Raw genomic sequence first — 57,671 nt, forward strand, 5'->3', positions numbered from 1 at the left:
TCACTCTGCGAAAGTTGAGTAATTAAATATTATTCTAAACAGTGCAACCACTTTTTTAAAAGGTGGTTTTTTCCATTTTTCGTGGCCGATCAAAATTTAGAGGTTATAAATCTCATTGTTATTTCTATTCCGATTCTTCTTTTAATACATCATTTACCTCCCACTATTTTTGACTTTCATTTATTTTACTTAATAAAGTGAAGATGATAAAAGTAAAAGTTCCCACCGGAAGGTATCGTTTGAATGAACCTTGTCTAGTTTGAATAATGAAAACCAAGATATTAATAGTACACCGTATAAGATCACTTTTCTTATCATTTTCGTTTCATCCTTTTAATCATTTTATGTACAGTACGGAATCAATTTCTATAGGGATAAAATTCCTTATATTACCTTTAAATATGCATCATATTTTAAAATAGAGTTGTCATTTACAAAAAAGTGGTGTTTAATAAAAGACATGGTAATTAAATTAAAAATTAAATAATGAATGCAATTTAAGTGCTCAAAGATTCTTTTGAGTTAAAAGGGAAATCGGTGGAAATCCGATGCAGCCCCCGCTACTGTAAGTATGGATGAAATTGTCATATACCACTGGAATAATCCGGGAAGGGACAAGAGTAAGGTGAAGTACAAGCCAGGAGACCTGCTTTAATTGTTGAATTCTAATTCTTCGGAGGGAAGGATGTGGTTTCTAGTGGTACGTCAGATTTTTTGATCGTCTGTTATATTAATTTTGGAACCTTATCTCTTTATCGGGATAAGGTTTTTTTGGTTTTAAAGACAAGGAGGAAATAATGAAAAAACTATTTTTTATTGGTCTATTTTTTGTTTACTTTGCCTTGAATTCACCAAGTGATGCTTCTGCGATGCATATTATGGAAGGTTTTTTGCCTTTAGGTTGGACATTATTTTGGTGGGGGTTGTTTATTCCATTTTTTGTATGGGGCCTTATTCAAATAAAAAGGGTTACGAATGAAAATCCACATTTAAAACTCATGCTTGGAATGGCCGGGGCGTTTGTATTTGTTCTTTCAGCTTTAAAAATACCGTCTGTAACGGGAAGTAGTTCTCATCCGACGGGAGTGGGTCTTGGCTCCGTTCTTTTTGGTCCCCAAGTAATGACAGTATTAGGAACGCTAGTTTTATTTTTTCAAGCTTTACTGCTTGCTCATGGCGGTCTTACGACATTGGGAGCTAATGCTTTTTCTATGGCTGTTGTTGGACCGTTTGTTGGGTATTATTCATACAAACTATTAATAAAACTTGGAAACAAACAATCTATTGCCATCTTTTCGGCTGCATTTCTATCCAATATTACGACCTATTTGTTTACATCCTTTCAATTAGCGTTGGCATTTCCAACTGGAGGGATAGCAGCCGCGTTTATTAAATTTATTTCAATTTTTGCCGTTACTCAACTGCCTCTAGCCATAGTTGAAGGCTTATTAACGGTATTAGTGTGGAATTGGCTCGTAGCCTATAATTCGAAAGATATTCTATTTTTACAGAATTTAAAGAGTGGGGTGGCTAGTAGTGAAAAATAAATGGTTAATCATTTTAGCGATCATAATCACGTTCAGCCCGTTGCTATTTTTAGGTAATGCTGAGTTTTTAGGGGCAGATAGCATTGCAGAAGAACAAATCCAAGTGCTGGCTCCTCATTATGTTCCGTGGTTTTCATCAATATTTGAACCGAAGAGTGGTGAGGTTGAAAGTCTATTATTTGCCTTACAGGCTGCACTTGGCGCCGGATTCATAGGTTATGTCATTGGACTCTTTAAAGGCAGGAAGGAAAGTAGTGCCAAGCAATGAATATCCAGATTGATACGCTCAGCTATAATAGTAGATTTCGAAAGGTGCCCCCCATTTATAAAATCATTTTTACAATATTACTTTGTGTGATGGTCTTTTTATCACATATTCCTGTTCAAATAACAATTTTTCTCGGGGTATTTGTTTTTCTATGTTGCTATGAAAAAATTCCTGTTGGCGTGCTATTGAAATGGATAGCAGTGCCAAGTTTATTTTTATTTGCAAGTATGCCTGCTATTATTCTTCAGGCATCAAATCTAAACGAGATGAACAGTGATATATGGTTATCAATCATTAAAATTGATAACTGGCAGATTTATATATCTGAAAGTGGATTGGGGCTTGCAAAGGCAATCATTTTTAGGTCACTTAGTCTATTGATTTGCGTATTTGCGCTTGTAATGACAACACCGTTTAACGAAATTTTGCATGCTTTACACAAAATGCGCACCCCACAAGTGTTGCTAGATATCCTTGTGGGCATGTACCGGTTTATCTTTATATTTTTACGTTATGCTGGGGAACTTTATATGGTGTTTCAATCACGCGGAGGAAACGTAACGTGGGAACGAACATTTCATAGTGTAGGACTGGTTATCGTCCAATTATTTGTTAAGACCTTTGAAAAGTATAAAAGAATGTTGCTTGTGATGGAATCTAGGGGATTTCATGATCAACTTTATTACGCTGATGAACAAAGGAAATCGGCTCCAAAGAAATTTACAGGAGGTGCCCTCTTTATCCTTTTTATTTTAATAGGATTAGAGTGGTGGTGTAGAGGCAGTTAAAATGACTAGTTTACTTGAATTAAAGAATATTACATTTGCCTATAGCGGCAATGGTCAACCAGCTTTACAAAATTTTTCTATAAAAATACCAAGAGGAAAAAGGTGTGCTCTATTAGGGCATAACGGTTCTGGAAAATCAACGGTTCTTCTATTAGTGAATGGGTTGTTGAAACCTAATGAAGGTAAGATGCTATGGAAGGGAGAGCCGATTGAATTTAAAAGGAAAAGTTTGAAAGATTTTCGCCAAAAAACAGGGCTCCTGTTTCAAAATGCGGATGAAATGTTAATTTCACCGACAGTTTTGGAGGATATATCCTATGGGCTGATTAGTGCGGGCTATAAGGGAGAAGCCCTTCAGAATAAGGTTGGAGAAATATTAAAACGTTATCAGCTTGATCATTTAAAGGATAGACCGATCCATCATTTGAGTTTGGGCGAAAAAAGAAGAGTCGCTTTAGCCGGTATCATGGGGTTGGAACCTGATTTATTGCTAATGGATGAACCGACTACTTACCTTGATCCATCTCAAACAGAGGTTTTTTTAAAAGAAATGAACCGTATTCATCATTCAGGGACAACTGTCGTGATGTCTACCCATGATCTTGACCTTGCCTATGAATGGGCTGATTGGATTTTTGTAATCGAAAAAGGACAACTCATCTTTGAAGGTACACCTGATGAATTGTTTGTGAATGAACGATTTGTTCTCGAAAAAGGTTTATCGATACCATTGTTTTTTCAATTAAAACAATTGTTTGGTACTAAAAATGCATCAAAAGAAGAGGTTTTACTTTTATTAAAAGGCTTGCTTGGAAAAAAGGGGGATTCATAGATGTCAGGTAAATTAATCATCATTGGTTTTGGACCAGGTAGTGTAAAGCATTTTACAGAAAGGGCAAAGGAAGGAATTGCAGAATCGGATTGTATTTTAGGTTATAAGACTTATGTTGACTTGATTGAGGATTTAATAACGGATCAGGAAATTATTAGTACTGGGATGTCTGAGGAGGTTGCGAGAGCCCAAGCTGCTGTCCGCCTTGCCGAAGAGGGTAGAAAGGTTGCGGTTATTTCCAGTGGAGATGCAGGGGTATACGGAATGGCCGGTCTTATTTATGAGGTATTAGCTGAAAAAGGGTGGAAGGCTGAAAATGGTGTGGAGGTAGAAGTGATTCCGGGAATATCCGCTATAAATTCCTGTGCCTCCTTATTAGGGGCTCCGGTCATGCATGATTCCTGCACAATCAGCCTAAGCGACCATTTGACCCCTTGGGAGATAATTGCAAAGCGTGTGGAGGCAGCAGCTTTCGCTGATTTTGTGATTGCTTTATATAATCCGAAAAGTGGTCGCCGAACAAGACAAATTGAAGAGGCTCAAAAAATTCTTTTGAAGTATAGAGAACCTAATACACCTGTAGGTTTAGTAAAAAGTGCTTACCGTGAGCGTGAAAGTGTCGTTGTTACAACGCTCGGAGAGATGCTTGAACACGAGATCGGGATGCTATCAACTGTCATCATTGGAAATTCAAGTACATTTATATATGAAGGAAAAATAATTACACCAAGAGGATATCAACGAAAATACTCATTGGATACTGAAGAACAGCGTTTAAAACTACACGAGAGATTGCAAAAAGAAAATGAACCGTGGGCATTGCATGGCGGCAAGAATAATGAGACTACTTTGTCTATAGCGGAGGAAGCGTTAAATAAACTGAACAAGCAAGTTGCCACCAATTTTGAGAATATTTTCGAAGTTGCTGTAAGTCCTGGAGTAGCAAACAAAAATTTCACCCCACAGCAAATGATGACATTGGCTGAAGTGGTTGGTGACAATGGGACGATTCAATATTCAACGGACCATCAGATTCATTTAACGATACCAACATCAGATCCTGACGAAATCATCGAGAAATTAAGGAATAGTGGTTTATCTCTTTCTCCCGTTGGTGATGTTTTAACCGTCAAGGCTTGTGATTTTTGTGATGGAGAAAAGAAGGATGCCATCCCTATTGCTGAAGAGCTGCATAAAAAGCTAGGAGGTATTGATCTGCCAAAAGAATTAAAGCTTGGTATTAATGGTTGTGGAATGGCATGCTATGGGGCTGTTAAAGAAGACATCGGGCTCGTCCACCGCCAAGGGAAATTTGATTTATTTATTGGTGCTAAACCGGTTGGCCGAACGGCCCATGCCGGACAAATCGTCGAGGAGGGAATTGAACCTTCAAAAGTGGTAAAAATCATCGAAGAAATTATCAATGAATATAAAGAAAAAGGACATCCGGGTGAAAGGTTTTTCAAGTTTTTCAAACGAGTAAAGGCTGTTAGAGGTTATGGATATAAAGACTTTACCCCAAAGATGGAAATAGCAGCAGCACCGTGTGGGGATTAAAGGAGAAAAAAGATGAAAGCTATTTTATTTGTTGGACATGGAAGTAAGGATAAAGAAGGAAATGAGCAAGTTCGAGAGTTTATTAATGAAATGAAGCCGGCCATTGACCCAAGTTTTCTTGTTGAAACATGCTTCTTGGAATTTGAAACTCCGACGGTTGATCAAGGGATCGATACATGTGTGATGAAGGGGGCAAGTCACGTTTATGTCATTCCGATGATGTTATTGCAGGCTGGTCATTCGAAAATTCATATTCCGCATTGTATCGATGAAGCAAAAAAGAAGTATCCACATGTAGAGTTTACATATGGGCGGCCGATTGGTATTCATGATTCAGCCTTAGAAATATGTATAAGTCGACTAGCTGAAATAGGTCTTGATATCGAATCAGGAGATCCGGATACCGCGATCATTTTACTTGGACGTGGCGGCAGTGACCCAGATGCCAATAGTGACCTTTATAAGATTACTAGATTGCTATGGGAGAAATTAAATTCCCCCATTGTTGAACCTGCATTCATGGGGGTAACAACTCCCTTAATAGATGAAGTCATTCATCGTTGTTTATTGCTGGGAGCGAAGAAGATTGTTATTTTACCATATTTCTTATTTACAGGGGTTTTGATTAAAAGATTAGAGAAGATCGTTCAAGGTTACAAAGAGAGGTATAAAGATCACCAATTTGCCTTGGCAGAATATTTTGGTTTTCACGAAAAGCTTCAGGATATTTTAATGGATCGTGTTCAAGAGGCGTTAGACGGTGATGTGAAAATGAATTGTGATACATGTCAGTATCGAATTGGGGTTGCGGAGAACGTTGGTCATCATCACCATCACCATCATGACCATCACGACCATGATAATCATCACCATCATAATCATGGGGATCAAATAAGAAAATAGAGGAATTAGGCTGTGAAAATTTTACAATTAGCAGGAACAAGCGATGCAAGACAGCTTGCCATCGGACTAAAGAGACAGGGGTTTGATGTTCTTACGACGGTGGTAACTTCAAATGCTGCAATCGAGCTTGAAGCATCAGGACTTCAAGTATTAGTTGGAAGATTAACAGACTCGGACCTGTTTCAGTTAATCAAGGAAAGAAAGATCAATATCGTAGTAGATGCTAGTCATCCCTATGCGGAGGAGGCATCCAAGAACGCCATCAAGGCAGCGGAAATGGCTGAAATTCCTTATATCCGCTTTGAAAGACCATCACTACAATTCGAAAATGAACTGATTATCAAGGTAGATTCCTACGTGGAAGCGGCTGAGCTGGCTGCTAAAAAGCAAGGAAATATCATGTTAACAACAGGAAGTAAAACACTACAGACATTTACTGATAAATTACTTTCACTACCAAATATAAGAGTCATAGCGAGAATGCTGCCTAGAAAAGATAATATGGAAAAATGTGAAGGGCTCGGATTGCCACAAAAAAATATTATAGCGATCCAAGGGCCGTTTACAAAGGACTTTAATAAAGCACTTTTTAAACAATTTGATGTGACTTTGATGATAACAAAGGAAAGTGGAAAAGAAGGGGCCGTTGATGAAAAAGTGGAAGCGGCCTCGGAGCTAGGAATTGAAACGATTTTGATAAAAAGACCAAGGATTCAATATGGAATAACCTATTCAACTGTAGAGGACGTAATAAACCATATAAAAGGAGTCGAGAACAATGGAATTTAATACAGAATTTAAGCCACTCACAGTGCAGCCGCAGGAAATTGAGGGAAAAAGCATGGAAATGATTGATGAAGAAATCGGTGAGCATTCGTTTATAGAGGAGCAATGGCCTGTTGTTCAACGCGTGATCCATTCTTCCGCCGATTTTGAACTTGGCAAAAGCATGGTGTTTCATCCGGATGCGGTGCAGGCTGGAATAAAAGCGATCTTAAATGGGGAGCAAATTGTCGCAGATGTACAAATGGTGCAAGCGGGAATCAGTAAGCCTAGATTAAAGAAATTCGGAAGTGATGTTCACGTATTTATTTCCGACCCGGATGTAGTTGACGAAGCAAAGAGCCTGAATACAACTAGAGCCATTATCTCGATGAGAAAAGGGGCTAGAGAAGTAAATGGTGGAATCTATTGTATAGGAAACGCACCAACAGCTCTATTAGAATTAATTCGTTTAGTGAAAGCGGGCGAGGCTAAGCCAAGCCTTATTATTGGGATGCCGGTTGGGTTTGTATCTGCTACAGAATCGAAGGAAGAGCTAGCTAAGCTTGATCTTCCGTTTATTACCAATATAGGCAGAAAAGGCGGTAGCACAGCTGTCGTGGCAGCTTTAAATGCAATTTCAATCATAGCTGATCGGGTATCAAAAGGGTAGATTTCAATGGCATCTACAGATCAACAAGAAAAGAAACCGTTACGACATGGCTATACAACTGGTGCCTGTGCAACAGCAGCTACAAAGGCAGCGTTATTAGCTTTAATAATGGGCAAACCGGTTGAAAAGGTAAAAATATTAATTCCTGCAGGAGAAATCGTCACATTTAACATTGTTCAGTGTAATCTTTCCGAAGATAAGGTCACGGCTGGGGTGATCAAGGATGGCGGCGATGATCCTGATGCAACCCATGGAGCTCTCATCTTATCTACAGTTCAATGGAATGACGAAACGGATTATCAACTGGACGGTGGTATTGGAGTGGGCAGAATCACAAAGCCGGGGCTGCAAATTCCGATTGGTGAAGCTGCCATTAATCCTATTCCGAGAAAGATGATAAAGGAAACGGCAAGGGAAATCATTGAAGAATTTGAAATAAACCGCGGGATTTCAGTCACAATTTCTGTTCCGGATGGCGAAGAAATAGCGAAGAAAACATTAAACGGCCGTCTCGGAGTTATAGGTGGCATTTCTATATTAGGTACGAGAGGGATCGTTGTTCCATTTTCGTCCTCGGCTTATATGGCAAGTATTGTTCAATATATTAAAGTAGCCCGCGCCAATCAATTGGATCATGTTGTCATTACCACTGGCGGGCGCAGTGAAAAATATGCGATGAAATTGTTTCCCTATTTGCCGGAAGAGGCTTTTATCGAAATGGGTGATTTTGTCGGGTTTACGCTTAAGCAATGTAAGAAGCAAGGGGTTAAAAAAGTATCAATGGTAGGGATGATGGGCAAATATTCGAAAATTGCCAATGGCAATATGATGGTCCATGCTAAGGGCTCGAAGGTGGACTTTGAATTTTTAGCTGGAGTTGCTAAGACTTCAGGTGCACCGGAATCTGTTATCAAGGAAATAAGAGAGGCGAATACGGCATCACAGGTTGGAGACCTCATGGTATCCCTTGGGATTACGAGCTTTTTTGAAACACTTTGTCGTTTATGTAATGAATCTGCTCATAAGGAAGTTAAAGGCGGAATGGATATAGAAACAGCACTCTTCACATTAAACGGGGAGTTTTTAGGAAGGGCGATTTTACATGAGTAGTACAATTAAAATGATTGGGATTGGAGATAACGGCAAGGACAGTCTTCTTCCCCTATATGAAGAAATGATCTACGATAGTGAGCTTTTAATAGGAGGCGAAAGGCAGTTAGCTTTTTTTCCGGATTATCAAGGTGAAAAATCAATCATAAAAAGTGGATTAACGAAGCTAGTAAACGAGTTGAAAGAAGAAACGAGAAGAACTGTTATTTTAGCTTCGGGGGATCCGTTATTTTATGGGATTGGCAGCTATTTAGCGAGCAAAATTAATGTGGAAATATACCCATATTTAAGTTCGATCCAATTAGCATTTGCCAAAATGGGCGAACGCTGGCAGGACGCAAAGTTCATTAGTGTTCATGGCAGACCAATGAAAGGATTGGCCCAAAAAATAGATGGGGAAGAAAAGGTAGCCCTACTTACGGATGAAGAAAATAGTCCCGCTAAGATTGCCAAATATCTTTTAAATTATGGGATGACTGAATATTCCGCTTTCGTTACTGAGCATCTTAGTGGAGAAAAAGAACGGTGCCGATATTTTACATTAGAAGAAATGGCAAACGAACAGTTTCTACCTTTAAATGTCGTTATTTTAAAAAGAGTATCAGAAGGACCAACATGGTCTTTCGGAATTGATGATCAAGAGTTTTTCCAACGAAAACCCGACAAGGGACTTATCACCAAAAAGGAAATACGGACACTTTCATTAAGTGCCTTAAAGCTCAAGAAAACCTCCATTGTGTGGGATATCGGGACATGTACGGGATCAGTTGCAATCGAAGCGGCCCGGATTGCCAAGGAGGGAGAAGTCTACGCGATTGAGAAAAATGAACATGATCTAGTTAACTGCTATGAAAATTTGAAAAAATTCCGTACAGATTTAACCGTTGTCCATAAAAAGGCACCAGAAGGTTTAGAGGAATTTCCAAATCCGGATGCTATTTTTATAGGTGGTACGGCTGGGAATATCGATGAGATTTTGGATATTTGCTGCAGCCGATTAAAACCAAATGGCCGGATTGTCTTAAATGTGGTCACGATAGAAAATTTAATGCAGACCGTTCATGCTTTTAAGAAAAATCAATTTCAAGTAGATATTACACTAGCTCAGGTTTCAAAAAGCAAGCCGATATTGGATTTAACACGCTTTGAGGCATTAAATCCGATTTATATCATTACAGCTTCGAAAGATTGAGAGGAGAAAAGGAATGATCGGAACATTATATGGTGTAGGGGTAGGTCCCGGGGATCCGGAGCTTATTACGGTAAAAGCTTTTAGAATATTAAAGGAATCCCCGGTGGTTGCTTATCCAAAGAGCAGAATGGGGAGCAAAAGCTATGCCCACAAGATTATTGATGTGTATATTAATCCAAATGAAAAAGAAATGCTTGGGCTTGTTTTTCCAATGACAAAGGATCAAGCGATACTAGATAAAGAATGGTCGAACACCGCCCAGTTAGTATGGGAGAAGCTCTCAGTAGGAAAAGACGTCGCTTTTGTAACAGAGGGAGATCCGTTGTTGTACAGTACGTTTATCCATATGATGAAGCTTATGAAAAAACGTTATCCTGAAGCAGGAATTAAAATCGTTCCTGGAATATCGTCAGTCAATGGCGCAGCCTCAAGACTTGGATTGCCACTGGCTGATGGAGATGATAAATTCGCGATTGTTCCTGCAACAGACCAATATGAGGAAATGAAAAAAGCCGTACTTGAGCATGACTGTGTCGTTTTTATTAAGGTGGCTAAAGTAATAAAGCCAATGCTAAAACTATTAAAAGAACTAGATTTGTATAATAATGCAGCAGTTGTTACGAAGGTAACGTCTGAAGAGGAAATTATTTGGGATCTGAATGAGTTAGATAACGTTGATTTAGAATACTTATCGTTAATGGTGGTGAGAAAGTGAAGATCTATATTATTGGGGCAGGACCTGGAGATCCTGATTTAATAACGGTAAAAGGACTTAAACTATTGGAAGAGGCGGATGTTGTCATGTATGCCGATTCCTTAGTAAATGAGGAATTAATTCAAAGGTCAAAGTCTGGAGCTGAAATCGTCAAAACGGCCGGCATGCATTTGGAGGAAATGGTTGACTATATGGTTTTACGCGCACAAGAAGGGAAGAAGGTCGTTCGTGTCCATACGGGAGATCCTGCCGTTTACGGTGCGATTATGGAGCAAATCGCCTTATTGAAAAAACAGAATATAGAAGTAGAAATTATTCCTGGCGTCAGCTCTGTATTTGCTTCAGCTGCCAGAGTGGGTGCTGAATTAACCATCCCTGATTTAACGCAGACCGTTATTCTGACAAGAGCGGAAGGAAGAACGCCAGTCCCAAAGTATGAGAAACTAAGAGATCTCGCTAGCCACCAATGTACAATCGCGTTATTTTTAAGTGCCACACTAACGAAGAAAATCGTTCGTGAATTTATAGAAGCGGGTTGGAGTGAAAAGACCCCTGTTGCTGTGGTATATAAAGCAACTTGGCCAGATGAGAAAATTGTTCGAACTACGCTCGAGAATCTTGATGAGGACATGCAAAAAAATGGGATTAGAAAGCAAGCGATGATTTTAGCAGGGTGGGCTCTTGGCGAAGATATTCATGATAAGGATTACCGCTCTAAACTATATGATAAAGCATTTACACATGGATTTAGAAAAGGTGTACTGGAAACATGATTAATGAGAAAAAGGACTATTGCATTATTGCCATTACAAAGCATGGGGTACAACTTGCCCGCGATTTACATGAAAAGTGGCCAGAGGCTAATTTATTTTACATGAGTAAGTTTGAACAAGGGGATGAAAAAGAACGTTCGATCGGAATGTTCTCAGGCAGTGTTCGTTTACAGTTACCTACCTTGTTCGAAAGCTATAAAGGTCTCGTTTTAATAGTTTCATTGGGAGCGGTAGTAAGAATGATAGCCCCACTTTTGAAGGATAAAAAAACGGATCCTGCCATTGTCGTTATCGATGATAAAGGGGAAAATGTAATTAGTGTTCTTTCCGGTCATTTAGGTGGTGCCAATCAATTAACGGAGAAAATAGCCAAAATGATTCATGCAAGGCCTATTATCACAACGGCATCGGATGTGGGCCAAACCATCGCTGTCGATATTTTTGGACGCGAGTTTGGATGGCAATATGAGTCTGATGAGAAGTTAACACCTGTAAGTGCGGCGGTTGTTAATGAAGAAAAGGTTGCCGTCGTCCAGGAATCAGGGGAATTAAATTGGTGGAAATACTCGAAACCACTCCCTTCTAATATTAAAGTTTACGACTCTATTAAACTTGCGAAAAGAGACAACCCGAATGCAGCGTTAGTTATAACACACCGTTTATTAACGGATGAGGAAAAAGACATCCTTGATAACGGTATTCTGTACAGGCCAAAGGTGATTGTACTTGGAATGGGCTGTAATAGAGGGACAAGTGCAGACGAAATTGACGGAGTCATTCATGAAACATTGGCGGAGCTTCAATTTTCTTTAAAAAGTGTTAAAGCCATTTGTACGATTGATTTAAAAAAGGATGAGCAGGGTTTTCTGGATATTATCAATAAATATGGATGGGATTTTATTACATATACTCCGGAAGAGCTAAATCAAGTTGCAATTAGTGATCCATCCGATACGGTCTATAAATACACTGGAGCCTATGGTGTAAGTGAACCTGCGGCACTACTTTATAGTAAAACGAAAAAATTAGAATTAGTGAAGAAAAAATCGGGAAATGTTACGATTTCAGTGGGTATACTGGCAAATGAAAAAGGGAGAGGTTAAGATGTCAGATCGTAGACTCGTAATCGGCGGTACAGGCAGTGGTGTCGGAAAAACAACCTTAACAATTGGACTGATGGCAGCTTTCCAAAAGCGAGGTCTAACTGTACAGGGCTTCAAATGTGGGCCTGACTATATCGATCCTTCCTATCATAGTGCTGTTACTGGTAGAGTTTCCCGTAACATTGATAGCTGGATGATTTCGCATGATTTACTTAAAGATATATTTGCCCGAGGATCTGAGGGTGCAGATATTTCAATTATTGAAGGCGTAATGGGTTTTTATGATGGCAAGGACCCAATAAACAACAGTGGCAGTACAGCTGAGATTAGCATCATTACCGAGTCACCGGTAGTTTTGATTGTAAACTGTGCCAGTATGGCTCGAAGTGCCGCCGCGATTGTAAAAGGGTTTCAACTATTAGAACCGAACGTCAATATTGTAGCCGTTATTGCCAATCGGGTTGGTAGTGAAGGTCACTATAAACTTGTGAAAACAGCGATTGAACAAGAATGTAAAGTGCCGGTAGTCGGCTATTTATTAAAGAACGAAATGATTGAAATACCTGAACGTCATTTGGGGTTAATACCCTCCATTGAAAGAGGAGAACTAGACTCTTTTTTTGATAAACTTGGTGAATTAATTGAAGCAACAGTAGACCTAGATCTTTTATACCAATTGGCAAAAACAAACGAGCTCAAGGAATACTCTACGAATCTTTTTGATAATAAAGCTGAAAAAGGGATTCGGATCGCCATTGCTAAAGATGCCGCCTTTAATTTTTATTATCAAGAAAATCTTGAACTTCTTGAAGCCGAAGGAGCTGAGCTTGTTTACTTTTCCCCATTAAACGGGGAAGGATTGCCTGAGAATATTCACGGTTTATATTTGGGAGGCGGCTTTCCAGAAGAGTTTGCTGAACAGCTTAGTAGTTTAGAAGAAGTTAGAAAATCTATTAAGGATGGAATTGAAAAAGGGCTCCCAACACTGGCTGAGTGCGGCGGGTTTATGTTTTTAACAGAGTCGATTGAAACGAATTCAGGAGATGTTTTTCCAATGGTCGGTCTTATTCCGGGAAAAGTTAAAATGCAAAAAAGGCTGGCTGCTTTAGGTTACCGACAAATAAAAGGGGCAGATAATAATTTTTTGCTGAGTCCCAATTTGGAAGCAAAAGGGCATGAATTTCATTATTCCACCTTCGAGCCAAGTGAACCAATCGGTTATGCCTACGAAACAAAAGGGATGAGAGGGTTAAAAGAGGAAGGCTATATGAACTATAATCTCATCTCAGGGTATACTCATTTTCATTTTGCATCCTGTCCGGAGATGGTCGGAAATTGGATTCGAAAATGTGAGGAGTGGAAGGGAAAATGAAAAAAGCACTTCCAATCATGATTCAAGGTACTCATTCTGATGCTGGAAAAAGCATAATAACGACGGGCCTTTGTAGAATTTTCTATCAAGATGGTTATAAAACAGCCCCATTTAAATCACAAAATATGGCACTTAACTCTTACATAACGTTGGATGGAAAAGAAATCGGCAGAGCCCAAGGTGTTCAGGCAGAGGCAGCTAAGACAATCGCCACAACAGATATGAATCCGATTCTAATTAAACCGACTCGTGACCAGGAGTCACAAATTGTTGTTCATGGGAAACCATATAGAAATATGGAAGCAGGAAGTTATCGGAAAGATTTTTTTGAAACAGGACTGCAATTGATTAAAGATTCCTACGCAAAGCTTTCAGAAAACTATGATCGAATTGTCATTGAGGGGGCAGGGAGCCCTGCGGAAATCAATTTAAATGATCGAGAGCTTGTTAATATGCGTGTTGCGAACTTGACCAATGCTCCGGTTATTTTAGTTGGAGATATTGAAAAGGGTGGTGTTTTTGCCAGTTTAGTAGGTACCTTGCAGCTTCTTTCCGAGGAAGACCGTAAACGGGTAATCGGAGTCATCATCAATAAATTCCGTGGTGACTTATCGCTATTAACTCCAGGTCTTGATTGGTTTGAAGCATATACGGGGGTTCCTATTTTAGGGGTGATTCCTTATATTCATAATCTTACTATAGATGCCGAGGATTCGGTTGCTTTAAATCGATACTCCCATGAAGAGGATCCTACAAAGGAAATCGATATTGCGGTCGTTCGTTATCCGATGATTTCAAACTTTACAGATATTGATCCGTTCATTCGTGAGCCAGACTGTCATGTTCGCTTTATAACGAAGCCTGAACAATTAAAGCAACCAGATATTATTATTCTTCCTGGAAGTAAGAATACGATTGAAGATTTGAGATTTTTAAAAGAAACAGGGTTAATGGGCAAAATTATTTCCGTTTATAAGAGCGGAAGAACAAAAGTAGTTGGCATTTGCGGTGGATATCAAATGTTGGGAGAATCCATCACGGATCCGAATCATATCGAATCAAGTATTTCTTTTGAAACAGGTTTGCAGTTATTACCGATACAAACAACGATTACAAAAGAGAAAACGACCACTTTATCGGAGGGTCTTATAAGTTTTGGTGGCTTTGATATTCTAGTAGAAGGCTATGAAATACATATGGGACAGTCTACATATGGGGATTCCTATACTCCGTTGATTGTAATCAAGGATCGATCTGATGGTTGTGTTAGTAACAACGGAAGCGTTATGGGAACGTATTTCCATGGTATTTTCCATAATGATTTATTTAGAGAGAAATTTATTAATGAAGTGCGAAAAATGAAAGGACTTGAAGCTGTACATGGGCGTATCTCTTTTAATCAACTTAGAGAAGATGCCTTCGACCATCTTGCAAGTCATATTAGAGAGCATGTGAAGTTAGATTATATTTATAAAAAAATGGAAGAATTTCAAACAAGAGGTGTATCGAAATGACAATCGAAACCAAGTATTCAAATATTCCAAGCATAGATGCCGAGATGGGGAAGAAAGTATTTAATTATATTCAAACTTTAACAAAGCCGGTTGGAAGCCTCGGTAGATTAGAGGAACTGGCAGTTCAGTTGGGAGAAATAACTAGCAATCCTTTTCCGACAGTTACTCCTCCGGGAATATTAGTGTTTGCTGCTGACCACGGTGTCGCGGTTGAGGGAGTATCCGCTTATCCAAAGGAAGTAACAGCTCAAATGGTCCTCAATTTCCTTGGTGGTGGTGCAGGTATCAATGTGTTTGGGAGACAAATAGGTGCAATCCAAAGAGTAATCGATATTGGTGTTGCAAGTGATATAGAAGAACCAGGAGTCATTCAAAAAAAGGTCCGGTACGGAACAGGGAACTTTTTGGTTGAAGAGGCGATGACAAGAAACGAGGTTGAACAAGCACTCGAAATCGGTTTTAGTCAATGTGAAGAGGTTATCCAAGAAGGTGCCAAATGTATCATCTTAGGTGAACTTGGAATTGGTAATACAACAACAAGCAGTGCGATGTTAGCAGCACTTAACGGAGTAGATTCTGTAGGTGATTTGATTGGAAGAGGAACAGGTATATCGGATGAAAAGTTACTCCTGAAGCAACAGGTAATTGAAAAAGCTTTAGCTGAAAGAAAGCCAAATCCATCGGATCCAATTGATGTTCTTTCAAAGGTGGGTGGACTTGAAATTGCTGGAATGGCAGGGGCGATGCTGGCAGCAGCCCAAAATAGAGTGCCAATTCTTGTTGATGGGTTTATTTCAACGATTTCAGCATTGGTCGCAAAAGCAATAAATCCTGCCGCTGGAGACTATATGATTGTAGGTCATCGCTCTGCAGAACCTGGCCACTTGCTGGCACTACAACTATTAGAAAAACAACCATTAATAGATTTAGGGATGCGATTGGGAGAAGGAACTGGTGCAGCCGTTGCCTTTCCAATTCTTCAATCTGCAACATTAATGATAAAAGAAATGGCTACTTTCGAGTCAGCTGGAGTTTCGAGCAAAGAGTAAGAGTATGGGAGAGAGTCGCCTGAAAAATTATCCGATTACTTTAAAGCTTGCAGGTAAGCAAGTTGTCGTGATAGGTGGGGGAACGGTAGCCGAAAGAAAGATTCATAATTTACTTGATACGGGAGCCGTTATAAACGTTATAAGTCCAGTTGCTACCGCCACCATCCAATCATGGCTGGCAACCACGAAAATAAACTGGAAAAAGAAATACTTCGAAGATGATGATATTAAGGATGCGCTTCTCATAGTTGCTGCAACAAATGAAAGAACTGTTAATCAGCGGGTTTTAAAGGCTAGTAGGCCGCATCAGTTAATTAACGTTGTTGATGATCCAGAGGGAAGTAATTTTTTTGTTCCCTCTACATTGCATCGAGGGAAACTATCGATATCAGTTTCAACCTCAGGAGCAAGTCCAGGTCTTGCAAAAAAAATCGTGAAAGAATTGGCCAGTAAATATGATGAGGATTATGAGGAATATCTTGATTTTCTCTTTGAAACTCGTAGATTCATTCAAAAAAACATCTCGAACCTAAAAGAAAGAACGGAATTGCTCACACAGCTCCTTGATGAGCGATTTCTATCTTTAACAATAGAGCAGCAATACGAGAAAAGGGATCAACTAATAAATAAGTTAATGTTGAAAAGGAGGGATTCAGAATGAAAAAAGGAAAAGTTTTTCTTGTTGGTGCAGGTCCGGGGGATATTAAACTAATGACCTTATATGGTATGGAATGTATCAAAAAGGCTGATGTAATTGCTTATGATCGTTTAATAAACAAAGAGCTGTTATCCTACGCAAAAGAGGGGGCAGAGCTGATATACGTTGGCAAGTTACCCGGTAAACATGCATTAATACAAGAAGAGATTCATGATTTATTAATTGAAAAAGCCAAAAGTGGGAAAAGTGTTACGAGGTTAAAAGGTGGAGATCCTTGTGTTTTTGGGAGAGTTGGGGAAGAAGCTGAGGTGTTGGCCGAGCACGGAATCCCGTTTGAAATCGTTCCTGGAGTGACCTCTGGAATAGCTGCTCCTGCCTATGCGGGAATACCAGTCACTCACCGTGACTACGCTACTTCCTTTACGATTGTTACGGGACACGCTAAAGAAGATAATGGAGTGGCTGGAATTAATTGGTCAGCCTTGGCCGGGGGTAGTGACACGATTGCTTTTTATATGGGAGTTGCCAACTTATCCCAAATTTGTGCTAAACTTATACAGCATGGTAAAAGTCCGACCACACCGGTTGCGGTTATCCAGTGGGGGACAACAGAATTACAGCATACCGTGACAGGTGACTTATCAACAATAGAGGAAATTGTAGATAAAGCCGGTATTAGCCATCCTGCGATCATTGTCGTTGGTGAGGTTGTTAGGTTAAGAGAAAAAATTAAGTGGTTTCAGGAACAAGGGGAAGGAGAGGTTGTAAAATGAGTAAATCTAATGGATTAGTTCTAGTATATACAGGAGATGGCAAAGGGAAAACGACTGCGGCCCTCGGCTTGGCAGTTCGTGCAACAGGAAGAGGAAAAAAAGTTTTGATGGTCCAATTCATTAAATCACCGGAGCGAACATATGGAGAACAGCTTGCATTAGAGAAAATTGGTATTGAGATTTATCAAAAAGGTTCTGGTTTTACATGGACAAAGACTCCAGAGGAACATCGTGAAGCGCTAAAAAATGCATGGGCATTTGTAAAGGAAAAAGTCTCAAGTGGGTCCTATGATGTGTTAATATTAGATGAGATTAATAATGCTCTAGCGATCGATACATTCCCTATTGACGATGTTCTTCCATTAAAGGAAGTCCTTGATTTTATTGAGAAGTATCGTGGAACGATGCATATTGTTTTAACAGGAAGAGCTGCAAAGAATGAAATTATTGAAGCGGCAGATTTAGTCACGGAAATGAAACCAATTAAGCATTATTATGATGAAGGAATTCCGGCAGTGAAGGGAATTGAATTTTAATGGCAATCATTGAAAAGCATGGCCATGGCGGAGATCTATTAACGGCACAAAACCTTTTTGGTATACCTCAAGACCAGATTCTTGATTTTAGTGCCAATATTAATCCCTTTGGCCCACCGGAAAGTGCGATGAAGGCCATCATAGATAACATACATACTATTGTTCATTATCCGGATCCGGTTCATCGCTGCTTAAGTACTAGGCTTGCCGAAAAGCTAAGTATTTCAGAAGAACAGCTAGTGATCGGGAATGGGGCTGCTGAATGTATGGCACTCGTTCTACTTGCCCTTCAGCCCAAATTAGTTGGTATTGTCTACCCATCTTTTTCAGAATATACAACCTTATCTAGTACATTGGGTGCAACGATTGAGCCGTGTTTTGGTTGTATAGAAAATAATTTTAAACCAGAAATGTCTGATTTATATCAGTTACTAGATAAAGTAGATTTAGTTTTTATCGGTCAACCGAATAATCCGACCGGTATTCTATATACGAAGGAAGAGCTAAGAAGCCTAGCAATGCAAGCCAGGAATACGAATACATATCTTGTTATCGATGAAGCGTTTATCGACTTTGTTCCTGTTCAGGAGAATTATACGATTTTAGATGAATTGAATCATTTTCCAAATATTATTATCATAAGATCGATGACTAAATTTTATGCGATTCCGGGTCTGCGCTTGGGCTATTCGATTTGTTCGGAGGAAGTGGCACTCCTGCTTAAGAGGAAGCAAGTAACTTGGAGTGTAAATAGTCTTGCATTGATCGCGGGTGAAGCATGCCTTCAGGAAAGTGGATATGCAGAAAAAACAATCGCGTTTATTGAAAGTGAAAGAGCTTATTTAATAGAAAGACTTGAAAAAGAGTTTAATTTTACGGTATTACCTAGTACGGCTAATTTTCTATTAGTAAGACTTCCGGCTTCAATGACGGCAAATGAGTTGCAATCAAAAATGGGGCAGCATGGAATTATGATTCGTTCCTGCTCGATGTACCCGGGACTATCAGAGCGGGATTTCCGTATTGCTGTTCGTACAAGGAAAGAAAATAATCAATTTCTTGAGGTACTAGAGAAAGTTGTTAAGAATTGGGGCGAAATAAAATGACAATAACTCTTGTAACCGGAGGAGTTCGCTCAGGGAAAAGTAGATTTGCTGAAACGCAGGCCAAAGAGGTAAGCCCCTCTGTTTTATATGTTGCCTTTGGAGTAAGTATTGACCATGAAATGGAACAAAGAATTAATAAACATCAGATTAGGCGTCCAAAGGAATGGGGATTACTAGAGGAACCATATAATCTGCTTAACGGAATTCACAGCTATCAATCTTATGATTGTATTCTGGTAGATAGTATAGAAACATGGGTATCTAATCAATGTATTCGAATTCCCGAGGATCAGCTAAAAAACCCCGAATATTTGGCTGCGATTTTGCAAGAAACAAAAGAATGGTTAGTCCATATATCTGAGATTAATTGTTCCATTATTATCGTGACGAGCGAAACAGGCTTAGGAGGCGTGGCCATGTCCCCGCTTGGACGCTTTTTTCAAGATGTATTGGGAGAAATCAACCAACTTATTGCCGAACAAGCGGACGAGGTGTATGCGGTTATGTCTGGGATACCTTTGAGGATCAAGCCATGTTGAAGCCTTTGTTCAGTGCCATAGCTTTTTTATCTAGAATTCCGATTCCAAATATTTCTTTTACAAAAGAAAATTGGGAAAAAAGCCCCGCTTACTATCCGATTGTTGGTGTCATTATTGGTGTTTTCCTATTATTAGTAGCCAAAGGGCTTCACTTTTTCTTACCGGAAACGATCACAGCCTTTTGTATCGTGTTGTTTTGGATTTTTCTTACCGGTGGACTACATCTAGATGGCTGGATGGATTTAGCGGATGGGCTAGGAAGCAGTCGAACGCGCGAGCAAATGCTTGAAATAATGAAGGATAGCCGAGTTGGCGCTATGGGTGTCATTGCTGCGATTTTATTGATTGGTGGTAAAATGATTGTTACCTATGAATTAATAAAGCAGGGGGTAGTTATACCACTTCTGCTTGCACCGTTATTAGGAAGATTTATTATTTTACCTGCTATTAAATATTGGCCGTATCGCCAAAATGGTATCGCTGACGGATTAGGAAAATATATTTCCCATTTTACGATATTATTTCATTCACTATGGATTTTGCTCCTGACCTATTATTTAGTTGATTTGATGGGAGTCATCGTTATTTTAGTGTCCGCTTTATTAAACTTTCTATTTTTAGTTAATATTTATAAAAAACTTAAGGTATTAACTGGTGACTGTTATGGTGCGATCATTGAATGGGCTGAGGTTAATTTTCTGTTTTTATATCTATTAATTGGAAGGATTTTATAGTATGCGCATCATCTTGATCAGGCACGGACAAACAGATGAAAACAAAGAAAATCGCTATCTGGGGCACTTCGATTCTCCATTAAATAGTACGGGCAGAGAGCAGGTGAAAGGCTTGGTTGAAAGTCTGAAAAAACTGGAAGCACGGGGAATTTGTTATAGCAGCGATTTGTTGCGGGCGGTTGAAACAAGTAAAATCATCTGCCATGCTTTTTCACTGGATTTAAAGGTATACCCGGACCTTAGGGAGCTTCATTTCGGTGATTGGGATTGTCATACATATGATGAATTAAATGAAAAGAATGCTGTTGGTCTTCATCGTTGGATTTCAAATCCGTTTGAGTACTCACCTCCAAATGGGGAAACCCTTACCGAATTAGGGGCTCGAGTTGACCGCTGGGTTAAGCAGAGCATTTTTTCAAATGGTGGAGAGGATTGTTTGGTTGTTAGTCATGGCGGTCCAATACGGTGGATTTTGAGTAAATGGCTTCTCCATGATGAATCGCAATTCTGGAATGTTCAAAACATCCCCCATGGGGAAGGGCTCATTCTTGAGGTTGATGTGATAAGGAATATATGGAAGCATAAGGGGAATATCTAAATGTTATTATCAATCTCTATCATAATTGCCTATATTTTTGACCGACTCATTGGAGACCCGAGAGCCCTGCCTCATCCAGTTGTGCTAATTGGAAATTGCATCTCTAAACTGGAAAAGATAATTCGAAAGTGCGAATTTAAAAATTTGAAGATGGCTGGATTACTATTTCCTTTATTGATTGTAGGGGGAACCTACTTGATCGTTTCTTTACTATTAGAGCTTAGTAAACTAGTTCATCCGTTCTTATTTTTATTCATCCAAATCATACTCATCTCTTCTACAATCGCGACAAAAGGATTAGCAGATGCTGGTTTAGGAATCTATCATTTGCTTGTTAAAAAGGACTTGGAACAAGCGCGCTACTCGTTATCTATGATTGTGGGAAGAGATACAGAGAATCTAGGTGAGGTGGAGATCACTAGAGGTACGGTTGAAACCGTAGCTGAAAATATTGTAGATGCTATCATCTCGCCTTTGTTTTTTGCGTTAATAGGTGGTGCCCCACTGGCTATGGCTTACCGAGCAACGAATACATTAGATTCGATGATTGGTTATAAAAATGAAAAATACAAAGACCTAGGCTGGGCTTCCGCTAGGCTTGATGATATATTAAATTTTATTCCTGCAAGAATCACAGGATTATTGCTGATTGTGGCAAGTTTGTTGTTACGATTAGATGCAAAAAAAGCATTAACGATTATCATAAGAGATGCGAAGCTCCATCCGAGTCCTAACAGCGGTATACCTGAATCGGCAGTTGCAGGTGCCCTTCAAATCCAACTTGGGGGAACCAACTATTATAAAGGGATTCCTTCCCACCGGGCTGTAATGGGAGACTCACATAGACCATTGCAGGCAGATGATATCCTAAAAACAGTTAAGATGATGAAAACATCTGTCAATGTTTTTATTGGAATGATTCTCTTGGGAGTTCTAGTGGGTGTTTTGGTATGAAGCTTGGAGTAGGAAAATGCAACGGTACATTTGGAGAGCTTATCCAGGGGGTCATCGGTGATTCTCCTTTTTTAGTTTCATTGCCGATTGAAATGGGAAGTTCAGCTTTATTTCTTCCAAACCCAAAATCAGAAAAAATATCAATCTTGTCCTTAAGCGCAAAACCAAAATCAGAACGGGCCTGTCGATTATTATTACGTAAGTATAATATTCAGACTGGCGGTAAACTTTTAATAACCTCTGATCTTCCAGAAGGTAAGGGAATGGCAAGTTCTTCCGCTGATTTAATGGCAAGTCTTCGAGCTGTAGCACAGACACATTCATTGCCGATTAATGAAAGTGTTCTTTCAGAAATCACCAGCACGATCGAGCCTACTGATGGAATTATGTATTCGGAATTGGTTGCCTATGATTATATTAACGGTCGGTTAATTAAAGTAATTGGACAACTTCCAAGAATGATTTTACTTGGAATCGATACGGGGGGAACGGTAGAAAGTACTATTTTTAATCAAATTCCAAAAAACTATAGTACTGAGGAAAAACAATTATTCTCAAAGGCCCTATATTTATTAAAGGAGGGTATGCAGAAAAAAGAACTTTCCTTCATATTCGAAGCTGTAACAATGAGTGCAAAAATTAACGAAAAACGGTTAGCCAAACCTTTCTTCGAGGAAATAGTTAAAATAGCAGAAGAAAATAACGGTGGAGTAGTAATTGCGCATAGTGGCACGGTTATCGGAATTTTACTGTCTCCTGATATATCGAAGCAGGAGCTCCGCATCATAATAAAAAAGGTAGAAGAAACAACAAGAAAAAAAGTAAATATTTATATGGTTGGGAAGGATTGAATATAAAAAAAACGGTGTATCAGTCGAAATTCGACTGAACACCCCATATTTATATTCTATTTTTATAAACTGGATGAAGAGAAATCATTAACGAAATTGCTAAAATGATGAATATGCTGTTTCATTCTTTCAGCAGCCAATTTTGAATCTTTTTGTTCAATCGCCTCAAAAATTCCAAAAAGGTCCAAGATCAACCCTTTCTTTAATTCAGCAGGGCAATCCATATTTGTAAAGTAAGGTGTTAACGACAATGTGATCGCTTTTATCGTAGTAATAACCATACGATTATGAGTCGCTTCGGCAATGGCTTCATGAAACTTAAAATCTTGTTCATAAAAATGCTGATCAGAGAGCGTGACTTCTTTACTTGGGAGGCATGCCTTTAAATTTTTTAGATCAGCTTCTGTCCTCCTTAAAGCTGCCAAGGAACATGCTTTTAATTCGACAGTTTCTCTTACTTCGATTACTTCATCTATCGTCATACCTTCAAGGCTAAGTGAAAGGGTAATAAAATCACTAATATCACTTACAAGATCATTCAGATTAATTTCGGAAACGAAATGTCCTCCCTTTGCCCCTGATTTTGTCACAATTAATTTAGATGCACTTAAAATTTTAATGGCATCACGAATGGTCGGTCTGCTTACTTGAAATTGATCGGCCAGCTCCTGTTCGGAAGGAAGCTTGTCGCCAGGGTTTAAATCTCTGTTAATAACGGCAGTTCTTATTTGATCTGCAATTTGTTCCGATAAGGTTAATAGTTTTTTATGTTTTAATGTCATGGCCATCCTCTCAATCTTTGATTTTTTGAAAATATTCTAAATGTAAATTTTTAAAACAATTGTAGTAGATATGGTAATTATAATATTTCAAAAATTCAAAATCAAAAATATTAAAGTTAAGACTATTTTCACAGGCTAATTTGTAAAAAAATAATTACTGTGAAAAATTAATTTTCAACTGCAACTTCATGAAAAGGGAGCAAGAAAAAGGATTGTAAGCTACTGAAAATTTAATTTATTTAAAGTTTTAATATACATATATAACAACACCTTTAAATGTAAAAATAATGAACATTTAAAGCTATTTACAATTGATACAATGATGGACTATTATTCAATTATTCATTTTTAATATTTTGAAAATTAACAAAATTGGAAAAGGGGTGCAAACGGTGATTATTACTGTTGAAAAATCAGAAAGGGAGTATCGATTAAGCCAAGTAAGATCTCTCTTAAAGAAAAAAGAATATAAAGCTCTATTATTTGTAGCTGACTCTTATCTAGGCAAAAAAGGTTCATTGCGATACTTATTTGATAATCATTTAATTCACCGATATGGATATGGTCTTATTTTAGATGATACCCAGTATCAAATTCTTCCATCAGGATTGCATTGGTGTACAGATCGCCGAGTGCCGGATACATTGTTTCCTAAGGACCATGAAGCACTCGAAGTAGTCAGAAGGTTAAAACAACACAATGTGCAAAATGGGAAAATTGGCGTTGTTGGATTGAATAATACAATGAAATTAGAGGATTTTAAGTTTTTACAACGAGAGCTCCCGGAAATTCAATGGGAGGATGCCAGTATTGCGTTTGAAGAAGTTCGCTCTATTAAGAGTGAAGCTGAAATTAATGGAATCAAAGAGGCCAATCGGATCATCGAAGAAGGCTTTGATAAAATTATTGAAAATATTAGGAGTGGAATGACAGAAGAGGAAGCGGTTTCAGTTGCTTATTCCACTGTCCATGCGCTGGGAGCGAAGGATACACTATTCCTTACACTTTCAAGTGAGAACCCAGGCGAGGTTGAACCGTACTTCTTAAATCCAAGACCTCGAGTTATTAAAGAAAATGATTATCTGATCGTCTCCCTTGAAATTACTGGACCTTCGGGACACTGGGTGGAACATTCACGGATGTTTTGTTTTGGAGAACGTGATGTGGAAATGGAAAAAATGGCAGGCCTCGTTGCCAAAGGAATTGAGTACGCTGAACACGCGATGAAACCAGGTGTAAAAGTAACCGACATTCAAGCAGAAGTAGAAAAAATTGCTGCAGCAGAAGGTGCTTTATGTGGTCATTTGACTGGACACGCCATTGGTATGGATGTTATTGAGCGCCCATTTGTTGCCAGACCAGCTGAGCTTTCATTCATAGGGGTAGAGGTGCCTACAGGTGATGATGAACAGCTGTTGTATTTGCAAGAAGGGATGGTTATTAGTTTCCATCCACAAATAATGAATCGGGAAATGAATAAATCAGCCTATATGTCAGATGTTTTTGTTATTACAAAGGATGGAGCCGAACGATTATCTAACCGCAGTCATGAAGTTATTTTAATTAAGGGAAGGTGAAGTGAATGAAATATCGTATTGGTATTGATGTAGGAGGTACATTTACTGACTTTTTGCTAACTGATCAGGAAGGGAATTCAAGCGTATACAAAACATTATCTACACCTAGTGATCCTACAATTGGTTTTTTTAATGGACTAACTGAAATGGCGCAAGATTATCAAATGGATCTTAAAGAATTTATTCAAAAGATTGAATTAATTGTTCATGGAACAACGGTAGGAACAAATGCAACTCTTACGTATAATGGGGCCAAAACAGCATTGCTAACAACAAAGGGTTTTCGCGATACGTTAGAGATGCGTCAAGGTCTAAGACCAGATGCTTACAACAATCAATATGTTTCACCGAAAGCATTTGTACCTCGACATCTACGGCTCGGGATTGAGGAGAGGGTGGATTATAAAGGTCAGGAGGTAGCACCTTTATCAGAACAAGACATTCATGACGCCATCGATTATATCCGTGAGCAAGGAGTTGAAGCGATTGCCATCAGTTTTATGCACTCGTATGCTAACGGAGAGCACGAGTTAAGAGCCGGTGAAATTGTTAGAGAAAAGCTGCCCCATCATTATGTAACCCTATCAAGTCAACTTGTGCCGCGCTCTCGCTTATATGACCGAACTAGCACAACGGTTCTGAATTCATATATTGGACCTATCATTCAAAACTACTTAACTAACTTAACAAGAAAACTAGAAGATTACTGCTTTGACGGCACCTTACTAATTATGCAATCCAATGGCGGCGTTGCTACTCCGGCAGCAACGATTTTAAAAGCAGCTAATACTTTATTATCTGGACCCGCTTCAGCTCCAGTTGCAGGAAGCTGGTACTTGAAGCCACATGGAATAATGGATGCATTAACGATGGATATGGGCGGAACTAGTTTTGATGTAGCCCTTATTAAAGATGGTTATCCGTTAATCCGTACAGAGGGTGAAATAGCTGATTGGCCGATAAGTCTGCCAACGGTTGATATTCATACAATCGGTTCAGGCGGGGGGTCCATTGCATGGGTAGATGAAGGTGGCTTACTCCATGTAGGTCCACAAAGTGCTGGTGCATATCCTGGTCCTGTCTGCTATGGGTTTGGGGCCGAATTACCAACAGTTACAGATGCAAATTTAGTGCTTGGTTATTTAAATCCTAACTATTTTTTGGGTGGAAAAATGAAGCTCGATGTAGAGCAGGCGAAACAGGCTATTAAAAAGCAAGTAGCGGATAAATTAGGATTAAGCGTGGAAGAAGCTGCCCAAGGTATCATTGATATGGTCAATGTTAATATGGCAAATGGCATTCGTGAAATCAGTACGAAAAGGGGCTATGATCCACGGGAGTTCCCGTTAGTTTGTGCTGGTGGTGCCGGTCCGCTTCACGCTGCTGCAATAGCTGAAGAACTTGACAGCACACTTGTTGTTATTCCAAAAGAATCCTCGATATTCTGTGCGGCCGGAATGCTCATGTCAGATTTAAGACATGATTTTGTAAAAGTAAATCGTGCATCTACTAGAGAAATAGAATTAGACCAAATTAGTGATATATTCCAACAGCTTGAGGACCAAGGTGCCAAGGTGCTTAGCGGTGATAGTGTAAGAGAAGAGGAAATGCAGTTCCAGTATAGCTTGGATATGATGTATGTTGGTCAGTATTTCCAAGTGAATGTTCCTTTCACTGCAGAAGAAATGAAAACGATTACAATCACTTATATCGAAGAAAAGTTCCATAAATGGCATGATCAATTATTTGGCTACAGTACACCGGAGATGGAGGTTGAAATTGTTAATTTCAATCTATCAGCCTTAGGAATTACGAAAAAACCTAATATGAAGCATACCGAATATCGCAGCAACTCAGCTGAACATGCTTATAAAGGAAAACGCCCAATGTCACTTGGTGATCACGGTAAGTTAGTGGAAACACCAGTGTATGATGGAGAGGTTCTTGTCCATGGTAACCATATTAGTGGACCGGCGATTATCGAACAGAAAGTAACTACGATCATTGTCTCTGCTTATTTTAATGTAATTTGTGATAAAAATGACAATTACATTATGTATAGTAAAAAGATGGATACAGAAGCTGTCAAACACTTTATCGAAGAGAACAGAGGTGTCATTTATGAGTGAGAACAAGAAAGTTGCTATTAACCCAATTCTTGCATCGGTCATTCAACGTCGTTTAAACGCCGTAACACATGATATGGCCAAAGTGCTGCAGCAGACATCCCGCTCCCCAGTGTTCAATGAGGCTGGTGATTTCGTAACAGGATTATTCGATCATCAAACGAGAATGATGGAGCAAAGTGCCAATATCCCCATCATTGGGTTCGGGGCTCAGCCAGCATTACCGTATATTATGGAGTTTTTCAAAGACGACCTTTATCCGGGAGACGTCATTGTCCACAATGATGTGTATGAAGGGGGAAATCAAACCCATGATGTAGGAATCTATAAACCAGTTTTCTATCAAGATGAACTAGTAGGTTGGACAGTCAGTAAAGGGCATTTAACAGATTTAGGAGGTGCCACTGCTGGTGGTTATAATCCACAGCATACAGAAGTTTGGCAGGAAGCGATTCGGATTCCCGGTGTGAAAATCATTGAAAAAGGGAAGATCAGACGTGATGTATGGAAAATGCTGTTTGCCAATGTTCGGGTGAAAATCGTAGAAGAAGATGTAAAAGCGATGATAGGTGCATGTAATATTGGGGAACGTGGTCTATTAAAAGTAGTCGAAAAATATGGCTTGGAAACTTTCCGCAGCCACTTGGACTATATTATAGAAGCAACTGAAAAACAAACGAAAGAAATTATTCGCAGATGGAGACCTGGCACTTATTATGGTGTTAGCTATATGGTGTCAGATGGCGTTGACCCACTACGGAAATATAAAATTGCAGTTAAAATTACCATTAATGATGACGGAAAAGTAAAAATGGATTTTACAGGTACAGATAAACAGGCACCTGGATTTACAAATATGCCTCCTGCAGGAGCGAAAGCAGCATGTGCAATTGCATATTTAATGCTAATTAATCCGGGAACAGAGATTGCCCAAAATGAAGGGTTATTTTCCTCATTGGATTGCTATTTTCCAAAGGGTAGTATATTAAATCCTAACTTCCCGGCAGCTACAATCGTTGGAAACCAAATTGCAGATGTTTTATTAGAGGCGATTATGAATGCGCTAAAAGATGCTGTACCTGATCAAGTGACAGCTGGCTGGTGTAAGGCCTGTCCACCAGTATTTACTGGAACAGATCCTCGTAAAAATGAACCCTACTTTGATTTTGGGTTTATGGCAAAAGGCGGTCAAGGTGCGTTGAAAGGATTTGATGGTTTCAATGGAATCGGATTTGCCGGGGCGGCAGGTTGCATGAGATCACAGGATCCCGAAATGTTGGAAATAAAAGATCCTTTCTTCATGGAAGCGTATGAGTATTTGCCAGACTCTGCCGGTGCAGGGAAGTACCGTGGCGGGTATGGTACCTATGTGAAAATCCGCATCGATGGTGACAACAATGCCGTTGGAACACTTGGTGATGGAATGGAATATGAGGGAGCTAAGTTACCACATGGATTATTTGGGGGCCGGGAAGGTATGAGTAATAATTATCTCCTCTATCTTCCTGATGGAACTACACAAAAGGTAGGTTCCAAAGACATGGTATTCCAAGTGCCCAAAGGGACCTGGCTTGAAATGTATTGTGGCGGTGGCGGTGGCTACGGTTCACCGATCTTGCGTGATATCAATAAGGTTCAAGAGGAAGTATCAGACGGACTTTTATCAATCGAGAAAGCGAAAAATGAGTATGGGGTAGAAGTGGACCCGAAGACAGGAAAAGTAAATCTCGAAGCTACTAATCTATTAAGAAAGCAATTGTTATCATAACAAAGTGGTTGTTTTTGTAAGTTTTCCTAGTAAGGTGACAGGCCTTACAAACAAATTGTAGGAGTCTGTCACTTAGGAGAAATCAGATTCATTGGTAGAGAGGAGATTTCAGATGTCACAAAAATTAGAAAACATGATGGAGGACTACTCGCTTGAGGCTGTTCCAGCTGAAATGAGGAGACCGTGGAAGGATCTTGCCGCTGTAGGTGTAGGAATTGGGTCCAGTCTTGCTGTATTACTCACTGGTGGGCTTGTAACGTTTATGGCTGGATTTTGGATGGGAATGCTCGCAGCATTTATAGCATTTCTTGTCAGTACTTTTTTCACCATATCATTAGGTGTGATCTCATTTCGCGACGGTTTTTCAAGCAATATCATTTCTAGGGCGTATGCTTTCGGCACAAGAGGTTCCGCCATCGGTTCCTTAATTTGGGCTTTTATGATTATCGGTTTTCTTGGAATGGAAAGCGTATTAATAGGAAACTCGATATTCTTTTATTTTGATATAGAACCTACATTCACTATCAAGCTTATCTTTTACTTAATTTTAACTGCTATCTGGATTGTCCTATCATTATTTGGTAATAAATTAGTTTCTCGTGTAGCAGAGATTATGATTCCTTTGCTGTTTTTAATGTTACTTTTTATGGTGTTTTTATTAATGAAACAAGGCTCATTAGTAGAAGCAGTTACCCACGGTATTCTTGTTCCTAATATGACGACTAGTCAAGGCTTTGCAATTGCCTTAAATGCTACGGTTGTTTTGGCAGGACTACTAGCAATTGTTGTTGCGGATTTTACAAGATTTTCAAAGTCAACTAAAGATGTCGTAAAAGTAAGTGTGGCTTCAAACTTCTCTCTATTTGGTGTGACGATGTTTTTTGGAGCGGTCATTACTTATTTCGGTTATCAATTAACTAACGATTATTTCTTAAAACAAGGAATGGATCCTGCTGCAGCAGGGATGGCTGCGATTACAAATCCGGGTATTACCCTAGTTCTAGCGGGAGGTTTTTGGGGGTTATTAACGATTATTTTTTCGCAGTCAAAAGTGCAGGTTGGGAATTCTTACGAAGGAGCGCTGGCGCTTGTTAACTTGTTTGATACTGCCTTCAATTGGAGACCTGGCAGAGCCGTGATGGTTGTTTTAGCCAATATTATTTCGCTTATTTTCATCTTTGGAAACATCTTACATTATATTGAAGCGTTTTTAACAATTGGCAGTGTGTTGTTATGCGTGTGGGTAACGATTGTGTTAACAGATTATTATGTCGTAAGGGGAACATTGAAGTTTGGCCAAAAAGGTATTGTCAATCTTGACGACATTCCTGCGGTAAATTGGATTGGGTTACTTACGTTAGTTGTAAGTACCTTTACCGGTATGGCCTTTTACCAACAAAATTGGTTCCAAGTACCTTTTATAATCTCAACGGTATGTGCCTTTGTCCTATATCTTGGATTGAATTATTTAAAGAGCCAGTTTACTTCTTCTAAGAAAAATAATTTGAATAATATTTCAGGTTAATTTTCTAAACAAATTCATCAACTATATTTTTTAATATAAGAAATTTATTAAGAGCTGGGAGAGATGAAGGATGTCCATTAATTTCGAATTAACAGCGGAGCAAAAGAAATGGAAGGAGCTTTGCAAAGAGTTGGCACAAGATTTTGCTTTACGTGCCGATGAGCATGACAGAAACCGCACTTCACCGGTTGAGAACTATCAAAAACTTTATGAAGCAGGCTTGTTTGGACTTACAATTCCAAAAAAATATGGAGGGCTTGGTTCTGGTTTTCTAGGTTATACAATTGCTATTGAGGAATTAGCACAAGGCTGTGCAGCAACAGCGATGTCATGGAATATGCATGCAGCAGGCACAGCAGCCATCATGGAAAATCCAGACATCCCCGAAGACAAGAAACAAGAAATCGCTGATCTTGTCATTAAGGAAGGGAAATTAATTTGTCAATCTGTATCAGAACCAACATCGTCCAGCTTAATCGGGCAATCATACACACCTTCATTGATCGCTAAAAAAGTAGATGGCGGCTATATATTAAACGGAAGGAAAGCGTTTGCATCAATGTTTGAAGCAAGTGATTATGTGTACATTTTCGCGCATCCAGAGGAAAGTTCAAATCCGCAAAGCAGTATTGGCTTCTTCATCTCAACGAAATCAGAGGGAATTAATGTCATTGATGTATGGGACACGTTAGGAATGCGTGCCACTCGCAGTAATACAGTTGAATATAATGATGTTTTTGTACCGGAAAATGCTGTGCTCCATAAAACAGAGGCCTTTTTAGAATCATTCATCTTCAAAAATGCAGCTTGGGCATTTGGAACATTTGCATCAATGTATTATGGAATTGGTCGCGGTATTGCAAATTGGGTGAAAGAAACGCTAACTACCCGTAAACCAAAAGGATATGCTCAGCCAATGGCTTATCATCCTGCAATGCGTTTACGTGCTGGAGAAATTTTCTCTGAAATGGAAGCGGCTAGATTAATGGTTTATTATGCAGCCTGGACACATGATACGAAAGGGCCTGGACCAGAAACGTACGCAGCTTGTCTGCGAGCTAAATATATTATGATGCAAGCAGTTAGCGCAACCGTTCGCTCAGCATCAATTGCTTGTGGTGCCCATGGATTAGTAAAAGGCTTACCGTTTGAAAGAATGGTTCGTGATGCGTTTACCGCACCAATTATGCCGCCGAACGAGGATGCGGTTCTTGACCAAATCGCCGTTATCGATTTAGGACTTAATCCTGAAGATTTACCAGCATTCTTAAAGGAGGAAATTTGTAATGCAGAACCAGCAGAGATTAGCTAATAAGGTCGCAATTATTACTGGAGCAGGCAGCGGAATTGGCAGAGCAACAGCCCTAAGATTTGCTGAAGAAGGAGCAAAGTTAGTATTGAATGATATTAGCCATGCTAGATTAGAAGAGGTAGCTGCAGAATTAGATTGTCCGGACAGATGTGAACTTGTAAGTGGTGACGTTTCTTCGGAAGCAACTGCACAATTATTGAAGGATACAGCTCTAGAGAGTTTTGGACGGATTGATATTCTAGTTAATAACGCAGGTATTCATTGGATTCAAGATATAACCGAAACAACGGTGGATGATTTCGATCACGTAATCAATGTTAATTTGAAAAGCATGTTTTTAAACTGTAAAAATGTCATCCCTGAAATGATTAAACAAGGGAATGGTGGAGCTATTGTTAATTTGAGTTCTGTTTCAGGCTATGTCGGCCAAGAAATGATGGGCAAGAGTACATTCCTATATAACATGACAAAGGCGGCGATTTTACAGATGAGCCGGTCACTGGCGACTCGCTATGCAAAAGAGGGCATTCGTGTTACTTGTGTTTCCCCAGGGGTGACAAAGACAAATCAAATTACAACTGAGCATACTTCGGATTTAGAAGGATTTTGGCAGGCAGTTGAAGGGGTTCAACCGCTTGGAAGATACGCAGATCCAAGGGAAATTGCAAATTGTATCGTATTTTTAGCGTCTGATGAAGCGTCCTTTGTAACGGGCTCTTCCTTAGTCGTTGATGGTGGTTATTTAGCTCTTTAATTACTGAACTATGAAAAATGAGGTAGGTGGAAATCATGAATCAACAGAATATAAATGAACACAATTGGGATGTACTCATTAAACATGATCGAGTTCATCAGAAATTGTATACTGATCCAACTATATTTGCAGAGGAAATGACGAAAATCTTTGGGATGACATGGGTTTATTTGGCTCATGAAAGTGAAGTGCCAAATGTAAATGATTATAAAACGGGCTACCTTGGCAGCCGCCCGATAATTGTTGTCAGGGATCGCAATGACGAGTTCCGGGTTTTGTTTAACCGCTGTACACACCGTGGGGCCACAGTTTGTCGCAATGATCGTGGTTCCGCCAAGGTGTTCACCTGCCCGTACCATGGCTGGAATTTTAAAAATAACGGAGAACTGGCTGGTGTACCATGGCCTAAAGCATACGGTGATGATTTTGATACTAGTGAATGGGGGTTGAAACAAGCGAGAGTGGAAAGCTACCGTGGCTTTATTTTTGGAACTTTAAATCTTAATGCTCCGAGTCTCGTCGACTATTTAGGTCCTGCTAGAGAATTACTCGATCAATGGCTTGATCGTTATGATGGGAAGAAACTAGTAGTCGGCAACGCTCACCGCATGATCTATAAAGGAAATTGGAAATTAACGTATGATAACGCAGCGGATGGATACCATGTGTCTTTTTCACATCGTTCTTTATTTGAAACAGCGGGACGAATGGGAGAGGACAAGGATATGTCTTATTTTGCCGAAAGTCCGGATTATGGACCGATGGTTGTTCAATATCTTGGCAATGGCCATACGTTCATCGATCAACGTCCTAACTATAAAAATATTGGTGATTTCTGGAAACAACAGCGTCCGCAACCAGGCAGAGAAGTATATGAAGAAATGATTAGAGAGCGGTACCAAGAAGAAGCTGATGCCTTGTTAGATCAAGCGATCGGTGCTCAAATGAATCTTAACATATTTCCAAACCTCTGCTTAATTGGAAATCAAATTCAAGTGATCCAGCCGTATGCGGTGGATAAGACAGAGTTGACCTGGTATTCAACGACGGTAGATGGGTTGCCGGAAGAAATCAATATGCTGAGAATGCGCACACAAGAGGATTTTCCTGCTTTTGGTGAGCCAGATGATATGACGAATTTTGAAGAATGTCATCTTGGCTTAACGATTCCTGAGGTGGAATGGGTTCATACCGGTCGCGGCTTAGGAATACCGGATCGTCAAACAGTCGACGAACGTGGTGTTATCTCAGGTCCTGTTACAGATGAATTGCATATCCGTAATTATTATCAAGAGTGGAAACGACTTATGGGCCAGCCGTCACTAAAAACTCTTTGTGAAAATGTTAAAGGAGGTGTGTCATCAGTATGATAAAGGATAGTTCGAAAGTATCCTATTATATGAATGATGAATTCTACTCTGGACTGTTGGATGGATTGAAGGATTGGGATACTGAAACGGGTAAAGCAACTCAAAAGGTATGCCGTGAAATTGAACAATTTTTGTTTCGTGAGTCACGATTAGTTGATGAAGGTAAACTGGAAGATTGGCTTGATTTGTTCGGTTTTGAATGCCTTTATTGGGTGCCGATTACACCTGGAGGTGGAAACCCACTGAAGGAAGTTTCCCATGCCTTTGATGACAGGAGACGGCTTGAGGATCGAATTTATCGACTTCGTACCGGCTATGCTTATTCGCAAATTCCAGCTTCACGCACACTTCGGATGTTAAGTAACATCGAAGTATGGAAAGATGGCAAGGAGGATTTAGTTCGTGTACGGGCAAATTTCATGCTAACTGAGTTAAGAGCAGGCAAACAAAAACTATATTCCGGTTGGAATGGCTATCGTCTGAAAAAAGAAAATGGTGTATGGAAAATAAACGTTAAACAAGTTAATTTAATTGACAGCGACCAAGGTCATGAAAATATGACATTTATCCTCTAAAATAGACAGAAAATTACAAACATTTAATAAAAAAGGAGACGGTAAAAATGAGAGAAATGTTAAAAATAAGTACTGAGGGTTTTATCTGGCGCCATAATTTATGGAATGAGGAGCAAGTAAATGCCATTCAGAGGATTCTCAAAACAATTGAGGAAAAAAATCTGCGCCTTATACGAGTTGCATGGGCTGACCAGCACGGTATTTCGAGAGCAAAAACATTAACAATCCCCGCTTTTATGAGTGCTCTTAAGGATGGCATTGATTTTAATACGGGTCCTCTCTTTTTTGATACAGCCAATGCGATTGTGTTTAACCCGTTTATTAAAGGTGGCGGATTCGATCTTGAGGAATTGACGGGCTGTCCAAACTATACACTTGTACCAGACCCGCTTACGTTCAAGATTCTTCCTTGGGCTCCAAATACCGGTTGGATCTTATCGGATGCTTACTTAAAAACAGGTGAAATACTCCCGTTTGATAGCCGCCAAATTTGTCGTAAGGCACTAAAAGAATTAAATGAAAAAGGCTATGACTTAGTTTCAGGACTTGAAGTAGAGTTTTCATTAACGAAAATAGTCAGTGATGAGATTAATCCAGAATTATTAGGAGCACCGGGCTCTCCTGGTCAGCCTCCCAAAGTTCGACCAGTGGCAAGAGGATACCAGTATCAGTTGGAAGCACATAATGATGAAATCGATGAGGTCATTCAACTTATCGTCGAAAACATTGAAGCGCTTGGGCTACCATTACGTACGATTGAAGATGAGTGGGGACCTAGCCAAATTGAAGTAACATTTGCGCCTATGCGTGGAATCGAAGCGGCAGATGCAATGCTGTTATTTAGAACAGCTGTTAAACAAATTTGTAAAAGACATGGCTATTTAGCAACGTTTATGTGCCGACCTTCCATCCCAGGATTTTTCTCAAGTGGTTGGCATTTGCATCAATCCTTAGTAGATGTGAATACAGGTGAGAATCTGTTTATGCCGGAAGTTGAAACAGAGTCATTATCTGTACTTGGAAAGCACTATACTGCGGGGATTTTGAAGAATGCTAGGGCGGCAACGGTATTTACAACACCAACGATTAATGGTTATAAGCGCTTCAAGCCGAATTCATTAGCGCCTGACCGTGCAGGATGGGGCGTTGACAATCGTGGAACGATGATTCGTGTTTTAGGAGGATATGGAGACAAGGCGACCCATTTTGAAAATAGAGCTGGTGAACCAGCTGCGAATCCGTACTTATATTTTGCATCACAGATTTTTGCAGGATTAGATGGAATTGAAAATCGCTTAGATCCAGGACCTGCAAGTAGTGAAGCCTATATGGACCAGAGGGAATTGATTCCAAAAAGCCTGCAGGAAGCGGTAGATTCATTGCGTGAAAATGGAACATACCAAAATAAGATGGGAAAGATGTTTGTTGATTATATCATCAGAATGAAGGAAAGTGAAATCTCTCGTTATATGGCATACGTAGAAAATGAGAAGGTTGAAGACTATCAAAATATTGTAACAGAATGGGAGCATAAAGAGTATTTTGAAAACTTTTAATACTGATACTATCGATTTGAAAGTAGAGGTGGCAGGATGATGACAGAAAGAGAACAAGCAAATATTGAAAATACGGATGTTGAATTACAAAAACAAATCCAACATCTTCAGAAAACCATTCAGATATACGAGCAGTTAGCTGAAGCAGTCCGCACCGCTGCAGTCATCGATAGAAGCATTTATACAGGTGAACGGGATAACGATTGGCTTTCCATAGATCGAGATGACTATGTCAAAATCATGGCTATTATTTCTCAACTTGATATCTGGAAGCCTTGGAATCACACGATCCAACCGCGGATCACAAAGTAAATTAGATTCCCATCAGGGAGCTCCTCTGATGGGGGTTTTATCTGTTTATATCGAGATTATAAATGAAGGAGTGGGAATGGATGTGTGAATTATTTACGGTTAAATCCGATGAAAATATACCAATTGAATGGATTTTTCATTATGCAAAGCTACTTGAAGAATACGGGTTTGCTGGATTTGGCTGGGGCATGGCTTGGAAATGTGAAGATGGACAGATTCGAAGATATCGTGCGATAGAAGGTGTGAGAAATGATATTCTTGCTCCACAAACTTTGAAAGGGATTGTATCCAAAGAATACCTTGTTCATTTGCGCAGACCAAGCTTAATGAAATCAATGGCATTTAACAATTCCCAACCGTACTTAAATGAAGATCAGTCACTCGCTTTTGCACACAATGGCTATTTTAAAAATCATGATCAATATCGTTCTTTTTACGCAAATGAATTGGCAGGTACTTCTGATAGTGAAGTAGGATATCGATATTATTTAATGAAGCTTAATGAACAAAAAGACCCGATTATTTCTCTTGAATTAACACATCAGATATTGGAGGGGAATGCAAACCTTATTGCATTTCGAAAGAATGAAGTGACTCTTTTATATGCAGGAAATAATGATAACAAGATGTATACCTTTAATCTTGGTGGTGTCAGATGTGCATCAACTTCTCTCCATAGTCAGGACGACTATTTATTCCAAGCAATTTTTCCGACAGCTACTAATATAAAACAAATCCCATTATTTACTGGGTGTGAATTAACTTTTGGCCAATTAGAAAATAAAAGCTACAAAGAGAGTTCAATGAAGTAGATTTAAGAAACGCATTTCTAAAGGAGGAAAAATAATGGTGAATTCAACTTAAGCGGGTAAAGAGTGATCCTCGACCAGCAAGCGATATCCTATTTACGCCTGCAATTGATTTAGAAAATGCTAAAGCAGAAATACTGGCATTAAAGAGTCAGGCAATTGAAAAAGAGCGGAATGTTGATGTTCTTACGTTCTCACATGTAATTTGTCGTCCGACCGAGGAGGAAGCCCTCCAATATTGGGATTATGCTGCTAGAACGAATGCGGATTGGACAGCTGTAGAAAATGTCATTAAAATGCAATTTGCCAATTGTTATTCGTTCCCACATGAAGTTTTACATTTATTGCGTGAACGTTTTGCTTCAGGACATGGAGGATTTCCATTGGTTGGGACACCAGAACAGGTTGCCGATGGAATAACAGCACTTGCCGAAGTAGGATTTAAGGGAACTACTTTATCGTTTGTTGACTACAATGATGAATTCCCATATTTCCGTGATCATGTATTGCCAATTCTTACTGAACGTAGGCTGCGTGGAGATGGAAATAGAAATAGTTCAAGTTTGAACATCTCAAAGTAATAACGAAGAGTAAAAGGAGTGTTTTCAGCATGTCAAAAATTAAAGAAAAATTAACTAAAGAGTTAATAGATTTTTTACAAGGTGAAAGAATTATTTCTCTCATTACTGTGGATAAAGAAACAAAAAAACCTACAGTCAGTACGATTTCTTGGTTATTTGCGCATGAAAGTGGTGAGAAAATTAAGTTTGCATTAGGTCATAAATCCTCAAGTATTGAAAATATTGAAAATGATCCATATATAGTTCTTAATGTAGTTGGTCCTGAAAGTTGTTATGAAATAAAAGGTACCGGAAATGTTTCGGAAATAATGCAAGGAACAATGAAGTTTAGAGTAGTAACAGTAGAGATCGATAGTGTAGAAGATGTCATTTTTTATGGCGGGAAAATTAATGCGGTACCAGGATATGAAAAAACATATGATGCTGAACTTGCTAATAAAATAGATCATGAGATTTACAGTGAATTAAAAAAATAAGGAATGGTGAAAAAGAATAAAAGTTTGAAGATATACAAAAGGGTCTCAGCTAATAAACAGCTAAGACCTTTTGATTTGATGTATATGAAAAAATACTAGCATCAGTTACGTATTATTTTGTTAAATTCTGAAAGTATTCACTCTATATCAATTGTCCCTTTTTTTCGAATTGAAAGAGGTCGAGGATCGCATGCTGTTTAGAAAACAAAAGGAAATTTAGGTCAAATCAGCTTGATATTTATTTACAAATTAATTGTCTTGACAAAGGGATACATTACAGTTGTGAACGATTGAACATTGGACCGTTGAAGTGGCGGTCTATTTCTTTTTGTTTAGTATTTTTATAGAATAGATTTATTGGCGATACTAAATATAAATTATACAAGTTTAATATTACACTTAGGAGGGGAAATGGATGGACCAAAATATATTGGTTATGGTATCAATGGTGATAAATGTTATTATGCTTATTTTGCTATTGATCGTTATGAATATGGTGTCCAAGCAAAAATCTAATAAAATACAAGCTTCTTTATCTTTGATAGAAAAAGCTCAAGAAAGGCTGGAACGAATAGTTAGGGAGGATATTGGCCAAGTTAGACAGGAGATGGGGCTGTCAACGAAGCAAGCCCGTGAGGAATTAACGACACTATTAAACACTCTGAGTCAAAATGTCATGACGACGATAAATCAAATGGCATTTCAAAATAAAAATCAGCTTGATAGCTTTAATAAACAATTAACAGAACTTACGAATATGAATGAACAAAAACTCGAAGGTGTCCGCCATACAGTCGAACAAAAATTAACGTATTTACAGGAAGATAATAGTAAGAAGCTAGAGCAAATGCGCTTAACTGTAGATGAAAAACTACATGCCACTTTAGAACAGCGGCTTGGCGATTCTTTTAAACAAGTAAGTGAACGGTTAGAACAAGTACATAAAGGTTTAGGGGAAATGCAAACATTAGCTTCCGGAGTAGGGGACCTGAAAAAAGTACTATCGAATGTAAAAGCGAGAGGAATAATGGGTGAAATTCAATTAGGAAATTTACTTGAGCAAATCCTTTCACCAGAACAATATGAATCCAATGTCGCAATGAAAAAAGGCTCTGCGGAAAGGGTTGAATTTGCTGTAAAACTTCCTTCAAAAGATGATAGCGGCGGAGTTGTATATCTTCCGATCGATTCAAAGTTTCCGCTAGAGGACTACAATCGATTACTGGACGCACAGGAATTAGGTGATGTCCAAGCAGCAGCTGATGCAGCTAAACAACTGGAAAACCGAATTAAGCTGGAAGCCAAAAGTATTCGCGATAAATATATTAACCCGCCAAACACAACAGACTTTGCCGTATTGTTCCTACCGTTTGAAGGCTTATTTGCTGAAGTCCTACGACGTCCGGGCCTTTGGGATTCCTTGCAAAGAGATATGCGGATCATAATTGCAGGACCGACGACATTAGCTGCCTTCCTTAACAGCTTGCAGATGGGATTCAGAACATTAGCCATTCAAAAACGATCCAGCGAAGTCTGGGGATTACTTGGAGCTGTAAAAACGGAGTTTACTAAATTTGGAGACATTCTCGACAAAACGAAGAAAAAACTCCAAGAGGCAAGCAATACAATTGACAGCGCAGCCACACGAAGCCGGGTAATCGAAAGAAAATTAAAAAATGTCCAAGAACTGCCGCAGCCAGAAACGTATGAATTGCTGGGTGAATCGGAATTGGTTGGATTAGAGTAAGGTGGGGGAAGGAAAATGAATAACAAAAATAAAACGGTCGTCCGATCAATGGACATATTAAATCTCTTTATTGAGCATACAGAATTATCATTTCAAGAAATTATTAATTTATCGGGGATACCGAAAACTTCAGTCTATCGAATGATTAGGTCGTTTGAGGAGATGGGCTTTTTGGAAAAAGGAAGCGATGCTAAGTACCGGCTTGGGCTTTTGTTTCTTAAATTCGGCCATCTTGTTTCTATGAGGTTGGATATACGTAAGATCGCTTATCCATTTATGCAAGATTTACATAATGATGTAAAGGAAGCGATAAATTTAATTGTACGAGAAGGTAATGAGGCGATCTATATTGAAAAAATCGACACAAAACAAAAGGTTCGCCTTTATACTGCGATTGGCAGGAAAAGCCCGCTATATGCAGGAGCTTGTTCACGTTCAATCTTGTCCTTCTTACCTGATGCAGAAATAAAGGCATATATCGAAACAGAGGAGCTTAAACCTTTTGCCCAAGGCACGATTACTGATAAGGATAAACTTTATGAAACTATTCAACAGGCGAGAATGGAAGGGTACACAATAAGCCATTCAGAATTAGAAAATCATACCTCTGCTGTAGCCGCACCGATTTTTAATCATCTTGGTGAAGTGGTTGCAGGTATAAGTATTGCTGGCATAGAAGCAAATTATAAAGGGGAGAATGTCGAAAACTTTAAGGAAAAGGTAAAAAAAGTGGCCGAGGATATATCAAGGCAGTTGGGCTATATAAAGGAATGACAAAGGTGGTCTCTTTAATCAACAAAGAGACCACCTTATTCTTATAATTAAATGCTTTAGTATGACTATCTGTGAAGTGCCTTCATGCGAATCCCCAACGCTAGTTCATTTAGCATAATTTCTTGATTAATTAACTCTGCTTCAGCTTGTTCAAGAGTTGTTTCTTTAAATAAAATCTTCGCTTTCGGTTGCAATTGGGCTAATCGAGGTAAATCAACTGAAATCACTTGACCAATTTTGGGATACCCACCTGTTGTTTGCCGGTCTACCATTAAGATAATCGGTTGTCCGTTCGAGGGGACTTGAATCGTCCCGTACGTAACCCCTTCCGATAGTAATTCAAATTTCTTAGTTAAATCTAGCTGCTTGCCATCCAATCGATACCCCATCCGATCTGCTTCAGTTGTTAATGTGTAGGAATCTGAAAAAAATACATGTTGACTTGCTTTATCGAAATGATTAAACTCAGAGCCTTGTAAAACCCGCACCGTTTGTGTTTTATCAAATGAGAAGAATTCAGAAAAGTTGACAGACCATGTAAAATGATTTTTCATTTTGTCTAGTTGCTGAACAAATGCCAAACTGATTGTACTGTAATTTCCACACGTAAATTCATCCCCTTTTCGTAAAGCTCTGCCTTGAATCCCTCCAATGGCTGCTCGGAGATAAGTGCTTTTACTTCCAAGTACTTCAGGAACTTCAATCCCACCAGCAAAGGCAACGTATGCCCTACATCCAGTTATGGCAGATTTAAATTTTAAAATAGACCCTTTACGAATAAGGAGCGGCCTCCACATTGGTGCTTTTTCCCCATCGATGGTAGGCTGTAAATCACCGCCAGTAATGGCAATTAATTGGTCGCTTCCAAATTGGAGCGTTGTCCCCAAAAGCGTAATTTCAAGTGCTCCTTCGCCTTCGAAATTTCCAACAAGTAAATTCGCAACTCGCAATGAAATAGGATCCATCGCACCGCTTACAATTACCCCGAATTTTTGGGAGCCGAATCTCCCTAAATCTTGAATGGTCGTCAATAATCCTGGATGAATCACCTTAACACTCATCATGTTTCATCTCCTTGTAGGTAGCAAATTCTTCAAATGAAATGGGGATAAAGCGGATTTTATCTCCTGATTGTAATAACGTTGGAGGTGTTTGTTCCGGAAGAAACAAATCAAGCGGGGTCCGTCCGATAATTTGCCAGCCTCCCGGTGTTTCCAATGGATAAACGCCTGTTTGTTTGCCAGCGATTCCCACGGATCCTGGGGCAATGGCAAGACGAGGTGACTCCTTCCTAGGTGTGGCAATTCTTTCATCCATTCCTCCAAGGAACGGGAAGCCCGGTGCAAAACCAATCATATAGACCTGACAATCATTTGCAGAATGAATTTGAATGACTTCATCTACTGTAAGCCCATGGTAAGCCGCTACATATTCCAAATCTGGGCCAAATTCTCCCCCATAAGCGACCGGAATCTTAACAAGCCGCTCTTCGACCAGCTCATTTGTACTTAATTGATCGAGTAATTCTGCCATTAAAGCGCTCACAATTTTATAAGGACTTTTTTTATCTTTTTCGATAATAGAAAAATAAACAGCTGCAGGATTGTAATACACAGTTAAGTTATTGTAGGACGGAACTGATTCAATAAATCCAGGAAATGGTTCTTTTTCTATTAAGTAAGATAGATGTTTAACTTGTTCATGGATCGTTGGGTTAATTCCATCCCCTAAATGGATTACTAATGCTGAATCCCCTAAAGGCCGTATTAATTCAATTTTGTCATGAATCGTCATGGAGGCCAACTCCTTTAGTTTCGAATTTCGGAAATATTGTTCTGTTTTACGGATGATATTTTTATTATAAATTATTTGAATAGAAAAACAAGCCTTGAAAAGGCAATATTTAGATACGTTCCATTTTTCGTATAATTCTAAAATTAACTCTTTTCAACAAAAAATAATTATGCTAGAATATTGCTATAAATCGAAACTAGAGTTCCGTAAATCGGAACAATTTACTTTGTAGTTTATCAAGATAGTGAAAAATGAAAAGGAGGGGTTTTATGTTTCAAGTTGATTTAAACTGTGATCTTGGGGAAAGTTTTGGCCGCTTTAAACTGGGGGAACAGGAAGAAATATTGAAATACATTACATCAGCCAATATTGCATGCGGTTTCCACAGCGGTGATCCAAGTGTAATGAGAGAAACAGTGAAGATGGCAATTTCAAATGGTGTTAAAATTGGGGCTCATCCTGGTTTACCAGATTTAAATGGTTTTGGTCGAAGAGAAATGGCGATTACACCGCAAGAAGGATATGACATGGTTGTTTACCAAATCGGGGCATTACAAGGGTTTTTAGCGACCTTCAATGAAAAAATGCAGCACGTAAAACCTCATGGTGCTTTGTACAATATGGCCGCAAAGGATCCTCATCTTGCTGAGGCCATTGCGCAAGCCGTCTATGATATTTCACCATCATTGATTTTATTTGGGCTTTCTGGCAGTGAATTAACGAAAGCGGGGGAGAAGATTGGTTTACGGACTGCCCATGAGGTGTTTGCAGATCGAACCTATCAACAAGATGGATCCTTAACTTCTCGTTCTCAAAAGGATGCGATGATTACAGATCATGAACAATCTGCCGCACAAGTAGTGAAAATGGCAAGGGAAGGGAAAGTAGTTTCCCAGCAAAAAACAGAGGTTTCATTACGTGCAGATACAGTATGTATTCATGGGGATGGGAAACATGCCTTATTATTTGCGAAATATCTTAAAGAATCATTAGAACAAAATAATATTACAATTGCTGCAATCAGCAACTGGGAGGAGGCTTCATATGGAAAATACTAATGCAAGGGTGGAAAAATCTCAATTAAAATCGGAAAACCCAGAACTAAAAGTTATCCAAAATAATGATAGCGCTTTAGTAAAAAAGAAGACGAGCCGTAGTGTATTATTAGGTGCAGCATTTTTGATGGCGACATCATCAATTGGACCGGGCTTTTTGACACAAACAACAGTGTTTACTCAGCAATTAGCCGCTAGTTTTGCCTTTGTTATTCTAATATCATTAATATTAGATGTCTTTGCACAAATGAACGTTTGGCGTATTATTTGTGTATCGGGACTCCGTGGGCAAGAAGTTGCCAATAAAGTGTTACCTGGACTTGGCGTTGTTTTGGCCATCCTGATTGTCATCGGCGGTTTGGCATTTAATATTGGAAACGTTGCTGGAGCCGGATTAGGTTTGAATGCTATGATGGGATTAGACCCGATTACTGGAGCTATTATTAGTGCCATAGTAGCGATTTTCATCTTTGTTGTTAAAGAAGCAGGAAAAGCAATGGATAAGTTCGCTCAATTTGCAGGAGTTGTTATGATTCTACTTATGCTGTACGTTGCTTTTAAAACATCCCCGCCAGTAGGGGAAGCAATCATTAATACAGTTAAACCTGAACAGATTAGCTGGTTTGCGATCGTCACGCTTGTTGGAGGTACGGTGGGTGGTTATATCACATTTGCCGGTGGACACCGCCTACTTGACGCAGGCGTAAAAGGCATTGAATCATTGCCAGAAGTTACGAAAAGCTCTGTTACCGGAATTGTTGCAACTGGTATTATGCGTGTAGCCTTATTCTTGGCAGTTCTTGGTGTTGTAACACAAGGTTTAGCGATTGATGCAGCAAATCCTCCTGCTTCAGTTTTCCAATTAGCAGCAGGAAACATTGGCTATCGTATCTTTGGTGTTATTATGTGGGCAGCGGCGATTACTTCTGTTGTAGGGGCAGCTTATACATCAGTTTCATTTATCCGCTCCTTCCACCCAAAAATTGAAAAATACCATAAGTGGATCATCATTGCTTTCATTATTGTTTCTACAGGGACATTTGCCCTAGTTGGAAAGCCAGTTAATATTCTAATCCTAGTAGGGGCGCTAAATGCTCTGATTTTACCAATCGCTTTAGGAACATTATTAGTAGCGGCACACAAGAAGAGCATTGTTGGTGCGTATAAACATCCATTATGGTTAACCATCCCTGGAGTATTCGTTGTTATTATTATGGGAATTTTAGGTGTAAAAACGTTAATAGAGCAATTGCCTTTATTATTTAAGTAATTTCGTAAGGAAATACATTTTGGGAGGAAGATATAATGGGAAACTATGAATCAATGGATCCGAAAGATATAAGGGAATTGATCCGAAAACAAGTAATTACTGGGTCGACAGCAGGCATGTCAAAAGGCTATACACAGGCGAATTTAGTTATTTTAAAAAAAGAGCATGCCTTTGATTTTTTACTGTTTTGTCAACGGAATCCGAAGCCTTGTCCGTTGTTGGATGTGACAGAACCGGGCTCGTTTAGTCCTTCATTGATAGCGGAAGGGGCAGATATTCGGAAAGATATTCCGAAATATCGAATTTACCAGGATGGTGTATTTACCGAAGAAGTGGCCGATATAACGGAGTATTGGGAAGATGATATGGTCGGTTTTCTAATCGGATGTAGTTTTACCTTTGAAACGCCACTCCTAGAAAGCGGCATCCCAGTCCGCCATATCGAAGAAAACTGCAATGTACCGATGTACAAAACAAATATTCCGTGCCAAAAAGCAGGTATGTTTGAAGGGCCAACTGTTGTTAGTATGCGCCCGATGACACCAGTTGATGCTATCAGGGCAGTCCAGATTACGTCGCGTTTTCCAGCCGTTCATGGAGCGCCGATTCATATTGGTGATCCGAGTCTTATAGGTATACCTGATATTTCAAAACCTGATTTTGGAGATGCTGTCACCATAAAAGAAGGAGAGATTCCGGTATTTTGGGCTTGTGGTGTTACTCCACAGGCTGTAGCAATGGAAAGCAAGCCATCGATTATGATTACGCATGGACCAGGCTGTATGTTTATCAGTGATATTAAAGATGAAAAATTTAGTGTGTTGTAGAAAAAATGTCGAAGTGCTTGGCACTTCGACATTTTTAAAACATTTCGTTAATACTACTTAAGAATAACTGTTTACAATTTTCTCTAAATGTTTTACCGTTGGCGTTAGGTTAGCAAAAAAATATGCTTCACGAAGCCTACGGGAAGATGCACATTCATTTAAATAGCCTGAACTACCACAGTGCAGCATATTAGCTTGAACAGCATCAAGAGTTAAATAAGCTATTTCAAGGCGAAGTTTGGCTATTTCCGTCCAATTAAACAGATCTTCTTCAAATAAAACTTCAATCTTCTTTTGAAATTGCTGAACCTCATTAAGAATGTGATATGCTTGTTTTTTCAAATAGCGATTACATCCATTTTGCCTCTGCTCAACATGATCAATTGAAGAAATTGATTCTTTTGTTACACCTACTCCAAGCGGGAGTTGGTATAGAACGAAGGTAGGGCGGATTGCCTTTACAAACTCATCTGCATCCTCTGATAACACCCATTCCTTTGGAATAAATACATTGCTAAACTGGCAGGAATATGTTGCACTTCCGTTGACACCAAGGAATTCCACCTTGCCCTTCATCTTCAAACCTTCTATTTGACAAGGTACGAAGCACATTACACGCTTATTTTCATTAACAGCTGCGACAACACCAATCCAATGATTTTCACCAAGATTTGATACTGCCGGTAATACACCAGAGAGGAAATAACCCCCTTCTGTTGGTTCCGCACTCAAATGTAGGTCCTCTAGGCCCGCATAATATTTCATTGGGTTAGATAAACCGGTTGCAGCTAAAATCTCCCCATTCTCCAGTAGTGGTAAAAATATATGAAAGTAGAAAAAGATGTTATAGATTTGTCCTTTAAATGGATTAAATATGATAATTTAAAAATTCAAGAAGAGGATTATAAAGAATTAACAAATAGTCTTGTCGAGATGGGGTTACAGGAAAATCCACCCACGTTTGCAGACTTTGTTGATAATTCTTTAATCGATAAAGCGAAGTGAAAAAATGATAAAGCTTAAAACTATTATTAATGCATTCATCGGTTTTAGTATTTTAATAATTATTTGGCAAATGATTATTATTATTGGACAGTATGATTCAGCTCTTTTTCCGTCACCATTACACGTGTGGGATGGATTGGTGTCACTTATCCAGGATGGGACAATGTTTACGAATATTCAAGTTAGCATCATGCGATTTTTGGTGGGGTACATTTCGGCTGTTTTAACTGCTGTTATTTTAGGGCTTATTCTTGGAAGAATTCCGATATTATGGGGCGTTATTGACCCAATTGCTCAAGTTTTGCGTCCAATTTCTCCAATTGCGTGGTCACCTTTTATTGTCCTATGGTTTGGTATTGGGGATATACCAGCTATTGTAATAATTTTTATTGCTGCCTTCTTTCCTGTGTTATTATCAACAGTGAGCGGTGTGAAAAAGGTTGATCAAACTTACTTGAAGGTCTCTCAAAATTTTGGCGTTAAGAAACTTGAATTATTACGCAAGGTAATTTTTCCGGCTACATTTCCTTATATAGCAAATGGTCTCCATATTGCAGTAGGAACAGCTTGGATTTTCCTTGTTGCCGGTGAAATGGTTGGAGCTCAGTCAGGTCTCGGATATTTAATTGTGGATGCAAGAAATTCAATGAGACTTGATTTAGTGATGACCGGAATTTTATTAATCGGAATCGTTGGTTTACTCCTTGATAAAATTGTCGGGCTTTTTGAAAGCTGGATTAACCAAATCTGGGGGAGAGCTGATAATTAGGAGAACTGGAACCTAAAAAGAGTGAAAGCAAGGAACTGGTTGGCTTCCTTGCTTTTTTACCTGAAAAATTATTCTAAACCAGCTTCAACCAGCTCTTGCACCATATCAATCTCAAATCCTAAATCAACTAACATTTGATGGTCAGCTGTACTTTCAGCCCCCTGTGTAGTTAAATAATCTCCAACAAAAATAGAATTTGCTGCATATAATCCTAGAGGCTGTAAGCTTCGTAAATTTACTTCCCTGCCACCAGAAATCCGGATTTCTTTATTGGGATTAATGAATCTAAACAATGCTAATACTTTTAAACAATATCTAGGATTCAAATCCTTAGTTCTTTCCAACGGAGTTCCATCAATGGCATGAAGAAAGTTTACCGGAATTGAATCAGCACCAATCGCCTTTGCATTTCGTGCCATACTGATTACATCATTTTTTGTTTCTCGCATTCCCACGATAACACCTGAGCATGGTGAAATCCCCGCTTCTTTGATCATATTGACGGTATTAACTCGATCATCAAAAGTATGCGAAGTAGTGATGGCTTCATGGTGTTCTCTTGATGTGTTGAGGTTGTGATTATATCTGTCAACTCCAGCATCCTTCAATCTTTTAGCTTGTTCCGGCTTCAAAATACCAAGGCACGCACAAACTTTTAGATTGTAATTCTCTTTAATTTCTTTAACCGTTTCGACGACAGTGTCTACCTCTCGGTCACTTGGCCCCCGACCACTTGCAACAATGCAGTATGTACCCACATTTAATTTATTAGCTTGGTCTGCCCCCTTTAACAATGATTCCCTATCTAACATATAGTATTTTTCAATTGGTGCATCGGAAACGGATGATTGTGAGCAATACCCACAATTTTCAGAGCAGTTACCTGACTTTGCATTCATGATCATATTCAATTTTACCTTTGTTCCATAGAAATGCTTACGAACTTGAAATGCTCCATGAAGCAACTGCAATAAGTCCTCATCTGGGCATTCTAGTATTGACAATGCCTCCTGATCCGTGATTTCTTCTCCTTTAATAACACGTTCAGCTAATTGAGTCCAATCCATGTAAAATCCTCCTCTTTTTTATTTGTGTCAACTAATTGTAATTTAAAGTTAACATTTTGTAAATTAGAAGATTTGAAAGATTTAATAATATTGGGGGTGTATTTTTAAATGATTACTTTACAATCGGTTTTACATATGCGAGAATATTCTTGAATTTAATGTTAACCTAAAATTAATTTAGGTTAACAAAAAGGAGAGGAATTATGGTAAATTCTAAGACAAGAAATATTGTATTATGTGGATTATTTACAGCCTTAATGGCAGTCGGAGCAAATGTTTCGCCTTTTCTAACAATAGGTGGAGTACCCATTACATTACAGCTTATGTTTGCCATTTTGGCCGGGGGGATCTTAGGAAGTCGATTAGGTACACTTGCGATGCTAACTTATATGCTTGTTGGATTAGTTGGTGTACCTGTATTTGCGCAGTTTAAAGGAGGACCTGCACAATTACTTAGTCCAACATTTGGATTTATTATCTCATTTATTTTTGTCGCTTATGTAACTGGAAAACTAATTGCAGACCAAAAATCAGTTACTAAAAAAAACTATATCGGAGCGGGTTTTCTAAGTGTTTTCTGTAATTACATTATTGGAACCAATATGATGTATTTAGCTTTCAAAATGTGGGCAGCTGCACCTGATGGGTTTAGTTATACGATGGCATGGGGATGGATGGTAGTCTATTTACCATTGGATATAGTCGTTACAACTGTATCACTAGTTGTCTTGCCAAAAGTACGCACAGCTTTAAAAAGAACTTATACACCTACAATTGATGTGTAAGAGATTCTAGGAAAAAAGAAGGGATTATATGGCACAACATTTTTGGATAGTGGGAACCGATACAGATGTGGGGAAAACGCTAGTAACAGTATACTTTATGCGATGTTTTCAGATGAAGGGGAAAAATGTCATACCCTATAAGCCTGTTCAAACTGGGATTATAACAGAAAATAACAAGTCCTATTATGGGGATACAACATTCTATCAATCTTTAAGTGAAGCGAATTTAATAGAAAGACATTTAAATAGTTATTCTTTTAAAGAGTCAGCATCCCCTCATTATGCGGCGATGCTGGAAGATTCAGAAATAAAAGGAGAAGTCATATTAGAACACATTAAAAAATTAAAAACTATGTATGACTTTCTGATTTGTGAAGGAGCTGGTGGATTATACGTACCATTAGAGGAGCAACGAGACTATTATTTTCTTCATCTGATTAAGCAATCACAGTTGCCGGTGGTTTTGGTTACTCGAACAAAAGTAGGGACAATCAACCATACTTTACTTTCGCTGGAGGCCCTTAAAATGCAAGATATTCCAATTGTAGGAATTGTTTTCAATGGGTTTGAAGGAACTAATCTTGAAATGAATAATATAGCTACAATTCAGAACTTCGCAAACTTACCTTATCTTATCATTCCAAAATTAAAAAATCTGTCCGATTTAAAAGATATTCAGATTGAAACTGACAAATTTTTTGAAAGGTTGATGAGCCTATGATTTCTATGATTTCAAACCTACAAAAACGAGACTTACAGCATGTTTGGCATCCCTGTTCGCAGATGAAGGATTATGAAGATTTACCGCCCATTGTGATCAAAAGCGGGAAAGGGATTTATTTGTATGATGAAAATGGAAAGCAATATATAGACGCTGTTTCTTCTTGGTGGGTAAATTTATTTGGACATTGTAACGAACGAATTAGTACTGCCTTAGTCAACCAAGCATTTCAATTAGAACATGCGATATTTGCTAACTTTACACATGAACCAGCCATTTTTCTTGCCGAAAAACTTGTAAAAATCACTCCGAATGGTTTAAAGAAAGTATTCTTTGCTGATAACGGTTCATCCGCAATAGAGGTAGCCTTAAAAATGAGCTTTCAATATCATATGCAAAAAGATAAGCGGAAGAAAAAACGCTTTCTGGCTTTAACAGACGCTTATCATGGTGAAACCCTTGGAGCTCTTTCTGTTGGAGGTGTGGGTCTGTATAATGATGTTTTTCGACCGCTTTTACTAGATACGGAACGAGCACAAGGGCCGGATTGTTTTAGATGTCCGTTTAACGATAGACCAGATCACTGCAGTGCACCATGTTTATCATTTATTGAGGAAAAATTAGAATTATATCATGAAGAAATAACTGCAATTATAATAGAACCTTTAATACAAGCGGCGGCAGGGATGAAAATGTATCCGCCTTCTTATCTAAAGAAATTAAAGGAGCTATGTTTGCAATATGATGTACATCTTATTGCGGATGAAATAGCAGTGGGGTTTGGCAGAACAGGGACGATGTTTGCCTGTGAACAAGCTGGCATTACCCCTGACTTTATGTGTTTATCAAAAGGATTAACGGGGGGATATCTACCATTATCCGTTGTATTAACCACGGATGATGTATATCAGGCCTTCTATGATGACTATCATACTATGAAAGCATTTTTGCATTCACATAGTTACACTGGCAATCCGCTAGCTTGTCGAGTGGCCTTAGAGGTCCTGCAAATTTTTGAAGAAGATGATTACATCGAGCAGATCCGAGGGAAAAGTACATATATGGATAAGTTAGCTACTGGAGTATTCAATCATCAGGCGTATGTAGGTGAATACAGACAAACGGGGATGGTTGGCGCAATCGAATTAGTGAAAGACAAAGAGACAAAGGAACCTTTCCCAAGTGAAGAGAGAATCGGTTATAAAATTTATCAAATTGCATTAGAAAATGGACTGCTCTTAAGGCCATTAGGCAACGTCCTTTATTTTATGCCGCCATATGTGATAACAAAAGAAGAAATAAAAACGATGATTGAAAAAACAAATAAGGCCATACAGGAGTTTTTTTGTACAAGATAGTTGAAAAACAAAAGCTATTTTCCTGCATTATGTAGGTTTAAATCAACAAATCCGCCGGGTTATAATGAATTTACAGAAAATTATTAAAATGAGGTGGATAAATTGAAAGAGATCGTTTTATTAGAAGGATCAAGAACACCATTTACGGAGATTTCCGGTTCATTTCGCGAGATTAAGGCAACTGATTTAGGGGCAATAGCAGCAAGGGAGGCTATCAAAAAGGCGAATATTACTCTAGAGGAAATTGATCAAGTAGTGTTTGGAAATGTACAGCAGTCAAGTAAGGATGCACATTTATTAGCAAGACATGTAGGTTTAAAAGCAGGTACTCCAATTAACGTTCCTGCATTAACAATCAATCGCCTTTGTGGTTCAGGACTTGAATCCATTTTAACTTCGGCAAGATATATTTTAACAGGAGAAGCTAATGTTGCACTTGCTGGTGGGGCAGAAAACATGAGCCAGGTGCCACATGTCATTCCTGGTATGAGGTGGGGGAAGCCACTAGGTCCCTTAGTTGTAGAGGATTGGGTGTTTGATGGTCTTTATGATACTTACGGAGACTGTACAATGGCAGATACAGCTGAAAACTTGGCTGAAAAATACGGTTTAACAAGAGAAGAAATTGATCAACACGCACTTTCAAGTCATGAACGCGCGATTCAAGCTAGAGAAAAGGGTTATTTACAAGAAGAGATTGTTCCAGTAACGGTCAAGGGTAGAAAAGGTGATATCGTAATTGAACACGATGAACATATTCGAAATACAAGCCTAGAGCAGTTAGCAAAGCTAAAACCGCGTTTCCGTGAAGGTGGTGTTGTGACACCTGGTAATGCAAGTGGCATGGTTGATGGTGGAGCTGCTGTTGTTCTTACATCAAGTGATTATGCTGAAAAAAGAGGATTAAAACCGATTGCCCGTTTAGTGTCTTGGGAAGTAGTTGGTGTTGAACCAAAGTACATGGGAATTGGACCTGTACAAGCTATTCAAGGAGCATTGAAAAAAGCAAATCTAACTGTGGCAGACCTTGATTTAATTGAAATTAACGAGGCATTCTCCGCACAATATTTAGCATGTCAAAAAGAATTAGGGTTTGATCTTGAAAAAGGCAACGTAAATGGTGGTGCGGTTGCGATTGGTCATCCACTTGCGGCAAGTGGTACCAGAATTACAACAGCACTTGTTTATGAATTAAGAAGAAGAAATAAGAAATATGGTGCTTCAGCTGTTTGTATTGGCGGGGGCCAAGGCATTGCAGCAATTTGGGAAGCATTGTAAATAGCACAAAAATAGAATTATATCAAATTTTGTATGCAATTTAGCCTATAGCAACAGGCCATAAAAGGCACAATGAGCAGTTAAGTTAGTATCTGCAAATTAGTGCCTTTTTCGTCATAACTTCAATTTACTTCACAAACTCCCTAAATTCATTAACCAATTGCTTTACTCCATTATAAAGAATCGCTCCATCAATACCGCCTAGGAGAAATTTGAATCCCATATTTAAAGTTTGCCCCTGTGTGGGGTTAGTGCTGTGTTCATTTATCAGCTAATGATACGAAGAAGAAACTTGGTGATTAAGCAACAACTGGAGGTTGGTCGGGATTGAAGTAAAGAAAGCAGGGAAGTAAATGATGCTCGCCTGCTTCCATTATTGTATACTTATTTGTTTTGCGAATTTTTCCAAACAATCTTTACAAATACATGCTTTGCGGAGTTTTTCCTCTGGTATCAGGTCAAAGATTTCCTGAGGAAATGCCTCTGTACTGCACCAACATGTTGACTCTCTTAATTCATTCCCACATTGATTGTCTTGCCCACAAATCGGACACTTTTTTGGATTGATCTCCATTTATTTATACACCTCCCAATAGAATAGTAATTTAATTATTTCAGAGACTTTTTAAATACAAAACTAACTTTATCGTAATTCATTTTTTCTTCGTAAAAGCGGTGGGCGTCTGTTCGTTGTAGGCCAGATGACAATGCAACTGCTTCATAATGATTGGCTTTTGCCCATTCGTGGACATGCGACAGGAGTTTTTCTCCATAGCCCTTGGAGCGCGTAGTTGAGTCAGTAACTAAATCGCAAATCCAGATGTATTTACCATAATACAGCGTGATCATTGGTTGAAAACCGACAACGGCAACGATTTCTCCATTATCATATAGGGCAAACATACGATAATCTTCTTTTTCCTGCGCTTCGTTAACTAAGGTAAGATAAGTCGCCTCATTTAAATGAGTTCGAAGCTGCTTCATTACTGGAAAGGCCTGAAGAATTTCTTCTTGGGTTTGTAGTTCTTTTATCATTAGGGTATCCATATGGTGGCTCCTTTAATTTTTCCATAGAACCGGATAAATGAGTTTGGGAACGTAGCTTAATTTTTAACTAATCAAGGAGTTCCGTTCGTTAAACGTTAAGCGTAAGGGCGTAAGGCGTGAAGCGAGATCCGTTTGCTACACCATTTGGCCTAAAGGAAAATTGAATACTTTGTTACCCACAAAGATAAGGGGCGCTAACACTTCCCAACTCATTTGGTGCATAAGCACCCATGAAGGCATCCCATAGATGCCCTCAAAGCTACTTATGCCTCTAAATATTTAGCTGCAAGTGGGACTTCGATTTCAACCGTATAATTCACTTTATCAATCCGGCTAGAAAGTAATTCCACCTGTCTTGATAGTTTTTCAGCTTGCTTTTTATATGCCGCAGGATCGAATAAAGCGATTCGTTCCATGATAGCGCCTGAGCGGTGATGAACATTGTATTCACGTTTTTGGGTTGTAGCCATCATTTTAAGGAGATCCAAACGTTCACGAAGCTGCTTTGCCGTTTCAATTGCCCTTGTCATCGAAATCGAACTGCCATCCCATTCTACTTGATTATGTAAATTAGCCTGTTGAATGCTTTCTTTTAATTCCAATAAATCCTGCTGAATGTCTGTAAACTCTTGTAAAACAACCTTAACTGTCCGTTCAAATGGTGTATATGTTTCACCTTTTGGTACTTCAATGACATGGATGTTGATAAGTTCAACATGAAGGTCACTTACTTTTTTGTGGAGACTTGAAAGTAGATTTATAGCTTGTGCTAGTGTAATTTTCATAGAAACAGTCCTTTCATAAAACAATAAAACATATTATTTATAATAACACAATTTCCACAAACATCCAAATTGAAGTTTAATATAGTGTAATTTTGGAGATAAATAGTAGCATTAATTCGTTCTTACTATTATTTAACGATTTAAATCGCTAACTCTTTCATTTACAATTATAAATAGTAGAAATTATCGAAGGATGATGAATTTTGGATGTAACGATGAAGAAAATTATCGAGGCTAGTTATTTAACAGCCGATAGTGCGGCCCATTATCGGACAATTTTAAGATATTTTTATCACCAACATGAACGGATGAGAGATTATATTTCTCCAGAAGAATTACTAGATTATTTACGTTCCATTCCGGTATTTTTAGATTATCAGGAGGAACAGCTTCATCAGCAGTTAGCGCAGTTAGTGAAGTGGAACAATTTAATAGCACGTCAGGATATGACCAACGCGAAAACGATTGAAGAATATAAAAAGAAAAGATTCCGCTATCAATGCACACCGTACACTGTTGAAATTGAAAGAATGCTAGTCCAATTAGAAAAAATCGGTGATACTTTTCAAGGCTCTTTAGAGCGTTCACAATTTGACCGTCTTCTTCAAGCATTAACTTCCTTGCAAACCGAAATTGAGCATGAACTGAAAAAGCCGGCGGAAGAGTACATGCGGATATGGGAGGATGTCTTTCGTTATTTTCAATCGATTCGTACAAGTACGGCTGACTATATTGCTTATATTAATAGCGAACAGACGGACCAACGGATGCAAACGGAAGCTTTTCTAGTCTATAAAAACCAGTTTACAACGTATTTGCGGGATTTTATTGTGTCTTTACAAAAAACTTCATTACAAATCCAGCAACTTTTAACGGAATTAGCAACTGAAAAAATGCAACCCTATTTTCAAAAACTAATTGATCATCGCATGTCAATTCCGCGTCTCGAAGATGTATCGACTTCAAAAGAAGATTGGTTGCTTGAGTATACAGAATATTGGGATTCTCTAAGACAGTGGTTTTTAGGTTCGATACATCATCAAAGTGAGCTCGATGTCCTGCAGTGGCAAACAAATGAAATGATTCGCAGAATGACAAGGTATGTGCAACGAATTGGCGAAAGGCAGCAGCATTTCCGTAGCCGTAAAAAGGATTATTTGCAACTGGCGAAATGGTTTGGGGAGAGCAAGAACTTGAGCGAAGCCCACAAGTTATCTGCTGTAGTATTTGGCTCGATGACAATCAAGCATCTTCAGCTTGAGGAAGGGACTACGGAAAATCTTCACGTAGATCCATGGGATGAAACTCCAACAGAGCTAACGATTAAACCGCGAACGACACGTTATCGGGAAAAAACAAAGCCGGGATCGTTTCAGGCCAATGACGAAAAGAAAAGAGAACAACGTAAGAAGTACTTAGAAGAACGCGGCCAAGAGAAAAGAATAATCGAAAAATATGTGACACAAGGTACCATTGAACTGTCTTCATTATCAACAGTTGAGCCATTCGTGCGTAAAGTGCTCTTAGGCTGGATTGGGAAATCAATGGCAAGTAAAGATCGCATCGTGAAGACAGATTATGGGTTCCATGTAAAAGTCAAACTTAAACAAGATCAAATGATAACGTTAAAAGCAGAGGATGGCGATCTCACAATGCCGAATGCAACCATAGTATTTGAAGAAATAAGGTGACGAAAATGGAACAAACGCAACTTTTTGATGAAAAAGCAATTCAGGGAATGGACCTATTGTTCCACTATTATTGGATTTTGCGGGCAGACCAGCCCGAATGGTATCAATTAATTCGTGAACGCGAAAAAGTACTGCGCCGCTATATTAGTGAGAAGTTTGGCTTACGCTTAATCATCCATCAGCATTTTATTAAATTGGAAAAAATTCCAGTAGAACCTGAAAGTTGGATGGGGATTCAAGACTTTCAAGAACAGATGGATTATGCGATTTTTTGCTGTGCTCTTTCTTTTTTGGAAGGAAAAGAAGTGGATGAACAATTTCTTCTATCTGAGTTATGTCAAGATATCCAAGCCGATTATCCAAGTGAGTTTCCGTTAGATTGGACGGTGTACATCCACCGCAAATCATTGATTAGGGCTGTCAAAGTTTTGCTAGATTTTCAACTCATTCGCACGATTGATGGCGATATCAGCCGTTTTGACCACAATGAAGAACAAGAAGTATTATACGAAGCGACTGTGTACAGCCGTTATTTTATGAGAACCTATCCGGATGATTTTTCTAATTATGAACATTGGGAAGAGCTGCTGCATGATGATTGGAAGCTTAATCAGGAGGATGAACGGAGGAAGCGAGTATACCGTAAACTATTTTTCTCACCAGGCCTGCAGCGTCAGGACCAACAAGATCAAGATTTTCTATATATTCGGAATTTCAGAAACCGCTTAGCAGAAGATATTGAAAAGCATAGTGACTATAAGCTGCATGTCTTTAAAAATACTGCTTTTTTATCAATTTCAGAAGCGAGACAATATCATCAGCTTTTTCCAAATACAAAGGCATCAACGGATCTAATTTTGCAGTTATCTAGTTATTTTCATAGAAATCTACAACGTTTTCAGCCTAACGAAAATGGGGAATTATTGCTGACGATTGGGGAATTTGAACAAATCATTGATGATGTACGGAACCGATTTGGTATAGGATGGGCGAAGTATTTTCGGGATATGAGCACAAATGCGATTTGCAGTGAACTCATAAGTGCGATGAACGAGTGGATGATGGTTGAGGAGGACTCTTCCTTTATTCGGATTCGACCACTGGTTGGGATCATAACAGGGAAGTATCCTGTTGATTTTGAAGGAGGAGAGAAGATTGATGACTGAATCTAAATGGATTATGCACAGGGCGGGTCTATTAAATTTTTGGTATTACGATGATGAGATTTTTCAATTTACGGAGGGAAAGCTTTTGCTTCGAGGCACGAA

General features: G+C 38.9%; 60 protein-coding genes and 1 riboswitch (1 of these 61 running past the window's edge). Of the genes, 52 read left to right on the plus strand and 8 right to left on the minus strand.

Going from position 1 to position 57,671, the window contains the following annotated elements; genetic code table 11:
- Nucleotides 1-482: 482 nt before the first annotated feature.
- Nucleotides 483-668, plus strand: a riboswitch (cobalamin riboswitch).
- A 129-nt stretch (nt 669-797) separates the two neighbouring features.
- Genes BAZO_RS13595 through BAZO_RS13715 form a run of 25 tightly spaced genes read left to right on the plus strand, consistent with a single transcriptional unit; the run spans nt 798 to nt 22,907 of the window.
- The gene (locus tag BAZO_RS13595) at nt 798-1,547 is read left to right on the plus strand and encodes an energy-coupling factor ABC transporter permease (RefSeq protein WP_003332149.1); all 750 of its coding nucleotides are present in this window, start codon (nt 798-800) and stop codon (nt 1,545-1,547) included.
- The gene (locus BAZO_RS13600; protein WP_003332150.1) at nt 1,537-1,815 is read left to right on the plus strand and encodes an energy-coupling factor ABC transporter substrate-binding protein; all 279 of its coding nucleotides are present in this window, start codon (nt 1,537-1,539) and stop codon (nt 1,813-1,815) included. The genes BAZO_RS13595 and BAZO_RS13600 overlap by 11 nt, the downstream gene beginning before the upstream one ends.
- Nucleotides 1,812-2,603: a cobalt ECF transporter T component CbiQ gene (gene cbiQ, locus BAZO_RS13605; RefSeq protein WP_003332151.1), complete on the plus strand. Its 792-nt coding sequence runs from the start codon at nt 1,812-1,814 to the stop codon at nt 2,601-2,603. Before BAZO_RS13600 ends, cbiQ begins: the two co-directional genes overlap by 4 nt.
- Before the next feature lies 1 nt (nt 2,604).
- On the plus strand, nt 2,605-3,435 hold the full coding sequence (locus BAZO_RS13610; protein ID WP_003332152.1) for an energy-coupling factor ABC transporter ATP-binding protein: 831 nt from the start codon (nt 2,605-2,607) through the stop codon (nt 3,433-3,435).
- Nucleotides 3,436-4,992, plus strand: coding sequence for a precorrin-3B C(17)-methyltransferase (cobJ, locus tag BAZO_RS13615; protein ID WP_003332153.1), 1,557 nt, complete (start codon nt 3,436-3,438; stop codon nt 4,990-4,992).
- Nucleotides 4,993-5,004: 12 nt separating this feature from the next.
- Nucleotides 5,005-5,895: a sirohydrochlorin chelatase gene (locus tag BAZO_RS13620; RefSeq protein ID WP_003332155.1), complete on the plus strand. Its 891-nt coding sequence runs from the start codon at nt 5,005-5,007 to the stop codon at nt 5,893-5,895.
- A gap of 12 nt (nt 5,896-5,907) precedes the next feature.
- Nucleotides 5,908-6,684: a precorrin-6A reductase gene (cobK, locus tag BAZO_RS13625; protein ID WP_003332156.1), complete on the plus strand. Its 777-nt coding sequence runs from the start codon at nt 5,908-5,910 to the stop codon at nt 6,682-6,684.
- The gene (locus BAZO_RS13630; RefSeq protein ID WP_003332157.1) at nt 6,674-7,330 is read left to right on the plus strand and encodes a precorrin-8X methylmutase; all 657 of its coding nucleotides are present in this window, start codon (nt 6,674-6,676) and stop codon (nt 7,328-7,330) included. Before cobK ends, BAZO_RS13630 begins: the two co-directional genes overlap by 11 nt.
- Before the next feature lie 6 nt (nt 7,331-7,336).
- Nucleotides 7,337-8,440 (plus strand): cobalt-precorrin-5B (C(1))-methyltransferase, encoded by a 1,104-nt coding sequence (locus tag BAZO_RS13635; protein ID WP_003332158.1) that lies wholly within the window; start codon nt 7,337-7,339, stop codon nt 8,438-8,440.
- The gene (locus BAZO_RS13640; protein WP_003332159.1) at nt 8,433-9,632 is read left to right on the plus strand and encodes a bifunctional cobalt-precorrin-7 (C(5))-methyltransferase/cobalt-precorrin-6B (C(15))-methyltransferase; all 1,200 of its coding nucleotides are present in this window, start codon (nt 8,433-8,435) and stop codon (nt 9,630-9,632) included. Before BAZO_RS13635 ends, BAZO_RS13640 begins: the two co-directional genes overlap by 8 nt.
- Nucleotides 9,633-9,645: 13 nt before the next feature.
- Nucleotides 9,646-10,347, plus strand: a complete 702-nt coding sequence (gene cobI / locus BAZO_RS13645) for a precorrin-2 C(20)-methyltransferase (protein ID WP_003332160.1) — start codon at nt 9,646-9,648, stop codon at nt 10,345-10,347.
- Entirely contained in the window at nt 10,344-11,120 is a 777-nt protein-coding gene (gene cobM / locus BAZO_RS13650; RefSeq protein WP_003332161.1) for a precorrin-4 C(11)-methyltransferase, read from the plus strand. The genes cobI and cobM overlap by 4 nt, the downstream gene beginning before the upstream one ends.
- Complete coding sequence (locus BAZO_RS13655; RefSeq protein ID WP_003332162.1) at nt 11,117-12,223, plus strand: cobalt-precorrin 5A hydrolase; 1,107 nt, start codon at nt 11,117-11,119, stop codon at nt 12,221-12,223. Before cobM ends, BAZO_RS13655 begins: the two co-directional genes overlap by 4 nt.
- A 1-nt stretch (nt 12,224) precedes the next feature.
- Nucleotides 12,225-13,595, plus strand: coding sequence for a cobyrinic acid a,c-diamide synthase CobB (locus BAZO_RS13660; protein ID WP_003332164.1), 1,371 nt, complete (start codon nt 12,225-12,227; stop codon nt 13,593-13,595).
- A complete protein-coding gene (locus BAZO_RS13665) occupies nt 13,592-15,109 on the plus strand; it encodes a cobyric acid synthase (protein WP_003332165.1) in 1,518 nt (505 codons plus the stop codon). Before BAZO_RS13660 ends, BAZO_RS13665 begins: the two co-directional genes overlap by 4 nt.
- Entirely contained in the window at nt 15,106-16,158 is a 1,053-nt protein-coding gene (gene cobT, locus BAZO_RS13670; RefSeq protein ID WP_003332166.1) for a nicotinate-nucleotide--dimethylbenzimidazole phosphoribosyltransferase, read from the plus strand. The genes BAZO_RS13665 and cobT overlap by 4 nt, the downstream gene beginning before the upstream one ends.
- A 4-nt stretch (nt 16,159-16,162) precedes the next feature.
- Complete coding sequence (locus BAZO_RS13675; RefSeq protein ID WP_003332167.1) at nt 16,163-16,819, plus strand: NAD(P)-binding protein; 657 nt, start codon at nt 16,163-16,165, stop codon at nt 16,817-16,819.
- On the plus strand, nt 16,816-17,589 hold the full coding sequence (cobA, locus tag BAZO_RS13680) for a uroporphyrinogen-III C-methyltransferase (RefSeq protein ID WP_003332168.1): 774 nt from the start codon (nt 16,816-16,818) through the stop codon (nt 17,587-17,589). The genes BAZO_RS13675 and cobA overlap by 4 nt, the downstream gene beginning before the upstream one ends.
- The gene (gene cobO / locus BAZO_RS13685) at nt 17,586-18,125 is read left to right on the plus strand and encodes a cob(I)yrinic acid a,c-diamide adenosyltransferase (protein WP_003332169.1); all 540 of its coding nucleotides are present in this window, start codon (nt 17,586-17,588) and stop codon (nt 18,123-18,125) included. Before cobA ends, cobO begins: the two co-directional genes overlap by 4 nt.
- Nucleotides 18,125-19,231 (plus strand): threonine-phosphate decarboxylase CobD, encoded by a 1,107-nt coding sequence (gene cobD, locus BAZO_RS13690; protein WP_003332170.1) that lies wholly within the window; start codon nt 18,125-18,127, stop codon nt 19,229-19,231. Before cobO ends, cobD begins: the two co-directional genes overlap by 1 nt.
- Complete coding sequence (gene cobU, locus BAZO_RS13695; RefSeq protein ID WP_003332171.1) at nt 19,228-19,770, plus strand: bifunctional adenosylcobinamide kinase/adenosylcobinamide-phosphate guanylyltransferase; 543 nt, start codon at nt 19,228-19,230, stop codon at nt 19,768-19,770. The genes cobD and cobU overlap by 4 nt, the downstream gene beginning before the upstream one ends.
- Nucleotides 19,764-20,504 (plus strand): adenosylcobinamide-GDP ribazoletransferase, encoded by a 741-nt coding sequence (gene cobS, locus BAZO_RS13700; protein ID WP_003332172.1) that lies wholly within the window; start codon nt 19,764-19,766, stop codon nt 20,502-20,504. The genes cobU and cobS overlap by 7 nt, the downstream gene beginning before the upstream one ends.
- A 1-nt stretch (nt 20,505) precedes the next feature.
- Nucleotides 20,506-21,102, plus strand: a complete 597-nt coding sequence (locus BAZO_RS13705; protein ID WP_003332173.1) for a histidine phosphatase family protein — start codon at nt 20,506-20,508, stop codon at nt 21,100-21,102.
- Nucleotides 21,103-22,056, plus strand: a complete 954-nt coding sequence (cbiB, locus tag BAZO_RS13710; RefSeq protein WP_003332175.1) for an adenosylcobinamide-phosphate synthase CbiB — start codon at nt 21,103-21,105, stop codon at nt 22,054-22,056. It begins immediately after the preceding gene.
- Nucleotides 22,053-22,907, plus strand: a complete 855-nt coding sequence (locus tag BAZO_RS13715; protein WP_003332176.1) for a GHMP family kinase ATP-binding protein — start codon at nt 22,053-22,055, stop codon at nt 22,905-22,907. Before cbiB ends, BAZO_RS13715 begins: the two co-directional genes overlap by 4 nt.
- Nucleotides 22,908-22,969: 62 nt before the next feature.
- On the opposite strand, the gene BAZO_RS13720 is transcribed toward BAZO_RS13715, so the two are convergent.
- Nucleotides 22,970-23,689, minus strand: coding sequence for a FadR/GntR family transcriptional regulator (locus BAZO_RS13720; protein ID WP_003332177.1), 720 nt, complete (start codon nt 23,687-23,689; stop codon nt 22,970-22,972).
- Between the two features lie 392 nt (nt 23,690-24,081).
- Here BAZO_RS13720 and BAZO_RS13725 point away from each other — a divergent pair, with 392 nt between their 5' ends.
- The 15 genes from BAZO_RS13725 (at nt 24,082) to BAZO_RS13795 (ending at nt 40,951) form a co-directional block, all read left to right on the plus strand.
- A complete protein-coding gene (locus BAZO_RS13725; RefSeq protein ID WP_003332178.1) occupies nt 24,082-25,266 on the plus strand; it encodes a M24 family metallopeptidase in 1,185 nt (394 codons plus the stop codon).
- Between the two features lie 5 nt (nt 25,267-25,271).
- Nucleotides 25,272-27,395 (plus strand): hydantoinase/oxoprolinase family protein, encoded by a 2,124-nt coding sequence (locus tag BAZO_RS13730; RefSeq protein WP_003332179.1) that lies wholly within the window; start codon nt 25,272-25,274, stop codon nt 27,393-27,395.
- Nucleotides 27,388-29,160 (plus strand): hydantoinase B/oxoprolinase family protein, encoded by a 1,773-nt coding sequence (locus BAZO_RS13735; protein ID WP_003332180.1) that lies wholly within the window; start codon nt 27,388-27,390, stop codon nt 29,158-29,160. The genes BAZO_RS13730 and BAZO_RS13735 overlap by 8 nt, the downstream gene beginning before the upstream one ends.
- A gap of 112 nt (nt 29,161-29,272) precedes the next feature.
- Entirely contained in the window at nt 29,273-30,685 is a 1,413-nt protein-coding gene (locus tag BAZO_RS13740; RefSeq protein WP_003332181.1) for a purine-cytosine permease family protein, read from the plus strand.
- A gap of 70 nt (nt 30,686-30,755) precedes the next feature.
- Complete coding sequence (locus BAZO_RS13745) at nt 30,756-31,997, plus strand: acyl-CoA dehydrogenase family protein (protein ID WP_003332183.1); 1,242 nt, start codon at nt 30,756-30,758, stop codon at nt 31,995-31,997.
- Complete coding sequence (locus BAZO_RS13750) at nt 31,972-32,751, plus strand: SDR family NAD(P)-dependent oxidoreductase (protein ID WP_003332184.1); 780 nt, start codon at nt 31,972-31,974, stop codon at nt 32,749-32,751. The genes BAZO_RS13745 and BAZO_RS13750 overlap by 26 nt, the downstream gene beginning before the upstream one ends.
- 35 nt (nt 32,752-32,786) lie before the next feature.
- Nucleotides 32,787-34,121, plus strand: coding sequence for an aromatic ring-hydroxylating oxygenase subunit alpha (locus BAZO_RS13755; protein ID WP_003332185.1), 1,335 nt, complete (start codon nt 32,787-32,789; stop codon nt 34,119-34,121).
- Nucleotides 34,118-34,696, plus strand: a complete 579-nt coding sequence (locus BAZO_RS13760) for an aromatic-ring-hydroxylating dioxygenase subunit beta (RefSeq protein ID WP_003332186.1) — start codon at nt 34,118-34,120, stop codon at nt 34,694-34,696. Before BAZO_RS13755 ends, BAZO_RS13760 begins: the two co-directional genes overlap by 4 nt.
- A gap of 47 nt (nt 34,697-34,743) precedes the next feature.
- On the plus strand, nt 34,744-36,252 hold the full coding sequence (locus BAZO_RS13765) for a glutamine synthetase family protein (RefSeq protein ID WP_003332187.1): 1,509 nt from the start codon (nt 34,744-34,746) through the stop codon (nt 36,250-36,252).
- A 39-nt stretch (nt 36,253-36,291) separates the two neighbouring features.
- Entirely contained in the window at nt 36,292-36,564 is a 273-nt protein-coding gene (locus BAZO_RS13770) for a hypothetical protein (RefSeq protein WP_003332188.1), read from the plus strand.
- 80 nt (nt 36,565-36,644) lie between these two features.
- Nucleotides 36,645-37,376, plus strand: a complete 732-nt coding sequence (locus BAZO_RS13775; protein ID WP_003332189.1) for a class II glutamine amidotransferase — start codon at nt 36,645-36,647, stop codon at nt 37,374-37,376.
- 380 nt (nt 37,377-37,756) lie between these two features.
- Entirely contained in the window at nt 37,757-37,954 is a 198-nt protein-coding gene (locus BAZO_RS23520; RefSeq protein ID WP_328231622.1) for a hypothetical protein, read from the plus strand.
- A gap of 29 nt (nt 37,955-37,983) precedes the next feature.
- The gene (locus BAZO_RS13785; protein WP_003332191.1) at nt 37,984-38,430 is read left to right on the plus strand and encodes a pyridoxamine 5'-phosphate oxidase family protein; all 447 of its coding nucleotides are present in this window, start codon (nt 37,984-37,986) and stop codon (nt 38,428-38,430) included.
- Between the two features lie 415 nt (nt 38,431-38,845).
- On the plus strand, nt 38,846-40,177 hold the full coding sequence (locus BAZO_RS13790) for a DNA recombination protein RmuC (RefSeq protein WP_003332192.1): 1,332 nt from the start codon (nt 38,846-38,848) through the stop codon (nt 40,175-40,177).
- 15 nt (nt 40,178-40,192) lie between these two features.
- Nucleotides 40,193-40,951: an IclR family transcriptional regulator gene (locus tag BAZO_RS13795; protein WP_003332194.1), complete on the plus strand. Its 759-nt coding sequence runs from the start codon at nt 40,193-40,195 to the stop codon at nt 40,949-40,951.
- A gap of 65 nt (nt 40,952-41,016) precedes the next feature.
- Here BAZO_RS13795 and BAZO_RS13800 read toward each other — a convergent pair whose 3' ends face one another.
- Together BAZO_RS13800 and pxpB are read right to left on the minus strand one after the other, a co-directional pair.
- Entirely contained in the window at nt 41,017-42,012 is a 996-nt protein-coding gene (locus tag BAZO_RS13800) for a 5-oxoprolinase subunit C family protein (protein ID WP_003332195.1), read from the minus strand.
- On the minus strand, nt 42,002-42,745 hold the full coding sequence (gene pxpB / locus BAZO_RS13805; RefSeq protein WP_003332196.1) for a 5-oxoprolinase subunit PxpB: 744 nt from the start codon (nt 42,743-42,745) through the stop codon (nt 42,002-42,004). Before pxpB ends, BAZO_RS13800 begins: the two co-directional genes overlap by 11 nt.
- A 269-nt stretch (nt 42,746-43,014) precedes the next feature.
- Between pxpB and BAZO_RS13810 the strand changes: the two genes are divergently transcribed.
- From BAZO_RS13810 to BAZO_RS13820, 3 genes are all read left to right on the plus strand, one after another.
- Nucleotides 43,015-43,803 carry a LamB/YcsF family protein gene (locus tag BAZO_RS13810; protein WP_003332198.1) on the plus strand — a complete coding sequence of 263 codons (789 nt, stop codon included), beginning with the start codon at nt 43,015-43,017 and terminating at the stop codon, nt 43,801-43,803.
- Between the two features lie 124 nt (nt 43,804-43,927).
- Nucleotides 43,928-45,070 (plus strand): NRAMP family divalent metal transporter, encoded by a 1,143-nt coding sequence (locus tag BAZO_RS13815; RefSeq protein ID WP_235786740.1) that lies wholly within the window; start codon nt 43,928-43,930, stop codon nt 45,068-45,070.
- Nucleotides 45,071-45,105: 35 nt separating this feature from the next.
- Nucleotides 45,106-45,897 (plus strand): putative hydro-lyase, encoded by a 792-nt coding sequence (locus tag BAZO_RS13820; RefSeq protein ID WP_003332201.1) that lies wholly within the window; start codon nt 45,106-45,108, stop codon nt 45,895-45,897.
- Nucleotides 45,898-45,954: 57 nt separating this feature from the next.
- Here BAZO_RS13820 and BAZO_RS13825 read toward each other — a convergent pair whose 3' ends face one another.
- Nucleotides 45,955-46,629 carry an acyl-CoA dehydrogenase family protein gene (locus BAZO_RS13825; RefSeq protein WP_003332202.1) on the minus strand — a complete coding sequence of 225 codons (675 nt, stop codon included), beginning with the start codon at nt 46,627-46,629 and terminating at the stop codon, nt 45,955-45,957.
- Nucleotides 46,630-46,722: 93 nt separating this feature from the next.
- Here BAZO_RS13825 and BAZO_RS13830 point away from each other — a divergent pair, with 93 nt between their 5' ends.
- Together BAZO_RS13830 and BAZO_RS13835 are read left to right on the plus strand one after the other, a co-directional pair.
- On the plus strand, nt 46,723-46,902 hold the full coding sequence (locus BAZO_RS13830) for a hypothetical protein (protein ID WP_003332203.1): 180 nt from the start codon (nt 46,723-46,725) through the stop codon (nt 46,900-46,902).
- Nucleotides 46,903-46,906: 4 nt separating this feature from the next.
- Nucleotides 46,907-47,671, plus strand: a complete 765-nt coding sequence (locus tag BAZO_RS13835; protein WP_003332204.1) for an ABC transporter permease — start codon at nt 46,907-46,909, stop codon at nt 47,669-47,671.
- A 68-nt stretch (nt 47,672-47,739) separates the two neighbouring features.
- On the opposite strand, the gene bioB is transcribed toward BAZO_RS13835, so the two are convergent.
- Nucleotides 47,740-48,738 (minus strand): biotin synthase BioB, encoded by a 999-nt coding sequence (gene bioB, locus BAZO_RS13840; protein ID WP_003332206.1) that lies wholly within the window; start codon nt 48,736-48,738, stop codon nt 47,740-47,742.
- 203 nt (nt 48,739-48,941) lie between these two features.
- Here bioB and BAZO_RS13845 point away from each other — a divergent pair, with 203 nt between their 5' ends.
- The 4 genes from BAZO_RS13845 to BAZO_RS13860 all read left to right on the plus strand — a co-directional run bounded on the left by BAZO_RS13845 (nt 48,942) and on the right by BAZO_RS13860 (nt 52,880).
- On the plus strand, nt 48,942-49,523 hold the full coding sequence (locus BAZO_RS13845) for a biotin transporter BioY (protein ID WP_003332207.1): 582 nt from the start codon (nt 48,942-48,944) through the stop codon (nt 49,521-49,523).
- Nucleotides 49,524-49,551: 28 nt separating this feature from the next.
- The gene (gene bioD, locus BAZO_RS13850; RefSeq protein ID WP_003332208.1) at nt 49,552-50,244 is read left to right on the plus strand and encodes a dethiobiotin synthase; all 693 of its coding nucleotides are present in this window, start codon (nt 49,552-49,554) and stop codon (nt 50,242-50,244) included.
- Nucleotides 50,241-51,602, plus strand: coding sequence for an adenosylmethionine--8-amino-7-oxononanoate transaminase (gene bioA / locus BAZO_RS13855; protein WP_003332209.1), 1,362 nt, complete (start codon nt 50,241-50,243; stop codon nt 51,600-51,602). The genes bioD and bioA overlap by 4 nt, the downstream gene beginning before the upstream one ends.
- A 102-nt stretch (nt 51,603-51,704) precedes the next feature.
- Nucleotides 51,705-52,880, plus strand: coding sequence for an acetyl-CoA C-acetyltransferase (locus BAZO_RS13860; protein ID WP_003332210.1), 1,176 nt, complete (start codon nt 51,705-51,707; stop codon nt 52,878-52,880).
- Between the two features lie 373 nt (nt 52,881-53,253).
- Here BAZO_RS13860 and BAZO_RS13865 read toward each other — a convergent pair whose 3' ends face one another.
- The 3 genes from BAZO_RS13865 to BAZO_RS13875 form a co-directional block, all read right to left on the minus strand.
- On the minus strand, nt 53,254-53,454 hold the full coding sequence (locus BAZO_RS13865) for a cysteine-rich CWC family protein (RefSeq protein ID WP_003332212.1): 201 nt from the start codon (nt 53,452-53,454) through the stop codon (nt 53,254-53,256).
- Nucleotides 53,455-53,489: 35 nt separating this feature from the next.
- Entirely contained in the window at nt 53,490-53,927 is a 438-nt protein-coding gene (locus BAZO_RS13870) for a GNAT family N-acetyltransferase (protein WP_003332214.1), read from the minus strand.
- A gap of 263 nt (nt 53,928-54,190) precedes the next feature.
- On the minus strand, nt 54,191-54,712 hold the full coding sequence (locus BAZO_RS13875) for a DIP1984 family protein (protein ID WP_003332215.1): 522 nt from the start codon (nt 54,710-54,712) through the stop codon (nt 54,191-54,193).
- A gap of 203 nt (nt 54,713-54,915) precedes the next feature.
- Here BAZO_RS13875 and BAZO_RS13880 point away from each other — a divergent pair, with 203 nt between their 5' ends.
- The 3 genes in view from BAZO_RS13880 to BAZO_RS13890 are tightly spaced (at most 5 nt apart) and all read left to right on the plus strand, a layout consistent with a single transcriptional unit that may run on beyond the window.
- Nucleotides 54,916-56,403 (plus strand): TIGR02677 family protein, encoded by a 1,488-nt coding sequence (locus tag BAZO_RS13880; RefSeq protein WP_003332217.1) that lies wholly within the window; start codon nt 54,916-54,918, stop codon nt 56,401-56,403.
- A 5-nt stretch (nt 56,404-56,408) separates the two neighbouring features.
- Nucleotides 56,409-57,569 carry a TIGR02678 family protein gene (locus BAZO_RS13885; RefSeq protein ID WP_003332218.1) on the plus strand — a complete coding sequence of 387 codons (1,161 nt, stop codon included), beginning with the start codon at nt 56,409-56,411 and terminating at the stop codon, nt 57,567-57,569.
- Nucleotides 57,562-57,671, plus strand: the start of a protein-coding gene (locus BAZO_RS13890; protein WP_003332219.1) for a TIGR02680 family protein. Its footprint extends 4,033 nt past the window's final position; only the first 110 of its 4,143 coding nucleotides appear in the window; its start codon is at nt 57,562-57,564; its stop codon lies beyond the right edge, outside the window. The genes BAZO_RS13885 and BAZO_RS13890 overlap by 8 nt, the downstream gene beginning before the upstream one ends.

Origin of the sequence: Schinkia azotoformans LMG 9581 (assembly GCF_000307855.1) — a bacterium.
GTDB lineage: Bacteria > Bacillota > Bacilli > Bacillales > Bacillaceae_J > Schinkia > Schinkia azotoformans.

Coding starts and splice junctions, on each gene's coding strand:
- bioB (WP_003332206.1), bottom strand. CDS start 48,738: ATGGATTGGACTCAATTAGCTGAACGTGTTATTAAAGGAGAAGAAATC.
- BAZO_RS13635 (WP_003332158.1), top strand. CDS start 7,337: ATGGCATCTACAGATCAACAAGAAAAGAAACCGTTACGACATGGCTAT.
- BAZO_RS13800 (WP_003332195.1), bottom strand. CDS start 42,012: ATGAGTGTTAAGGTGATTCATCCAGGATTATTGACGACCATTCAAGAT.
- BAZO_RS13870 (WP_003332214.1), bottom strand. CDS start 53,927: ATGGATACCCTAATGATAAAAGAACTACAAACCCAAGAAGAAATTCTT.
- BAZO_RS13875 (WP_003332215.1), bottom strand. CDS start 54,712: ATGAAAATTACACTAGCACAAGCTATAAATCTACTTTCAAGTCTCCAC.
- cbiB (WP_003332175.1), top strand. CDS start 21,103: ATGTTATTATCAATCTCTATCATAATTGCCTATATTTTTGACCGACTC.
- BAZO_RS13785 (WP_003332191.1), top strand. CDS start 37,984: ATGTCAAAAATTAAAGAAAAATTAACTAAAGAGTTAATAGATTTTTTA.
- BAZO_RS13755 (WP_003332185.1), top strand. CDS start 32,787: ATGAATCAACAGAATATAAATGAACACAATTGGGATGTACTCATTAAA.
- BAZO_RS13815 (WP_235786740.1), top strand. CDS start 43,928: ATGGCGACATCATCAATTGGACCGGGCTTTTTGACACAAACAACAGTG.
- BAZO_RS13735 (WP_003332180.1), top strand. CDS start 27,388: ATGAGTGAGAACAAGAAAGTTGCTATTAACCCAATTCTTGCATCGGTC.
- BAZO_RS13665 (WP_003332165.1), top strand. CDS start 13,592: ATGAAAAAAGCACTTCCAATCATGATTCAAGGTACTCATTCTGATGCT.
- cobJ (WP_003332153.1), top strand. CDS start 3,436: ATGTCAGGTAAATTAATCATCATTGGTTTTGGACCAGGTAGTGTAAAG.
- BAZO_RS13745 (WP_003332183.1), top strand. CDS start 30,756: ATGTCCATTAATTTCGAATTAACAGCGGAGCAAAAGAAATGGAAGGAG.
- BAZO_RS13810 (WP_003332198.1), top strand. CDS start 43,015: ATGTTTCAAGTTGATTTAAACTGTGATCTTGGGGAAAGTTTTGGCCGC.
- BAZO_RS13610 (WP_003332152.1), top strand. CDS start 2,605: ATGACTAGTTTACTTGAATTAAAGAATATTACATTTGCCTATAGCGGC.
- BAZO_RS13775 (WP_003332189.1), top strand. CDS start 36,645: ATGTGTGAATTATTTACGGTTAAATCCGATGAAAATATACCAATTGAA.
- cobT (WP_003332166.1), top strand. CDS start 15,106: ATGACAATCGAAACCAAGTATTCAAATATTCCAAGCATAGATGCCGAG.
- BAZO_RS13790 (WP_003332192.1), top strand. CDS start 38,846: ATGGACCAAAATATATTGGTTATGGTATCAATGGTGATAAATGTTATT.
- BAZO_RS13750 (WP_003332184.1), top strand. CDS start 31,972: ATGCAGAACCAGCAGAGATTAGCTAATAAGGTCGCAATTATTACTGGA.
- BAZO_RS13885 (WP_003332218.1), top strand. CDS start 56,409: ATGGAACAAACGCAACTTTTTGATGAAAAAGCAATTCAGGGAATGGAC.
- BAZO_RS13730 (WP_003332179.1), top strand. CDS start 25,272: ATGAAATATCGTATTGGTATTGATGTAGGAGGTACATTTACTGACTTT.
- BAZO_RS13660 (WP_003332164.1), top strand. CDS start 12,225: ATGTCAGATCGTAGACTCGTAATCGGCGGTACAGGCAGTGGTGTCGGA.
- cbiQ (WP_003332151.1), top strand. CDS start 1,812: ATGAATATCCAGATTGATACGCTCAGCTATAATAGTAGATTTCGAAAG.
- bioA (WP_003332209.1), top strand. CDS start 50,241: ATGATTTCTATGATTTCAAACCTACAAAAACGAGACTTACAGCATGTT.
- BAZO_RS13760 (WP_003332186.1), top strand. CDS start 34,118: ATGATAAAGGATAGTTCGAAAGTATCCTATTATATGAATGATGAATTC.
- BAZO_RS13675 (WP_003332167.1), top strand. CDS start 16,163: ATGGGAGAGAGTCGCCTGAAAAATTATCCGATTACTTTAAAGCTTGCA.
- BAZO_RS13740 (WP_003332181.1), top strand. CDS start 29,273: ATGTCACAAAAATTAGAAAACATGATGGAGGACTACTCGCTTGAGGCT.
- pxpB (WP_003332196.1), bottom strand. CDS start 42,745: ATGACGATTCATGACAAAATTGAATTAATACGGCCTTTAGGGGATTCA.
- BAZO_RS13865 (WP_003332212.1), bottom strand. CDS start 53,454: ATGGAGATCAATCCAAAAAAGTGTCCGATTTGTGGGCAAGACAATCAA.
- cobO (WP_003332169.1), top strand. CDS start 17,586: ATGAGTAAATCTAATGGATTAGTTCTAGTATATACAGGAGATGGCAAA.
- BAZO_RS13620 (WP_003332155.1), top strand. CDS start 5,005: ATGAAAGCTATTTTATTTGTTGGACATGGAAGTAAGGATAAAGAAGGA.
- BAZO_RS13835 (WP_003332204.1), top strand. CDS start 46,907: ATGATAAAGCTTAAAACTATTATTAATGCATTCATCGGTTTTAGTATT.
- BAZO_RS13795 (WP_003332194.1), top strand. CDS start 40,193: ATGAATAACAAAAATAAAACGGTCGTCCGATCAATGGACATATTAAAT.
- BAZO_RS13765 (WP_003332187.1), top strand. CDS start 34,744: ATGAGAGAAATGTTAAAAATAAGTACTGAGGGTTTTATCTGGCGCCAT.
- cobI (WP_003332160.1), top strand. CDS start 9,646: ATGATCGGAACATTATATGGTGTAGGGGTAGGTCCCGGGGATCCGGAG.
- BAZO_RS13705 (WP_003332173.1), top strand. CDS start 20,506: ATGCGCATCATCTTGATCAGGCACGGACAAACAGATGAAAACAAAGAA.
- BAZO_RS13630 (WP_003332157.1), top strand. CDS start 6,674: ATGGAATTTAATACAGAATTTAAGCCACTCACAGTGCAGCCGCAGGAA.
- cobA (WP_003332168.1), top strand. CDS start 16,816: ATGAAAAAAGGAAAAGTTTTTCTTGTTGGTGCAGGTCCGGGGGATATT.
- BAZO_RS13640 (WP_003332159.1), top strand. CDS start 8,433: ATGAGTAGTACAATTAAAATGATTGGGATTGGAGATAACGGCAAGGAC.
- BAZO_RS13595 (WP_003332149.1), top strand. CDS start 798: ATGAAAAAACTATTTTTTATTGGTCTATTTTTTGTTTACTTTGCCTTG.
- BAZO_RS13830 (WP_003332203.1), top strand. CDS start 46,723: ATGAAAGTAGAAAAAGATGTTATAGATTTGTCCTTTAAATGGATTAAA.
- cobU (WP_003332171.1), top strand. CDS start 19,228: ATGACAATAACTCTTGTAACCGGAGGAGTTCGCTCAGGGAAAAGTAGA.
- BAZO_RS13655 (WP_003332162.1), top strand. CDS start 11,117: ATGATTAATGAGAAAAAGGACTATTGCATTATTGCCATTACAAAGCAT.
- BAZO_RS13845 (WP_003332207.1), top strand. CDS start 48,942: ATGGTAAATTCTAAGACAAGAAATATTGTATTATGTGGATTATTTACA.
- cobD (WP_003332170.1), top strand. CDS start 18,125: ATGGCAATCATTGAAAAGCATGGCCATGGCGGAGATCTATTAACGGCA.
- bioD (WP_003332208.1), top strand. CDS start 49,552: ATGGCACAACATTTTTGGATAGTGGGAACCGATACAGATGTGGGGAAA.
- BAZO_RS13820 (WP_003332201.1), top strand. CDS start 45,106: ATGGGAAACTATGAATCAATGGATCCGAAAGATATAAGGGAATTGATC.
- cobS (WP_003332172.1), top strand. CDS start 19,764: ATGTTGAAGCCTTTGTTCAGTGCCATAGCTTTTTTATCTAGAATTCCG.
- BAZO_RS13770 (WP_003332188.1), top strand. CDS start 36,292: ATGACAGAAAGAGAACAAGCAAATATTGAAAATACGGATGTTGAATTA.
- BAZO_RS13715 (WP_003332176.1), top strand. CDS start 22,053: ATGAAGCTTGGAGTAGGAAAATGCAACGGTACATTTGGAGAGCTTATC.
- BAZO_RS13720 (WP_003332177.1), bottom strand. CDS start 23,689: ATGACATTAAAACATAAAAAACTATTAACCTTATCGGAACAAATTGCA.